Source organism: Aquimarina litoralis, from assembly GCF_019295435.1.
In the GTDB taxonomy this organism is placed as follows: Bacteria; Bacteroidota; Bacteroidia; order Flavobacteriales; family Flavobacteriaceae; genus Aquimarina; species Aquimarina litoralis_A.
In genome coordinates, this window is record NZ_WEKL01000018.1 from 1 (window position 1) to 57671 (window position 57671).

The 57671-nt window shown below is 32.0% G+C and carries 54 protein-coding genes and 1 other RNA gene (1 of these 55 running past the window's edge); 9 read left to right on the forward strand and 46 right to left on the reverse strand.

Annotated elements, in window-relative coordinates; genetic code table 11:
- Positions 1-188: 188 nt before the first annotated feature.
- The 4 genes from GBO31_RS11170 to bglX form a co-directional block, all read right to left on the reverse strand.
- Positions 189-338, reverse strand: a complete 150-nt coding sequence (locus tag GBO31_RS11170; RefSeq protein WP_219008427.1) for a hypothetical protein — start codon at positions 336-338, stop codon at positions 189-191.
- A gap of 102 nt (positions 339-440) precedes the next feature.
- Positions 441-1784 carry a GntP family permease gene (locus tag GBO31_RS11175; protein ID WP_219008428.1) on the reverse strand — a complete coding sequence of 448 codons (1344 nt, stop codon included), beginning with the start codon at positions 1782-1784 and terminating at the stop codon, positions 441-443.
- Positions 1785-1786: 2 nt separating this feature from the next.
- Positions 1787-3706 carry an NADP-dependent phosphogluconate dehydrogenase gene (gene gndA / locus GBO31_RS11180; RefSeq protein WP_343211310.1) on the reverse strand — a complete coding sequence of 640 codons (1920 nt, stop codon included), beginning with the start codon at positions 3704-3706 and terminating at the stop codon, positions 1787-1789.
- A 10-nt stretch (positions 3707-3716) separates the two neighbouring features.
- Positions 3717-6008: a beta-glucosidase BglX gene (bglX, locus tag GBO31_RS11185; protein ID WP_219008429.1), complete on the reverse strand. Its 2292-nt coding sequence runs from the start codon at positions 6006-6008 to the stop codon at positions 3717-3719.
- Positions 6009-6369: 361 nt separating this feature from the next.
- Between bglX and GBO31_RS11190 the strand changes: the two genes are divergently transcribed.
- Entirely contained in the window at positions 6370-7224 is an 855-nt protein-coding gene (locus GBO31_RS11190) for a UDP-2,3-diacylglucosamine diphosphatase (RefSeq protein WP_219008430.1), read from the forward strand.
- A 57-nt stretch (positions 7225-7281) separates the two neighbouring features.
- Complete coding sequence (locus GBO31_RS11195; protein ID WP_219008431.1) at positions 7282-8592, forward strand: esterase-like activity of phytase family protein; 1311 nt, start codon at positions 7282-7284, stop codon at positions 8590-8592.
- Positions 8593-8765: 173 nt separating this feature from the next.
- Here GBO31_RS11195 and GBO31_RS11200 read toward each other — a convergent pair whose 3' ends face one another.
- The 5 genes from GBO31_RS11200 to GBO31_RS11220 form a co-directional block, all read right to left on the reverse strand.
- Positions 8766-10424, reverse strand: coding sequence for a serine hydrolase (locus GBO31_RS11200; protein WP_219008432.1), 1659 nt, complete (start codon positions 10422-10424; stop codon positions 8766-8768).
- A gap of 163 nt (positions 10425-10587) precedes the next feature.
- On the reverse strand, positions 10588-11148 hold the full coding sequence (locus GBO31_RS11205; RefSeq protein ID WP_219008433.1) for a hypothetical protein: 561 nt from the start codon (positions 11146-11148) through the stop codon (positions 10588-10590).
- A 138-nt stretch (positions 11149-11286) separates the two neighbouring features.
- Complete coding sequence (locus tag GBO31_RS11210) at positions 11287-11841, reverse strand: DUF4494 domain-containing protein (RefSeq protein ID WP_219008434.1); 555 nt, start codon at positions 11839-11841, stop codon at positions 11287-11289.
- 104 nt (positions 11842-11945) lie between these two features.
- A complete protein-coding gene (locus GBO31_RS11215) occupies positions 11946-14867 on the reverse strand; it encodes an FAD-binding and (Fe-S)-binding domain-containing protein (RefSeq protein WP_219008435.1) in 2922 nt (973 codons plus the stop codon).
- Entirely contained in the window at positions 14864-15343 is a 480-nt protein-coding gene (locus GBO31_RS11220) for an Lrp/AsnC family transcriptional regulator (protein WP_219008436.1), read from the reverse strand. Before GBO31_RS11220 ends, GBO31_RS11215 begins: the two co-directional genes overlap by 4 nt.
- Positions 15344-15504: 161 nt before the next feature.
- Between GBO31_RS11220 and GBO31_RS11225 the strand changes: the two genes are divergently transcribed.
- From GBO31_RS11225 to GBO31_RS11235, 3 genes are all read left to right on the forward strand, one after another.
- Positions 15505-16317 (forward strand): DUF1338 domain-containing protein, encoded by an 813-nt coding sequence (locus GBO31_RS11225; protein WP_219008437.1) that lies wholly within the window; start codon positions 15505-15507, stop codon positions 16315-16317.
- 115 nt (positions 16318-16432) lie between these two features.
- Entirely contained in the window at positions 16433-16924 is a 492-nt protein-coding gene (locus GBO31_RS11230) for a hypothetical protein (RefSeq protein ID WP_219008438.1), read from the forward strand.
- 127 nt (positions 16925-17051) lie between these two features.
- The gene (locus GBO31_RS11235) at positions 17052-17588 is read left to right on the forward strand and encodes a hypothetical protein (protein ID WP_219008439.1); all 537 of its coding nucleotides are present in this window, start codon (positions 17052-17054) and stop codon (positions 17586-17588) included.
- A 70-nt stretch (positions 17589-17658) separates the two neighbouring features.
- On the opposite strand, the gene bshA is transcribed toward GBO31_RS11235, so the two are convergent.
- The 4 genes from bshA to rnpB all read right to left on the reverse strand — a co-directional run bounded on the left by bshA (position 17659) and on the right by rnpB (position 20226).
- Positions 17659-18786, reverse strand: coding sequence for an N-acetyl-alpha-D-glucosaminyl L-malate synthase BshA (gene bshA / locus GBO31_RS11240; RefSeq protein WP_219008440.1), 1128 nt, complete (start codon positions 18784-18786; stop codon positions 17659-17661).
- Positions 18787-18953: 167 nt separating this feature from the next.
- A complete protein-coding gene (locus tag GBO31_RS11245) occupies positions 18954-19382 on the reverse strand; it encodes a hypothetical protein (RefSeq protein WP_219008441.1) in 429 nt (142 codons plus the stop codon).
- A gap of 59 nt (positions 19383-19441) precedes the next feature.
- A complete protein-coding gene (locus GBO31_RS11250) occupies positions 19442-19870 on the reverse strand; it encodes a hypothetical protein (protein WP_219008442.1) in 429 nt (142 codons plus the stop codon).
- A gap of 44 nt (positions 19871-19914) precedes the next feature.
- An RNA gene (rnpB, locus tag GBO31_RS11255) (RNase P RNA component class A) lies at positions 19915-20226 on the reverse strand.
- A gap of 127 nt (positions 20227-20353) precedes the next feature.
- On the opposite strand from rnpB, the gene GBO31_RS11260 reads away from it, so the two are divergent.
- Complete coding sequence (locus tag GBO31_RS11260; protein WP_219008443.1) at positions 20354-22156, forward strand: DNA polymerase III subunit gamma/tau; 1803 nt, start codon at positions 20354-20356, stop codon at positions 22154-22156.
- Between the two features lie 63 nt (positions 22157-22219).
- Positions 22220-22801 carry a tRNA-(ms[2]io[6]A)-hydroxylase gene (locus GBO31_RS11265; protein ID WP_219008444.1) on the forward strand — a complete coding sequence of 194 codons (582 nt, stop codon included), beginning with the start codon at positions 22220-22222 and terminating at the stop codon, positions 22799-22801.
- 166 nt (positions 22802-22967) lie between these two features.
- Here GBO31_RS11265 and GBO31_RS11270 read toward each other — a convergent pair whose 3' ends face one another.
- The 6 genes from GBO31_RS11270 to GBO31_RS11295 all read right to left on the reverse strand — a co-directional run bounded on the left by GBO31_RS11270 (position 22968) and on the right by GBO31_RS11295 (position 28580).
- A complete protein-coding gene (locus tag GBO31_RS11270) occupies positions 22968-23693 on the reverse strand; it encodes a DUF6733 family protein (RefSeq protein WP_219008445.1) in 726 nt (241 codons plus the stop codon).
- Between the two features lie 21 nt (positions 23694-23714).
- On the reverse strand, positions 23715-24581 hold the full coding sequence (locus tag GBO31_RS11275; RefSeq protein WP_219008446.1) for an alpha/beta hydrolase: 867 nt from the start codon (positions 24579-24581) through the stop codon (positions 23715-23717).
- A gap of 2 nt (positions 24582-24583) precedes the next feature.
- Positions 24584-26158, reverse strand: a complete 1575-nt coding sequence (locus tag GBO31_RS11280; RefSeq protein WP_219008447.1) for a class I adenylate-forming enzyme family protein — start codon at positions 26156-26158, stop codon at positions 24584-24586.
- A 156-nt stretch (positions 26159-26314) separates the two neighbouring features.
- Positions 26315-26587 carry an acyl carrier protein gene (locus tag GBO31_RS11285; protein WP_219008448.1) on the reverse strand — a complete coding sequence of 91 codons (273 nt, stop codon included), beginning with the start codon at positions 26585-26587 and terminating at the stop codon, positions 26315-26317.
- 5 nt (positions 26588-26592) lie between these two features.
- Complete coding sequence (locus tag GBO31_RS11290; protein ID WP_219008449.1) at positions 26593-27873, reverse strand: hypothetical protein; 1281 nt, start codon at positions 27871-27873, stop codon at positions 26593-26595.
- A gap of 203 nt (positions 27874-28076) precedes the next feature.
- Positions 28077-28580: a YybH family protein gene (locus GBO31_RS11295; protein ID WP_219008450.1), complete on the reverse strand. Its 504-nt coding sequence runs from the start codon at positions 28578-28580 to the stop codon at positions 28077-28079.
- Positions 28581-28868: 288 nt separating this feature from the next.
- Between GBO31_RS11295 and GBO31_RS11300 the strand changes: the two genes are divergently transcribed.
- The gene (locus GBO31_RS11300; RefSeq protein WP_219008451.1) at positions 28869-29519 is read left to right on the forward strand and encodes a Crp/Fnr family transcriptional regulator; all 651 of its coding nucleotides are present in this window, start codon (positions 28869-28871) and stop codon (positions 29517-29519) included.
- A 65-nt stretch (positions 29520-29584) separates the two neighbouring features.
- Here GBO31_RS11300 and GBO31_RS11305 read toward each other — a convergent pair whose 3' ends face one another.
- From GBO31_RS11305 to GBO31_RS11320, 4 genes are all read right to left on the reverse strand, one after another.
- A complete protein-coding gene (locus GBO31_RS11305) occupies positions 29585-30139 on the reverse strand; it encodes a porin family protein (protein WP_219008452.1) in 555 nt (184 codons plus the stop codon).
- A 139-nt stretch (positions 30140-30278) separates the two neighbouring features.
- The gene (locus GBO31_RS11310) at positions 30279-31178 is read right to left on the reverse strand and encodes a Ppx/GppA phosphatase family protein (protein ID WP_219008453.1); all 900 of its coding nucleotides are present in this window, start codon (positions 31176-31178) and stop codon (positions 30279-30281) included.
- Between the two features lie 5 nt (positions 31179-31183).
- Positions 31184-33289, reverse strand: a complete 2106-nt coding sequence (gene ppk1, locus GBO31_RS11315) for a polyphosphate kinase 1 (RefSeq protein ID WP_219008454.1) — start codon at positions 33287-33289, stop codon at positions 31184-31186.
- A complete protein-coding gene (locus GBO31_RS11320) occupies positions 33290-33775 on the reverse strand; it encodes a SixA phosphatase family protein (protein WP_219008455.1) in 486 nt (161 codons plus the stop codon).
- 396 nt (positions 33776-34171) lie between these two features.
- On the opposite strand from GBO31_RS11320, the gene GBO31_RS27305 reads away from it, so the two are divergent.
- The gene (locus GBO31_RS27305) at positions 34172-36352 is read left to right on the forward strand and encodes an OmpA family protein (RefSeq protein ID WP_219008456.1); all 2181 of its coding nucleotides are present in this window, start codon (positions 34172-34174) and stop codon (positions 36350-36352) included.
- A gap of 61 nt (positions 36353-36413) precedes the next feature.
- Here GBO31_RS27305 and pdxH read toward each other — a convergent pair whose 3' ends face one another.
- The 23 genes from pdxH to hisD form a co-directional block, all read right to left on the reverse strand.
- Positions 36414-37061, reverse strand: a complete 648-nt coding sequence (gene pdxH, locus GBO31_RS11330; protein ID WP_219008457.1) for a pyridoxamine 5'-phosphate oxidase — start codon at positions 37059-37061, stop codon at positions 36414-36416.
- A gap of 96 nt (positions 37062-37157) precedes the next feature.
- A complete protein-coding gene (locus GBO31_RS11335) occupies positions 37158-38789 on the reverse strand; it encodes a S8 family peptidase (RefSeq protein ID WP_219008458.1) in 1632 nt (543 codons plus the stop codon).
- Positions 38790-38889: 100 nt separating this feature from the next.
- On the reverse strand, positions 38890-39795 hold the full coding sequence (locus tag GBO31_RS11340) for a ribonuclease Z (RefSeq protein WP_219008459.1): 906 nt from the start codon (positions 39793-39795) through the stop codon (positions 38890-38892).
- Between the two features lie 62 nt (positions 39796-39857).
- On the reverse strand, positions 39858-39983 hold the full coding sequence (locus GBO31_RS27200; protein ID WP_281422465.1) for a hypothetical protein: 126 nt from the start codon (positions 39981-39983) through the stop codon (positions 39858-39860).
- 20 nt (positions 39984-40003) lie between these two features.
- The gene (locus GBO31_RS11345) at positions 40004-40309 is read right to left on the reverse strand and encodes a thioredoxin family protein (RefSeq protein WP_246615846.1); all 306 of its coding nucleotides are present in this window, start codon (positions 40307-40309) and stop codon (positions 40004-40006) included.
- Between the two features lie 52 nt (positions 40310-40361).
- The gene (locus GBO31_RS11350; RefSeq protein ID WP_219008460.1) at positions 40362-40694 is read right to left on the reverse strand and encodes a ribonuclease Z; all 333 of its coding nucleotides are present in this window, start codon (positions 40692-40694) and stop codon (positions 40362-40364) included.
- A 4-nt stretch (positions 40695-40698) separates the two neighbouring features.
- Positions 40699-41628: an aspartate carbamoyltransferase catalytic subunit gene (locus GBO31_RS11355; protein ID WP_219008461.1), complete on the reverse strand. Its 930-nt coding sequence runs from the start codon at positions 41626-41628 to the stop codon at positions 40699-40701.
- A 20-nt stretch (positions 41629-41648) separates the two neighbouring features.
- Positions 41649-42188, reverse strand: a complete 540-nt coding sequence (pyrR, locus tag GBO31_RS11360; protein ID WP_219008462.1) for a bifunctional pyr operon transcriptional regulator/uracil phosphoribosyltransferase PyrR — start codon at positions 42186-42188, stop codon at positions 41649-41651.
- Positions 42189-42346: 158 nt separating this feature from the next.
- Entirely contained in the window at positions 42347-42985 is a 639-nt protein-coding gene (locus tag GBO31_RS11365; protein WP_219008463.1) for a hypothetical protein, read from the reverse strand.
- A 216-nt stretch (positions 42986-43201) separates the two neighbouring features.
- Positions 43202-45028 (reverse strand): 30S ribosomal protein S1, encoded by a 1827-nt coding sequence (gene rpsA / locus GBO31_RS11370; protein WP_219008464.1) that lies wholly within the window; start codon positions 45026-45028, stop codon positions 43202-43204.
- 318 nt (positions 45029-45346) lie between these two features.
- The gene (locus tag GBO31_RS11375; RefSeq protein ID WP_219008465.1) at positions 45347-45943 is read right to left on the reverse strand and encodes a hypothetical protein; all 597 of its coding nucleotides are present in this window, start codon (positions 45941-45943) and stop codon (positions 45347-45349) included.
- 137 nt (positions 45944-46080) lie between these two features.
- The gene (locus GBO31_RS11380; protein WP_219008466.1) at positions 46081-46506 is read right to left on the reverse strand and encodes a lipocalin family protein; all 426 of its coding nucleotides are present in this window, start codon (positions 46504-46506) and stop codon (positions 46081-46083) included.
- A 305-nt stretch (positions 46507-46811) separates the two neighbouring features.
- Positions 46812-49310, reverse strand: coding sequence for a ligand-binding sensor domain-containing protein (locus GBO31_RS27310; protein WP_219008467.1), 2499 nt, complete (start codon positions 49308-49310; stop codon positions 46812-46814).
- A gap of 240 nt (positions 49311-49550) precedes the next feature.
- A complete protein-coding gene (hisIE, locus tag GBO31_RS11390; protein WP_219008468.1) occupies positions 49551-50147 on the reverse strand; it encodes a bifunctional phosphoribosyl-AMP cyclohydrolase/phosphoribosyl-ATP diphosphatase HisIE in 597 nt (198 codons plus the stop codon).
- 86 nt (positions 50148-50233) lie between these two features.
- On the reverse strand, positions 50234-50989 hold the full coding sequence (gene hisF / locus GBO31_RS11395) for an imidazole glycerol phosphate synthase subunit HisF (RefSeq protein WP_219008469.1): 756 nt from the start codon (positions 50987-50989) through the stop codon (positions 50234-50236).
- A gap of 80 nt (positions 50990-51069) precedes the next feature.
- Positions 51070-51579, reverse strand: coding sequence for a DinB family protein (locus GBO31_RS11400; RefSeq protein ID WP_219008470.1), 510 nt, complete (start codon positions 51577-51579; stop codon positions 51070-51072).
- A 4-nt stretch (positions 51580-51583) separates the two neighbouring features.
- Positions 51584-52312 carry a 1-(5-phosphoribosyl)-5-[(5-phosphoribosylamino)methylideneamino]imidazole-4-carboxamide isomerase gene (gene hisA, locus GBO31_RS11405; protein ID WP_219008471.1) on the reverse strand — a complete coding sequence of 243 codons (729 nt, stop codon included), beginning with the start codon at positions 52310-52312 and terminating at the stop codon, positions 51584-51586.
- A gap of 76 nt (positions 52313-52388) precedes the next feature.
- Entirely contained in the window at positions 52389-52742 is a 354-nt protein-coding gene (locus tag GBO31_RS11410) for a four helix bundle protein (protein ID WP_219008472.1), read from the reverse strand.
- A gap of 38 nt (positions 52743-52780) precedes the next feature.
- Positions 52781-53362 (reverse strand): imidazole glycerol phosphate synthase subunit HisH, encoded by a 582-nt coding sequence (hisH, locus tag GBO31_RS11415; protein WP_219008473.1) that lies wholly within the window; start codon positions 53360-53362, stop codon positions 52781-52783.
- 97 nt (positions 53363-53459) lie between these two features.
- The gene (hisB, locus tag GBO31_RS11420) at positions 53460-54602 is read right to left on the reverse strand and encodes a bifunctional histidinol-phosphatase/imidazoleglycerol-phosphate dehydratase HisB (protein ID WP_219008474.1); all 1143 of its coding nucleotides are present in this window, start codon (positions 54600-54602) and stop codon (positions 53460-53462) included.
- A gap of 87 nt (positions 54603-54689) precedes the next feature.
- Positions 54690-55739, reverse strand: a complete 1050-nt coding sequence (gene hisC, locus GBO31_RS11425; RefSeq protein ID WP_219008475.1) for a histidinol-phosphate transaminase — start codon at positions 55737-55739, stop codon at positions 54690-54692.
- Positions 55740-55755: 16 nt separating this feature from the next.
- The gene (locus GBO31_RS11430) at positions 55756-56598 is read right to left on the reverse strand and encodes a DUF3667 domain-containing protein (protein WP_219008476.1); all 843 of its coding nucleotides are present in this window, start codon (positions 56596-56598) and stop codon (positions 55756-55758) included.
- 24 nt (positions 56599-56622) lie between these two features.
- Positions 56623-57671, reverse strand: the 3' portion of a protein-coding gene (hisD, locus tag GBO31_RS11435; RefSeq protein ID WP_219008477.1) for a histidinol dehydrogenase. It continues 244 nt past the right edge of the window; only the last 1049 of its 1293 coding nucleotides appear in the window; its start codon lies beyond the right edge, outside the window — the gene reads right to left on this strand; it ends in the stop codon at positions 56623-56625.

The window sequence follows — 57671 nt, forward strand, 5'->3', positions numbered from 1 at the left end:
CATTTAGACTGGTTTCATCTTTTAAAATGCGAATTATTAGAAATCCGTGGAGAAAAGGAATTAGATGAGAATATTAAAACCATTCTATCTACGATTCATCGTATGGAATCTTTTAAGGAAATTTAGATGTGAAATATATACTTCCGGGTTTGATCATAGTATTAAACTCAGAAGTATATTCACTAGTATTAACAATCTGAATGATCTGGATTACATTCATCTGTAATAGCCATTCTGCACCAAATTACCACAGACGTTTGATTACCTCCTTGGATTGTTTTTTGTTGATCTCTTCCTAATTCCTGATATGAGTTCCTTATTTCTTTTAATGTTTTCATAAGTCCTTAATTATTAAAATAACATCTCTAAAGTTATGTGTTTTCATATGATTATACCTAATTACAATAGGTAGTTAACACTTCAATAACAAGATTTGTTTCTTAAAAAACATACCACAATATCAAAGACATCACTACTCCTGTAATCGCGATCAGTGTTGTCATTACGGTCCAGGAACGAAAGGTTTGCTTTTCTGTCATTCCCAAATACTGACCTACTAACCAAAAACCACTATCATTTACATGAGATAATATTGTTGCTCCAGAAGCTATCGAAATCACAAAGAGTGCGATTTGTGAACTACTAAAATCACCTGCCATAATAATTGGAGAGGTGATCCCTGCTGCTGCAATCATGGCTGTAGTGGCAGAACCTTGTAAAACTCTAATGAGTGCAGCAACAATAAATGCAAATAACAATGGATGGATATATGAACTCTGCAGTGACGATGCTAATAGTTCTCCTGCTTTAGTATCTACTAATATTTGTTTAAAAGCGCCTCCTGCTCCAGTTAACAATATAATAGCTCCTGCAGGTTTAAAAGATTTCATTGAAATTTTCAACAAATCATCTCTTGTAACTCCTCTTTTGATTCCTAAAAAATACCAGGCTATCAAATTGGCTATGATTAATGCTGTAAAAGGATGTCCTAACAAGGTAATTGTATAAATGACTGTTTTTGGAAATTGACTATGATCAAACCAATCTCCTAATAAAACTGTTTTTAAAACAATCAGCACTATCGGAAACATGATAATCCCAATAATTCCAATTGGATTTGGAGTATCATGTACTTCTACATTAGATACTTCCGTTTCTGGGATAGGAAGTATGATTTTCTTTGAAAGATATTTACCCAACATAGGGCCACTAATAATTGCTGCAGGAATTCCTGTTAAAAATCCAAAAACAATTACCCAACCTAGATTTGCACCTAATATATCTGCTACAGCAACAGGTCCTGGTGTTGGTGGAATAAAACTATGAGTAATTGCCAAACCCGCTAATAATGGAATTGCATACAGCAATAAAGATTTCTTTGTTTTTCTAGTGATAGCGTAGACAATTGGAATCAAAATAATAAATGCAACGTCAAAGAAGACAGGAATTGCTATGATAAAACCCGTAATCATTAATGCCCATGAAGCATTCTTTTCTCCTGCTAATTTCAGTATATAATTTGCCAATCCTTGTGCACCGCCAGAATTTTCCAATAATCCCCCAAACAATGCTCCCAATCCCACTACAGTTGCTACAAACCCTAGCGTACCTCCCATTCCGTTCTTAATACTATTAAGCACATCTTCTGCTGGTAATCCTGCTATAATTCCAACAACGATACAAACTATCAATAAAGCAATAAATGCTTGTATTCGAAGCTTGAGAATCATAAAAAGTAAGGCAGCTATTCCTACACCTACTGCAATTAATAGTTGGTAATCCATAATTAATTTTTCCAGTTTGTATGAAAATATTGATCCAGTGGTTTATCCACTCTTTGATAGGTATGTGCCCCAAAATAGTCTCGTTGCGCCTGTATGATATTAGCAGAAGATTGTGAAGAAGTATACCCATAAAAATAGTTAATCGCTGATGAAAGAACGGGCATAGCGATTCCTGCTTTTAATCCAGTACCAACAATTTCAGAAAGAGCATCTATATTTAATTTCATTGTGGTTACTATTTCTGGGAATAATAACAAAGAAGTATCATTTTTCTTGAAAAACAATTGAGAAATTTGTTCCATCAGCATACTTCTGATAATACATCCATTGGTCCATATTCTAGCAATTTCTGAAAGATTTAGCTCCCAATTATGTGTTATGGATGCTTCATTGATTAATTCAAAACCGATATGATGATTAATAATACTAGTTGCAATAAAAGCTTTTTCTAAATGCTCAATAAATGTTGTTTCATTAGAAGAAAATTGTTTCTTGCCTAATTGATATATCTCCGAAGCATGAACTCTCTTTGCCTTTATCCCTGAGACATTACGGGCCATTACCGATTCTGAGATGGTAGGTAAAGAAACTCCTAGCTCTAAGGCAGCAACTGTAGACCATCCTCCTGTTCCTTTTTGTCCCGCTTTATCTAAGATTTTATCAATTAAAAAATCATCCTTTTCTTTTTTTAATAGAAGATCTGAAGTTATTTCTAACAAATAACTTTTTGCACCATTTTGTATCCAACTCTTAAATATATTAGATATTTCAATGGGTGTTTTACCGAGATAAAATCGTAATAACTGATATGTTTCTGCTAAAAGCTGCATTTCTGCATATTCGATACCATTATGTACCATTTTCACAAAATGACCTGATCCATCTGGACCAATATACGTACAGCAACTAAGATTGTTTTTATCTTTTGCAGCAATAGCCTCTAAAAATTTACCAGATCTCTCATAAGCAACTTTAGCACCACCAGGCATAATCGAAGGGCCTTTCAAAGCACCTTCTTCGCCTCCAGATATACCAGTCCCTAAAAAATGAATTCCTTTTTCAGCTAATCTTTCACTTCTTTCTAAAGTAGCTTTATAATGAGAATTTCCTCCATCAATAATACAATCTTCTTTAGATAAAAGAGGTATTAAGGCATCTATCACTAAATCAATCGGTTTTCCAGCATTAACCATAACCATGATAGTCCTTGGTTGTTCTATAGAATCCACGAATTTTTGTAAATCATCAAAACCTAATAGCTGCTTGTATTCAGAATGTTCTGCTACAAATTTTTTAGCTACATCTACTTCAACACCATCTACATGCCTATTATAAACTGAGAGTTTAAAGTTTTTAGATAAAAGGTTTTTAGCTAAACTTTTACCCATAACTCCCAATCCGATCAATCCTATTTCTGATGTATTTATTTTCAATTTTGATGTAATTTCATTTATGATTTGATCAATACTTTTATCAATTTCTATCGAAATACCCTCTTTAGGTTTTTCTAAAGTTTCGAATTGAGAAACCAACATCTCTTTCTTAAAAAAGTGATTTTTCCGTGTTTCTAATCGATTAGCAATTAACTCAAAACTTCCATCTAAAAAAATCCATTTTATATATTTTGAATCTATAGATTGTAAAGTATCTCTATAAGATTCTTTTAAAGCAGAACAAGCTAATACAGCTCCTTCTTTCCTGTTCCAATCGGTAATGTTTTTTGCTAATAATTGTAACCAAGGTTCACGATCTTCATCATCAAGAGGAATCCCATCAGACATTTTTTGAATATTTACTTCTGGATGAAAATCATCAGCATCGTAAAATGGGATATTTAAATACTCTGCTAAAGCCTTTCCTACGCTTGTTTTTCCGCTTCCAGAAACTCCAAATACAATATACACCATAGCATCAAGACTCACAAAAACTAATTTATTCTAATGTAAATTTAAGTTCATTACTTTCGTCCGTAGCGTGTTCTCCTACCCAAAGTTTGAAATCTCCAGGTTCTGTTATCCACTTTTTATCAGGTCCATAAAACGCAACATCATCTGTTGAAAATATAAAGGAAACTTCTTTCGATTCTCCTGGATCTAATGCTATCTTTTCAAACCTAAGCAATTCTTTCACTGGCCTTGTAATACTAGCGAACATATCACGGAAGTATAATTGAACTGTTTCTTTTGATTTTTGATCACCTTCGTTCTTTACGGTTACTTTCACCGTAATCGTATCTCCCATTTTTGGTGTCTCAGTTGAAATAATAGCATTAGAATACGTGAAATTACTGTAGCTTAATCCATAACCAAAGGAATACTCAGGTAAAAATCCAGCATCTAGATAATGTGATGTATTTCCTAATGAACTTTGCCAAGCTCCAATAGGGATAGAGTCCATTTGCACAAATTCTTCAGGAATCACTGGTCTTCCTGTATTTTTGTGATTGTAATGAATTGGTATTTGTCCTACTTCTTTTGGCCAGGTAATTGGTAATTTTCCTGAAGGAGATACCACTCCTGTTATGATATTTTTCAAAGCAGGACCTCCCATGGTTCCTGGATGCCAAGCCATTAGAATAGCATCTACTTTGTCTTTTATATTTTCTAATGTTATCGGTCTACCAGCCATTAAAATCAATACAATAGGTTTTCCTGTTTTATGAAGCTCATTGATCAATTTTTCTTGCGCACCTGGTAAATTAATCTTTGCTCTACTATGCGCCTCTCCCGATAGAATTGCTTCTTCTCCTGCAAAAAATAAAATTACATCGGATGATTTTGCAATGGAAATAGCTTTTTGGAAATTTTCCGTAGATTTATCTCTACTATAAGACAATCCACTCTCGTACTTTACTGAATATTGTTTATCATTTTCAAAAGCCTTCAGTGGCGTAATCGTATGTTCTTTTTCTCCATCAAATGTCCAAGTCCCTAACTGCTCATGCGGAGCATCTGCTAATGGACCAATAATTGCAATTTTTTGTTTTGCGTTTATAGGTAATACTTCATTTTTATTTTTCAGTAATACGGTACTTTCTTCAGCAGCTCTTTGTGCAGATGCTAAATGCTTTTTAGCATATAAAACAGTATCATCTGGATCAAAATATGGATTATCAAACAAGCCTAATCTGAATTTGACACGAAGAATATTCTTTACAATAACATCCAACTCTTTTTCTGAAAACTTCCCTTCTGTTATCAATTCTTTTAAATGATCTTGATAAGCAGTACTTGTCATTTCCATATCTAACATGGCATTTATTGCTTTTTCAGCTGCTTGCTTTTCATTTTTGGCAAATCCATGATTTACCATTTCCTTAATAGAGTTCCAATCACTTACTACGAATCCATCAAAACCCCATTTTTCTCTCAAAATATCTTTAAGAACATAGGAATTTGCAGAAGCTGGTATCCCATTAAGATCATTAAAGCTTGTCATAAAAGTTGCTGAACCAGCATCTACAGCAGCCTTAAAAGGTTTCAAATATACATTATGAAGCAAATTATCATTGATATTAGCAGTATTATAGTCTCTTCCTCCTTCAGCAGCTCCATACCCTATAAAGTGTTTAGCGCAGGCAGCCATACTTGTTGGAGATGCTAAATCTTCTCCTTGAAATCCATTGATATATGCTTTTGCCATTTCACTAGTCAGATAAGGATCTTCACCAGCAGACTCTGCAATTCTTCCCCATCTTGGATCTCTGGAAATATCGAGCATTGGAGCGAAGGTCCATCGTATACCATAGGTACTCGCTTCGATAGCCGCAATTCTAGATCCTTCTTGAACTATTGAAGGATTAAACGAAGCCGCCTGCCCTAGCGGAACGGGGAAAATTGTTTTGAAACCATGGATTACATCTCGTGCAAAAATTAATGGTATCTTACTAGGGCTTTCTTCTACGGCTATTCGTTGTAATTCTTTAGCATCCTCTTTATTCATGATATTAAGAAAAGAACCAATTTGTCCTTTTCTAACAGCATCTTTTAAATCTTTAGGTAATTCTTTTACTCTGCTTGATTTTCCTCTCTGCGCGGTTTGTCCAATTTTCTCTTCTAAGGTCATTTTAGATAATACACTATCAATCTTAGCTTCTATGGGATCAATATTGGTATCACTTCTTTTCACGGTATCATTAGTTTTAGACTTGCAGGATACTACCAAAATAATAATGGCAAACATTACCCAATGTCTATCATAAAATTTCCTTGAAAAAGTGCCCATAGTTTATTTGAATTAGTGTAAAGAAATTGATCTTATTTCAGTAAGAAAACTGTTAAGATTTTGATGACGAATTTATAGATACTTTGTGATAAGAAAAAAGCAAAACAAAGCAATTCAAGGAATGTTAAGAAAGTATATAGAAGTATTATCCTAAATAAAACGACATTTTTTTTGCCAAATTGATACGAATATCAAACAATTCTTGAATTTTATATGTGTTTACAACTTTTTGATAATAATAGCTGTTTAATGTTTTGGTAATAATGAGTTAAAATCTTCAAATACAGATAACAATATGCTTATAATCGGTTAATTATTTTTTAACAGATTCCTAGTTTATTTGTAGGAGTAAGTCATTTTTATGAAGAAACGCACCGTAGACCTCGTTGTTATCTCTGATGTTCATTTGGGAACTTTTGGATGTCATGCAAAAGAATTACTGAACTATTTAAATAGTATCAAACCAAAAGTACTTATCCTTAATGGAGATATCGTAGATATCTGGCAATTTAGAAAACGATATTTCCCAAAACCTCATCTCAAAATCTTAAAGAAGATTATCACACTTGCTTCTAAAGGTACTGAGGTAATTTACATTACAGGTAATCATGATGAGATGTTACGAAAATTTAGTGATACTACTATGGGTAATTTTAAACTGGTAGATAAATTGGTATTAGAACTAGATGGTAAAAAAGCATGGTTTTTTCATGGAGATATTTTTGATGCTTCTATCCAGAATGCTAAATGGTTGGCAAAACTAGGTGGATGGGGATATGATATGCTAATACTACTAAATCAATTTATTAATTGGTTTCTGGTTCGTCTTGGGAGAGAAAAATTTTCTCTTTCCAAAAAAATTAAAAACAGTGTCAAAAAAGCAGTGAAATATATCAATGATTTTGAAGAAGTTGCTGCAGAATTGGCTATTCAGAATAAATATTCATATGTAGTTTGTGGACATATCCATCAACCACAAATGAGAATATATGAAGATAAGAACGGATCATGTTTGTATTTAAATTCTGGAGATTGGATAGAAAATCTTACTTCATTAGAGTATCATGATAAAGAATGGAAACTTGTCCATTACCAGCAACAGCAATTAGAAGCGTATGCCGATGAACTACATGAAGAGATTGAAAATGTTTCTATAGATCTAGAAGGATTACAACCTTCTTTTCTTTTGAATTCATTCATTGAAAAAAAGATCTGATTGCTTACAAAAAAGAATTCACACAATTTCTTAATTACATAACTAAACTTAAAACTTATGAAAACTCTAAAGACAGTGCTACTTTGCACAGTACTTATTCTTGTTGCTTCTTGTCAATATCTAGATGATGTTTCTGGCAGTCCAATATCCGTTCCACCACAATTGGTTTTAGAAGAAAATATACAATATGAACTTCCTTTTGAAGTATTAACCACTACAGAAGAAGGTGTAGAAATTAGAAATGGTGGTTATGGTTCTGCAGCGACTGCTCATCCAAGAAGAAGAGGTGAATTTTATGCGATAACYGATAGAGGTCCTAACACAGATTTTCTAGACGGAAAAAAATTCCCGGTTGCAGATTATACTCCAAGAATTGGATTGTTTGCAGTTACTTCCGATGGTGAAGTTATTTTGAAAAAAGAAATCCTTTTAAAAGACCCTAATGGTAATCCTATTTCTGGGATTCCTAATCCTGAAGGAAAAGGAGCTACCGGAGAGATTCCTTATGACATCGAGGGAAACCAATTACCTTTTGATGATTTTGGATTGGATGCTGAAGGTTTAGTGGCATTACATGATGGTAGTTTTTGGGTATCTGACGAATATGGGCCGCATATAGTTCATTATTCTGCAAATGGTATAGAATTAGAACGTATTTCTCCTTATGGTATTAATGAGGGTAATGGAGGTAGAAAAATTCCTGCGGTTTTTGCGAAGAGAAGACCCAATAGAGGAATGGAAGGATTAGGAATAACACCTGATCAAACAAAATTAATAGGTATTATGCAATCTACGATGTATAATCCTGAACGTATCAGAACTGATCTTACTCGAATTTTAGTATTTGATCTGCGAACTGGAAAGACAAAACAGTACTTATATAGACAAGAAGATGCTAACTTATCCAATTCAGAAATCATTGGATTATCATCTACAGAATTTTTAGTAATTGAACGAGACGGTAAATTTTCTGGAGAAGGCGTTGCACAAAAGCATCTATACAAAATTGATATTTCTAATGCAACAGATGTAAGTTCTGCAAATGACGAAGATGAATTTGGTTTGCTACTAAATGGGAAAACTCTAGAACAATCTACTTGGCCAGAAATTGAGAGTGCAGGAATTGTAACAGTAACTAAAACTTTGGTTGCTGATTTAGTAGAAAAAACAGGATATCCTCATGATAAACTAGAAGGTATTTGGCTAATTGACAACCACACATTAGGCTGCATCAATGATGATGACTTTGCGGTTACAGATGAAGATGATAACGGTGTTATTGAACAAAAGATGCTTCCTGGAAATGAACCAAAAATAGATGCTAGTTCTTTATACATGATCAAATTAGATACGCCATTAAACAATTAAGAAATTTAACCAACTATTCATATCTAAATTAAGTCCCTATTAACTTAATTATAACCAATAAAGCGGAGTAGAAACCATAGTATGCTACTCCGCTTTTTTACTAATTAGTCTAAAAATGATATTGTTCATATGAATTAAGAACATTTATCATCCATAAAATTCCAATACAATTACTATTTCACTTTTTTTGCAGGCATTTTTCTGCCTCCTTGATTTAAGGTTAAACTTTCAACTTTTCCATCATCTGCTTTGTTAAATGTAATCTCTGCTGGTACTACTTTTAAGAAAAAATGACTTTCAGTTTCTGCAAAAATTTCAAATTTGGGCTGTCCCGTAGCAGTAGCAAATATGGAACTTCCTTCTACAGTAATTTCTATGAAGAAATTCGGTTGTAATTCATAAGTACCTATATAGGTTTTTAAAATATCTGCGGCTATCGCAATTACCTTTCTTTCAGCTGGTGGCGCTTTGTCAATTCCTTTTCCGGTAAAGCTTTCACTAGATGTTTTAAAAACAGTTTGACGCTTTCCTTCTTTAGTTAATGAAAACGTATATGAAATCGTTCCATCATCAAAAATAAACGATCCATCTTTCATAGGATAAATTTCAAACTCTCTAGAATTTTCTCCTTCTCTAAGACTATATAGCTTGCCTTCTTTTAATTTAATATGACGTATTACACCATCATTAAATTCATACGCACCTACCCATTTTTTTAATGTTGTTTCTGCTACCGAAATTGCATCTTTCTTATTAGGAATTGGCTTTCCTATTACCATTGCAGCTACTTTTCTAGTCACATCTCCAACATCCTTACAATTACAATTAGTAAGACCTATTACATATACATTTTCGTCTTCAAGAAAAATACCATTTGTAGTATATCCAAAAATTCCACCACTGTGTTCATATCCTTTAGCTCCTTGTAACTTTGTTTTACCCCAACCATAACCATAGTTAATCTCTTCACCACTATTTAACTTAGATCCGTAAATCGCTTTTTCTAAACTTGTTCTCTTAATAAAGGTATTAGCGCTAATAGCATTTTGCCATTTTAATAGATCATCTACCGTAGACATTAGCGATCCTGCAGCATATGGTAATGTTAAACTTAAATAATCTGCATTCAGAAAAGAATCTTTATCCTGTTTGTATCCAGCAGCTCTATTTTTGATCAACTGACTCATTTTACCATAATAGGAATCTTTCATGCCTATCTTTTCAAAAATGTTCTTTTCTATGAAGTTTTCGTAAGTATCTTTTGTAATCACTTCTATAATATATCCCAATAGAATATATCCAGAATTATTGTATCTAAATTCTTCTCCTGGATCAAAATCCATAGGTTCATTTTTAAATACATCGATCAATTCAGTAGGTGTCATATCCTTTCTGGTTAACTCCAAAAAGTTTTGCATTCCTGTATAACTTTTTATTCCTGAAGTATGATTTAGCAAGTGGTGAATCGTTATTTTCTTTCCTTTTGTTGGGTAATCAGGAATGTATTTGGTGATATCATCTTCAATTTTTAATTTTCCTTGTTCTTCTAACATAAGAATAGCAACCGCAGTAAATTGTTTGGTAATAGATCCTATTTCGAATACATTTTCTGGTTTTAAAGGAACATCTAATTCTAAATTTGCTTTCCCAAAGGCTTTACGATAAACCACTTTTCCATCTTTGGCTGCAAGAATTGAAATACCTGGTTCATTTTCAACATAAGCCTCAGAAACAATATCATCGATTTGTTTTTCTAAGTTTTGGGCATTTATAGAAAATGTAGTACATACATATAATACTACTAAGGCTGTAATTTTTTGAAATGATTTCATGTGATTCGTATTTTGATTGATTAAGCTTACTTTTTAATAGGTTGTTGTTATTGTATGACGATCAATTAAAAAATAAGTTACCAAAAAGTTCAAAAAAATTAACCCTAAAGACCTAAAGCCTTTAGGGTTATACAAACTAACTAACCAGAAATTAAACGATACCTTAAGATTCGATCTCAATTTCTACCTTACAATCTTTTAATTCTACGCATCCTCCCCATTTTTCACATGAAAATCCGAATAAACTTTCACCTTCTTGTTTAGAAGTTGCACGACATTTTATTTTTACTTTGATTTTCAATTTTCTTATTTCCAGTAATCCGTCTAGTCTTTCTTCGTACTTAAATTGTTCATTTGTTGCTAATTTTGCTTCTAAAACATCTATTTGTTCAGAGATTACTTGTGCAGTATAGATACCATCTCCTTTCTCCGCGTCGAAGCCTTCTCCATTATCCACAAAACTTTTTCCATCAACATCATAAGCATCTAAAGCTTTGTAATCACTATCAAAACGTACCACTTCTACGGTTTGGATTTTTCTTTCTGCTAAAATGGAGTCTGTGTTGATTAAGAATGCTACGGATTCATTTAATAATTTTCTTTGTTCTCTTAATTCTTCCGCTTCTAAAGCAGCTGGATCAATAACTTCATCATCTTTAGCACATCCTATAAGTGTAACTACAACTAAGAATAGTACTACATTGTTTAAAATTAGATTTTTCATTGTTTTAAGTTTTTAGGTTTTTACACCCCTATATCAACAACAAAAAAAATTGTTACCCTATAAACACAAAAAAGTTTTTGTACGTATGCTGTTTAATGCACAATACAAAAACTTTTAGCTTATTCATTTATAAGGATGCTACTCCTCTTCTTCTACTCCAATAAAACCTGGTGCTACCGGAACACTGTCATCGATTTCTACTTCTTCTACTGTTTGAATTGAATCACGAAGTGCTTTAAATCTTTCTAGTTGCTCTTCTTCTCCTGTAAAATAAGGAAACACATCCATAATTGGAGATTCAGCAATTGCTGGGATTGTATAATCTCCCATGGTACCTTTCATTACACTATTTGTATTATCGAAGGCTTCTTTTACGTCATTTGCTTGTACTAATAAGTACATATTTGTTTTTCTCTCTTTTCCGCTTTCCTCATCGTAAGCGATTAAAGATACTTTAGATTTAAACCAACGATCCGAATTTTCAAATGGATGGATTTCAGCAAAATTTGCAACCTTAATGTTTGTGATGATAAATTCTTCACTTACATACGCAGACATTTCTTCATTAATTCTAGTTTCTGCTTCTGTATATGATACGGCATCCACCAAATAAGGTTCTGTAGTAACCTTCTGAACACCAGAATCATTTATTTTTCTATACTTTACTTTGCATTCATACCAAGTAGCACTCATATTTTCATTTTTTAGGATGCCAAATATAAATTTTAAAAAAAATTCTTGATACGATTTTTAGTATTAGATATTCACAATTTTAAAAAATACTGATTATCAAACTATTAAACCAAAACACTTCTCAAAATACTGATTGGATGTTCTGCAATACGCTCTGTCCCATCTTTTATTTGATGTCTACAACTAGTCCCTACTGCAGCAATAACAGTATTTACTGGAGCTTTTCTTATAGCAGGAAACAAGGTTTGCTCACCAATTTGCATACTTACGTCATAATGTTCTTTTTCATATCCGAAAGATCCTGCCATACCACAACAACCTGATGGAATAATAGTTACTTTAAAGTTTTCAGGAAGATTTAAGTATACAAAGGTTGTTTGAATATTGGATAAGGCTTTTTGATGACAATGTCCATGTAACTTAATCACCTTCTCTTCATCAGTAAATTGATTCTTGGTAATATTTCCTAATTCAATTTCGGATTTCAGAAATTCATCAATGAGAAAAACGTTTTGTGAGAGTTCTTTCGCTTCTTCCCTATTATCTGTTAATCGTAAATACTCATCTCTAAACGTTAATATAGCGGAGGGTTCTAAACCTATCAAAGGCATTTCTTTAGAAATTAGCCCTTTAAAGAAACTGACATTATGATTAGCTAATTCTTTGGCTTGCTTTAATAATCCTTTAGATATAAATGCTCTTCCACTTTCTTTATGATTAGCGATTTGTATTTTATACCCTAAACCTGTTAATAGCTCTAGAGCGTCAATTCCTATTGAAGTATCCAAATGATCCGTAAACTCATCAATAAAAAAGTATACTGTTTTTATTGGATTTTTGGGTTGTAATGATTCTAGGTTATGATAGCACCATTTTCTCAGAGACTGTTTACTTAATTGTGGTAATTCTCTTTTCTTAGCTATTCCCAAAGCAGATTTAAGTATACCAGAAGTTACTTTATTCTTGAAAAAGAAGTTGGTAAGTCCAGTAGAAATTCTACCTACATCATTTAACTTATTGTTATAAGCAAATAGTTTTGTTCGCAATGAAACACCGTTGGACTTTTGATATTGATACTCAAACTCTGCCTTTAATGAAGCTATATCTACATTAGAAGGACATTCTGAAGAACATCCTTTACAACTTATACATAAATCAAAAACTTCTTTTAATTCCTTCTTATCGAATTTATTGACATTAGTATTATTGGTAAGTACTTCTCTCAAAGCATTAGCTCTACCTCTAGTGGTATCTTTTTCATTTTTTGTCGCCCTATAACTTGGACACATAGTTCCTCCAGCTTCTATTGATTTTCGACAATCTCCACTTCCGTTACATTTTTCGGTTGCACGAAGAATACCTAACGAATCCGTAAAATCTAATAAGGTTTCTATTTCTGGTTCTTTTCTATCAATCTCATAACGCAACTGCTCATCCATAGGAAATGCATCCACAATTTTTCCGGGATTAAAAATATGATTTGGATCAAAAGCTCTTTTTATTCGCTTTAATATTTCATAATTGTCCTCGCCGATCATAAATGGAATATATCCAGCTCTTACGATTCCATCACCGTGTTCGCCACTCATAGATCCATTATATTTCTTGACCAAAGCAGCTACATCATCCGTTATTTTTTTGAACAGCACAACATCAGACTTCTTTTTAAGATCCAAAATAGGTCGTAAATGTAATTCTCCTGCTCCGGCATGCGCATAATACACGGCTTCTTGGTCGTATTTCTTCATCAAATCAGTAAATTCTGAAATATAACTTGCTAAATCAGGAAGTGCTACCGCGGTATCTTCGATACAAGCTACAGCCTTTTTATCTCCAACAATATTACCTAGTAGTCCTAATCCTGCTTTTCGCAATTCTAGTGCCTGATGTATTTCATTACCAGATAAAATAGGATCTGCATATGATAATTTGGATTTTTTTATGGTATGTAGAAGTGCCGACTTTTGTTTTTTAAGATTTTCTAAATTATCAGCTCTCAATTCTAACAGTAAAATTGCTTCTGGATCACCTTCTATAAAAAAGCGATTTTTAAGCTGTTCTACATTATTCTTTGTGCAATCCAAAATTGTTTTATCCATCATTTCGCAAGTAAATAATGAATGTTTCATAACTGGAGCTACCGCTAATAAACAATCTTCAATAGAGTGAAAATGTGATGCAATCATTAAAGATTCTTCTGGAGGTAGTTCATCAAGCTGTAGAGTTATTTGAGTAGTAAATGCTAATGTTCCTTCACTACCTGAAAGTAAACTACACATATTAAAATCCCTATTCTTATCAGAAAATACATTTGACTGAATCAATTCATCTATTGCATATCCCGTATTACGTCTATGAATATCCGGTTTTGGGAAGTTTTCTACTATATTTTCCTGTACTTTTATTGGAGATAGCTCTTCATACAAAGCTTTGTATATTGTACCCTCCAATGTATTTTCTTTTGTCTTTTGTTCAAATTCTTCTTTTGACAGATTGGAAAAAATTGCTTCACTACCATCTGATAAAAGTGTCTGTAATTCTATTACTTTATCTCTAGTAACTCCATATTGAATAGAGGTAGTTCCACTACTGTTATTTCCGACCATTCCACCGATCATACATCGATTGGATGTTGATGTATTAGGGCCAAAAAAAAGTCCATACGGTTTCAAAAATCTATTGAGATCATCTCTAATAACTCCAGGTTGTACAGTAACCGTTTTTTTCAATGTATCTACTGAAATGATCTTAGTAAAATGTTTAGATACATCAACGACAATTCCATCACCAACACATTGCCCTGCTAAAGAAGTTCCAGCTGTCCTAGGAATTAAACCACATTTTTTATCATTGGCAAACTTGATGATTTTTTGTAAATCTTCTATATGCTTGGGAAAAGTAACAGCAGTGGGAATTCTTCTATAAACAGATGCATCGGTGGCATATAACGACTTTGTTAGCGCATCAAAAGCTAATTCTCCTTCTAACTTGTCTTTTAAAGTATTTAGGTCTTCTGCTAATATCATGCTTGTTTTCCCTTTACCAATGAATCTAAAGTGATTTGTCTTTTAAAGTTTGTGTCAAAACAAATAAAACTATCCGTACCCGCTACTCCTTCAATCTGATGTACCTGTTCATATAAGATGTTTCTTAGATGATGGTTATCATAAGCAAAGATTAGAATAAAAAGAGCATAGTTCCCAGACACATAATTACATTCTAAAATCTCCGGTATCTTGGCAAGATCGTCTACAACGGATTTAGCGTACCTGGCTTCCTTCAATCGAATCCCTACATAGGATTTTGTTTTGTATCCAATCCGTTTTTCATCAATAACAAACTCTGCTTTATCAATTACCTCATTTTCCTTTAACTTTCTAATTCTCTGATGTACTAATGAATTAGAAATTTTTAGTTCTTCAGCGATTTGAGAAAATGGTTTTCTAGCATCCTTCCGGATTTGCAGTAAAATTTGTTGGTCGATATAATCAAAATGATTCATAATCATTAGAATTTTAAAAGATCTCTACTTATACAAAGAACCCACTTTGGAAGTAAAATCAATTTGACATAAAAGAATTTAACTAACAGTTAAATCAATTCTATTTATTAATAAAACTAGTCAAATGTAGTACTTTTACATCAAAAATAAACAGATAAAAAATGAATTCTACACTTTTTTTCTCAGCACTATGGAAACAATATGCAAGTAAAACGCCTTCTGCATATAAAGTAAGGTCATTATTAGAAGAAGCTAACGAAACCGTTTATAATGATCATATCGCCATTAGAACTTTCGATGATTCTAGAACTGATATAGAAGTAATCGCCAAACCTTTTTTGTCGATGGGATATACAGAAATGGGTGAATATCATTTTGAAGCTAAAAAATTATATGCTAAACATTATGAAAATTTAGAAAACCCTGATGCTCCTAAAATTTTCATTAGCCAATTATTGACTAAACATTTCTCTGCAGAACTACAATCGACAGTTAAAGATTTACTAGATTCTTGTAATCAAGAAATTTTTAATCAGGAAGATTTAATCTTAAGAGGTCGCGTATGGGAGACTCCTTCTTATGAAGTATACCAATCTTTACAATCAGAATCAGAATATGCCGCATGGATGTATGTGAATGGATTCTGCTCCAATCATTTTACCGTAGATGTAAATAAACTTAGAGGTTTTTCTAATTTAGAAAGTCTGAATGAATTTCTAAAAGAGAATAGTTTTGTCATGAATACATCTGGTGGAGAAATCAAAGGTACTCCAGAACAACTTTTAGAACAATCTAGCATTCTCGCTGATAAAATCGAGATGGAGTTTATCGAAGGAACTCAAGAGGTAACTTCTTGTTACTATGAATTTGCTTATCGTTACCAACAAGAAAATGGAAGTTTATTTAAAGGGTTCATTGCTAATTCTGCTGATAAGATTTTCGAAAGTACGGATATGAAACTTCAGAAGGTATAATTGATGATACTATCCTAAATTTTAAAACTTAAATTAACAAAATCTTAAGCAATGTTCTTACATTAAAATGAYGTATCCACCGTTATATGGGATATTAACAAAAAACAAATTCATAATGACGAAGCGTATTTTTATCTCTTTTATAGTAGTGGTAGCTTCTATTTTTACAGCAAAAGCTCAAGATGTTCCTGAGCATGCGATTGGTTTACGATTAAGTGAAAGTGACGGTTTTTGGGCTGAAGCTTCTTACCAAGCCGGATTAAACTCTGATTCCAGAATCGAATTAGATCTTGGTGTTCAAGGAAGAAACCGTTTTAATGCTTTGAAGCTTACAGGAATGTATCACTGGGTATTCAATATCGATGGAGGTCTTAATTGGTATGTAGGTCCTGGAATTGGTGGTGGATTAGTAGATTTTGATAATGATTTAGACAACCGAGATGATTTAGAAACTTTTGGTTTTGTTACTGGTGATGTTGGTGTCGAGTATCATTTTGACTTTCCATTACTCATTTCTATTGATTTTAGACCTGAAATTTACTTTGATGATCTTACCGATGATGATATCATATTTAACTTAGGAGTAAGTGCACGTTATAAGTTTTAAAAAAAATAAATTTTAAAACCCTTGTAAACCCTGAACAATTTGTTCGGGGTTTATTTTTTTACATCAAAATGTTAACCTTTCTATTCAATAGGATACAAAAGATAAATTTTAAAAAAACCTTTTAATCATGAAAAAATTATTTTTTGTCTTATTTCTAATTATTACAAGTATTCACTCAAATGCTCAGGATATTCCACAAAATGCAATTGGTATAAGACTATCTGAAGGTGTTGTTGGTGATGAGGGATTTGGTCCAGAAATCACATATCAAAGACAATTATTTGGAGAACATAATAGAATAGATATTAATTTAAGTTGGAGAACCAATTCTTTCATTAATACCTATCGTGGTGGTGGATATTTTCATTGGAGTTATAATATTTGGGATAACTTAAATTGGTTCGCTGGTCCTGGCGTTGGTGCTGGATACATAGATTTCAAAACGAATTTTTTCGGTATTGGAATATCTAGTGAAAGAGACGGTGAATTCTTTCCGTATGTAGGAGCCGATTTCGGCGTTGACTACCGTTTTGACTTTCCATTACAAGTAGCATTCAGTATACGTCCAACCTATGATATTCATAATATAGAGAATGCTGCAGGAGTGAATGATGTAGATAACTTTGGTGTAAATGTAGGGATCGCCGCTAGATATACATTTTAAAAATATAAGATCAATTGATTTGATTTTTGTTTAGTTGTAAAGCACTATTGCCTTTAGTAATAGTGCTTTCTTATACAGTAGCTAAGGCATTTTCGTATAACTCTACATATATTGGAACTATATTATCGATATCAAATTTTAAAGCTTGCTGAAAAGCTCCATCTTTGAATTTCTGTAGATTTTTATCATCCTTAAGAATTCGTATGGCATTTTGAGACATTTCTTGAATATCACCTACGTCACTTAAATAACCAGAAACCCCATCTTCATTTACTTCAGGAATACCTCCTGCATTACTAGATATCACCGGAACTTTATTCACCATTGCTTCAAGTGCAGCTAAACCAAAACTTTCACGTTCAGAAGGAAGTAAAAACAAATCGGAGAAGCATAATATTTTGTCTATTTCATTGCTATTACCTAAAAAGATCAACTTATCCTTAATTCCTAGATCTTTACATTTTTTTTCTGCTGATTCGCGTTCTGGCCCATCACCGACCATCAATAATTTAGATGGAATTTCTTTCTGAACATTATAAAATATATCTACAATATCCATAATTCTTTTCACTGGTCTAAAATTACTAATATGAGTTACTATTCGCTCCTCTGGAGTTGCCATCAATTCTCTTTGACAATCGGTAAAATCAGTTTTGCGCACACTGGCGTCAATAAAATTAGGAACTACTTCTATTTTTTTCTTAATATCAAAAAGTCTAAGCGTATCTTCTTTTAAACTAGCAGAAACAGAAGTTACAATATCACTATTATTGATACTAAAAGTAACCGCTGGTTTATAAAATGGATGATTCCCCACAAGAGTGATATCCGTACCGTGTAAAGTAGTTACCATAGGAATATGAATTCCTTCTTCTTCTAGGATTTCTTTAGCCATGTATCCTGCATACGCATGAGGTATTGCATAATGTACATGTAATAGTTCTATATTATATTTTTTAACCGTATTTACTAGTTTACTAGAAAGCGCTAATTCATACGGTTGGTAATGAAAAAGTGGGTATTCTGGGACAGTAACTTCATGAAAATGAATATTTGGATTTAGCAATTCTAACCTTACTGGCTGCTTATACGTTACAAAGTGTACTTGGTGGTTTAACTTCGCAAGAGCAATTCCTAATTCTGTAGCAACTACTCCACTACCTCCAAAAGTTGGGTAACAAACAATAGCAATATTCATCTATGTATTTTATTTTTAATATAGGTTGGATGGAATTCGCCGATAAATCTAGAGACTATGTATCTCTTATAAAATATTAGGGCGTATTTCATAAATACAATTTTCTTTACGCTGCACAATGTACAAGAAAATTAGTATTGCTCATTGTTAAAAGAGTTGTAAAAAAGTTATTCCACCCGATTTAATATCAGTTCTACCGGGCTAACTTTGGAAACTTTAAATTTCTTTTCCCTACTATTTTTATAATCAATAACGATCAATAATTGCGTATTAGGATCGTACTTCCATATATCCTGATTTCTAAAATCATTAGAAAAATATCTTCTATTATCATTTCCACACCGACGTTTAGGTAAGCTTATTTTAAAAGGTTGTAGCCTTCTTTTACCTGTGTATTCTCCAATAAAAAAACTAACTCCATATCCATTATAACCCTTCTTACTTTCTAATTTATTAAGATAAATATCAGGAAAATGTTCATTTGATTTTTCCATACTCCAATCTCCTATGAAATCATCCATAGTTAATGAACTTTGTTGAGAAAAAGTCATACTAGCTACACATAAGAAAAATAGTATATGAAGTTTATTCAGCATTGGTTTAATATTTATGGAAATGTATCAAACAATATGCCCAAATAATGAATAGAAACAGGTTATTCTATTTTTGTGATAATAATGTTCCCAGAAGGTAATTTATGAAGTAAAAATAACGTATGTCCGAAAATATGATTAGCAGATACTTCTAAAACACCTTCACTCTCATCATAAGAAATCGGTGTTATTTGTTTGCCATATGCCTTATTGTACATCCGTCTATGATCATTACCACACCAAGCTCCTTTAACATCATAGCTTTTGTTTATTCCTTCTTTGGATATAGTAATTTTTGCATCAGTTACTATTGCTCTTTTTTTATATACTTCGGTATAAGCATAAAGAATATATTCTCTTATTTCAGAATGTAGATCTTTAATTAGTAACTGCCATTCTCCATATAACTCTTCTTTAGCAGGAATTTGATTTTGAGCAGATAAAGATAATGTAGATAGCATTAAAGCTATAAAAGTAATCGTCGTTCGCATGAATTAAATTTAACGCATTAGCATCAAAACATATGCCTAAAAACAAAAAAAGCAGATCATAAGCCGGATTCTGTAATCCACCTTAGGCGGACTCCTTATCATTTATCTAGTTCCAAAATTACTTTTAGAATCCAACCGCCTACCCTCCAACATTGGGCGTGCAACCCTTAAGCGTTGGTATACATGGCGTTGCACCGCATAGAGTTTACCTGATTTCACTACAGCATTACCTGTACATTCTTTCTGCTGCACTTGTCCTCGTCTCACGACGGACGGGCGTTACCCGCTATGCTGCACTATGGTGTCCGGACTTTCCTCTCTCCGCCAAAACGGACAGCGATAAGGTGATCTGCTTGCCGCAAAAATAGAATAATTAAAAATTTTGAATCCTCAATTCTTAATCTTTTTTGATCTGTTAATAACTCGGTATAAAAACCAAATTGTGCAATTCTTTATTTCCAATCTATTTTTAACTTTGTACCGATGGAACACTTTATCGTATCAGCACGTAAATACAGACCCCAAACGTTTAAGGATGTTGTGGGTCAACAGGCTATTACCAATACGTTACTGAATGCTATAGAAAATAACCATCTTGCTCAAGCTTTATTATTTACTGGTCCACGTGGTGTTGGTAAAACATCTTGTGCTAGAATACTTGCAAAGACGATCAACCAACAAGGCCATGAAAACCCTGATGAAGATTTTGCATTTAATATTTTCGAGCTTGATGCTGCCTCCAACAACTCGGTGGATGATATAAGAAATCTAATTGATCAGGTTAGAATACCTCCTCAGGTAGGTACTTATAAAGTATATATTATAGATGAGGTTCATATGCTTTCTCAAGCCGCTTTTAATGCTTTCTTAAAAACATTAGAAGAGCCTCCTAAGCATGCTATTTTTATTCTTGCTACAACTGAGAAGCATAAAATTATCCCTACCATACTATCAAGATGTCAAATATTTGACTTTAAAAGAATTACGGTTACAGATGCTAAACATCATTTGATGCAAGTTGCCGAACAAGAAGGTATAGTAGCAGATGAAGATGCACTGCAAATTATTGCTCAAAAGGCAGATGGCGCTATGCGTGATGCACTTTCTATATTTGATAGAGTGGTAAGTTTTAGTGGAAAAAACCTAACACGACAGGCAGTTACTGAAAACCTTAATGTTTTAGATTACGAAACCTATTTTAAGACTACAGATCTTATTTTAGAAAATAACATTCCGCAGTTATTACTAGAATTTAATGAAATTCTATCTAAAGGTTTTGACGGGCATCATTTTATTGCTGGATTAGCATCGCATTTTAGAGATCTTTTGGTTTGTAAAAATCAAGCAACTATAAATCTATTAGAAGTAGGAGAGCAAACCAAAGCTAAGTACTTAGAACAATCTCAAAAATCACCGCATCCTTTTCTTATCAAGGGTATAGAACTTGCTAACGATTGTGATCTAAAATATAAAACAAGTCGAAATCAACGATTACTGGTTGAACTTTGTTTAATGCAACTTGCCTCTGTACTTACTAAAGACGGAGAAAAAAAAAATGACAAGCCCTACATAATACCACCTAGTTATTTTAAGGAAAAAGGAATTGAACCGGTAAAAATATCTCAGGAACAAAAGCAAAAGGCTGACGAAAAGAATACCCAACAAAATACTGACAGTACCCCAACTCCTACTGTTATTAAAGAAGTTTCTGAAACTCCTATTACGAATGATCAAAGTAATACTGTAACTCAGAATACTATTTCGGAACCTAAAAGAATTCCAGATACTACTACTTCTGAAAACAAACCTCTTATAAAACAAAGGCAAAGAGGAACTTCCGGATTATCCCTAAGTAGTATCAAAAGAAAGAAAGAGCATGAAGAGAAAAAGGTAGATACTATAGTAGACCCTAAGAATTTACCTAGTGATGATTTCACAGAAGCGCAAATGCAAACCTGTTGGGAAGAATATGGAAAAATGCAGGACAAAAAAGGAGAGCGAATTATTGGTTCTATGTTTGCTATGAACATACCAACACTAAAAGATGGTAAAATTCATTTAGAATTACCAAATAATTCTATGAAAGCTGATATGGAAAGTGCGCTTCCTGGATTATTCCAGTTTTTATACAAAAAACTAAATAATTATAGTGTTGCTCTTGATATTCATGTAAATGAAGAAGCTTCTAAAAAATACGCTTTTACGCCTCAGGATAAATATGAAAAGCTTCGTGAAAAGAATCCTCTTATTGATAAACTAAGGTCTGATTTTGATTTGGATATATAAAGACGAATTAGTTTTACAACATTGAAAATACTAATTTTGTAGTATAATTGAGAACGTTATATCATGCTAGGCTTAAAACTTCCTACGGATCCAAGATGGGTCAATATTGTAGAAAAGAATATTGAAGAAATTCTTACCGATCACGCATATTGTGAACAAAAAGCAACATCAACAGCAATATCGCTAATTGTAAGCTTTCCAGAATACACAGAGTTGGTTCAGGAAATGACTAAATTAGTGAAAGAAGAAATTAGCCATTTCAAAATGGTTCATGACAAAATAATTGCCAGAGGATGGACTTTGGGAAGAGATCGAAAAGATGATTACGTAATTCAATTAGTAACTTTTTTTCCAAAAGGAGGAAGTAGAACTACCCAATTAGTGCACCGTTTATTGTATGCTGCTCTTATTGAAGCTAGAAGTTGTGAGCGTTTTAAACTTTTATCCGAGGAATTAGAAGATCAAGAACTTGCAAAGTTTTACAGAGACCTTATGGTAAGTGAAGCCAATCACTAWACGATGTTTTTGAATTTTGCCCGACAATATGGAGACCGTAAAGAGGTAGATCAAAAGTGGCAAGACTTGTTGGAATTTGAAGCGGAGATCATGAAGTCCCTGAGCAAAAAAGAAACGATTCACGGCTAAAGTGAATTTAAGTGAAAGAGATTATCTAAAAAATCATAAATACACTTAACTGTCAGTTTGAGCTTGTCGAAGACAAATTAAAAATTATGCAGTTAAAAACTTCGACAAGCTCAGTTTGACAATAAAATAATATTTTTTAGAAGACCTTTTTATTTTACTATTGTGGCTATAAAGGGATAAAAGCGGATACTTTATAAAATTCGTCCGATGTTCCAGCATCGGTATTTAAAGTTGCTCCAGCAGATATCCTAAAAGCGATTCCTTTGTCGAATTTAAGCTTAATAGAACCTCCTAACCATTGATACACTAATAAAGGATCTCCATCCTCTTGTCTTGTAATACCAAATGATTCGTAAAAAGCACCTAATACGACACGTTTACTCACATTAATTCCTGGAGCCATCCAATTGAGCAAATAATCTTTGGTAACAATACCGTCATCTTCTCTTATAGATTTATAATAGGCGATATAACCTTCAAAATCCAATAGTTTTTTTTGATAATTAACATATATACTTGGTACAATACCTTCAGCAATCTTAGTTCCGGTGCTATTTGAAGAAAATTTACCGCTAGTAATTCCAAAAGATGGATTGATGTATAATGAATTATCGAATAATTTAAACCCAAGTCCGACTGAGGTTTCTAGTAATAAATCACTTCCCGATTCCAAATTTCCAAAAGCTGGATTTGTCCAAAAAATGGTATAAAAAGTGATATCATAATTTTTACTAGTTTCAAAGTTTCCAAAGAAAATTGGATAAAACCCTGCAACGCTATTGTGAATAATTTTTGTTGCAAAAGTTGTTTTATTTGCTTCCTCAGATTCTTGAGCTTGTAAAATATGGGTAGCAAATAGTATTACTAAAAATTTTAGTATGCCGTTTTTCATGATTAAAATGTGTGTTTTGATTTATAAAAATTGATTAATTAAGACAGAGATTTCTTGATGCCTTTCTTCTAAATGAAGATGATGTCCTCCTGTGATCCAATGCAGCTCCTTTTTTCTGAATTTTTGAAGTCTTTTGTGAAACATTCCTTCAGCAAAGAGTCCTTGTTTTCCGAGTATTATTAATACTTCAGAAGTTACTTTGTCAATAAATAGTTGTGCTTGTTTCTCTGTCATTTTGTAGATTGCTGGCAATGCTATTCGTGCATCATATCGCCATCGATATCCATTAGATATTTTTTGCAAAGAACGCTCTACCAAAGATGCTGAGGATTGATAAGAAATATTTCCGAAATTACTTCGCATCCTATCTTTTATAGCTTCTTCTTTTGTTTTAAAATGTGGGACATCTATTGAAGAAAACCCATATAACTTGGCCTTCTTTGCCATTTTTTGATGTTTAATCGATTTTCTAAAATTGTGGACGATACTATTATCTTCCAAAACAAAAGGAGCTCCAAGACCATCAATAAATATTAATTTATCTATAAGTTCAGGCATAGCCCCAGCCATAATGCTAGCGATTCCTGTACCCATAGAATGTGCAAGGATTGAAGTTTTTTCCCATTTTAAAATGTCTATTACTTCCAATAAATCTTTGGCATAATCCCACAGAAAGTAAGAGCTATTTTGGGATCTATGGTCTGATAATCCATGTCCGGCGATATCAATCGCCACAAAATATTTATCTTTTGAAATAAATGGTGCTAAGCTATCGAAAGTATTGGCATTATCTAACCAACCATGGATTCCTAAAATTGGAGGATTATTTGGATCGCCCCAAGCTTTAGCTTTAAGTCGTAACCCTCCTAGGTCAAATGTTAATTCCATAATTAAACTAATGGAGAATTTGTACGTTCTTCTTTTACAAGTTGCAATGCTTTGTTTTTTAATTCAATTACGTTGAATTTACCATTTGGTGTTTTAGGTATTGAATTAATAATTTTGAGATGCTCTGGTATTTTATATATCTCTAGTTTCTCTTTACACTGAACTAATATATCATTCTCTGATATAGCGAAACCTTCTTCCAATACTACAAAAGCAAAAAGTGCTTCTCCATAGTCTTGATGAGGAACTCCGGTTACAACCGCCGAATTAATTCCAGAGATCGTATTCAAATAATCTTCAACTTCTTTTGGACTTACCTTAATTCCCCTCGAATTGATCATATGATCCATTCTTCCTTTAAAATATAGATATCCGTTTTCATCGATACTACAATAATCTCCAGTATACAATACTCTTTCTCCAGGATAAATTCCTGGTTTCAGTTTTTCAGATGTTTTATCAGGTTTCTTCCAATATCCTTGCATTACTGTAGCTCCTCTTATCACCAGTTGACCAATGGTGTTTGGTGTATCAATTCTATTTCCTCTTTCGTCTACAACCCACAATTCGGTATTAGGGATAGCCACTCCAACACTATTAGGTTTTGCATCAATTTCTTTTGGTGGTAAATAGGTACATCGCTTACACTCCGTGAGACCATACATAGAGAATATATCAGCTTTGATAAAAAGCTTTTTTATCATTTCGATATTGCTAGGCAGTAATGCCGCACCGGTATTTGTAACTACCCGAATACTGGAAAGATCAAAATTGTATTTTTTACTTTGTTCATACAACAACATAATCATTGTTGGAACTGCTGGTAGTACAGTTGCTTGTTCTTTTTCAATAGTTTTTAATAAAAAAATAGGCCATGAAGATTCTTTTTCTAATAACAAAGTAGCTCCTTTAGAATTAGACATAATCATCTGATACAAACCATAATCAAAGGATAATGGCAATGCACATAACACCTTATCATTTTGTTGATAATCTAGGTATGCGTTTAAAGAATTCGTAGCTGCAATCATGTTTGCATGTGAAAGCATTACACCTTTAGGTTCGCCTGTAGAACCAGATGTATAAATAATCGCAGCTAAATCAATACTAATTAAACCAGAAGGTTTTAAATTTTGATTATGCTCCTCTAAAGTATCCGAAAAATCAATAAATAAGTCTTCATTGAGCTGTTCATCTTTATTAGCAACAATAACCTTAACTAGCTTGGATTTATGTATGATTTCAGTGTGCAGCACAACTGTATCCTTAGCAGAAATAAAAACTATTGCTCCAGAATTATTTAGAATATATTCCAATTTGTTTGATTTCAATTCTGTTCCAACAGGAATAACTATAGCTCCAACTTTGAGCACAGCCCAAAATGAAATAACCGCTTCAATGGTATTTCCTAATTGAAGTACGATTCTGTCTCCCCTCTTCACCCCAACACTTTGAAGATAAATGGCTAATGAATCTGAATGATTTTGTATTTCAGAAAAAGTAAATCTATTTTTTCCAGTAACAACAGCAATTTTATTAGGAAATAGACGTACAGATTCTTCCAAGAAATTTTGCATTTTTGGTATCATTGTTTAGTAAGATTTGTGATTTTGAATAGAGAATAAAAGTCTTAATCAAGGCCTTTAATATCTATCGATATCAAAAGCCTCAAAAATTTTCTCTAGATGTAAATAATTATTAAATAAGAGTATGAAGAAGATAGGATTTATCTTCTAAATAGCAGTTACAGGTATCTTCATTTCGTTTAACACATATTCAAATATTGATTTTAATGTATTAAAATGTTTTGCTTCTATAGTATCTGCATTTACTTCGAATCCCTGAATATTATCTTCTAAAAACGTAAGAAAAAACATGGATKACAAGGAATCTATACCTAAATCATTTTTAAGATGAGAATCCATAACAATTTGATCCTTTGTAATATTAGGTATGCTATCTATTAGTCCATTTTTTATGGTATCCAAAATTATATCTGTATTCATTGTAATTAGTTTAGAATTAATTCATCCTGATGCTTGACATCAACCATTATTTGCTTATTCATGATATCTGATGTAGTATCACCTTTTCTTATCAGGTAAGACTTCTTTTCATACATAAGCACTTCTGCAGGAAATCCATGACTATGAAAAAGTCCAGGAGAAGAACTAGGACCATATGCGCCAGAAAACCCAACTAGTAAAACATCTGAAACTTTTGTTTCTTTTAATTCCATATTTCGACCAACGATATCATCTGGACTACATAAAGGTCCAGAGACCTGATATATTTGCTTCATGGCATTACTTGGGGCTGAGATGTTTTGCATTGGAAAATTTCTTTTCACTACTCGTCCAGAACCTGCAGCAGCAGAATGGCAATTTGTACCTCCATCGGTAACCAAAAATGTTTTTCCATGATTCTCTTTTATATTATTAACGGTAACGGCAAAATAACCTGCCGTACCGGCAATGAATCTTCCAGATTCCATAATGATTCGTGTTTCTGGATGTTTTTCATGGAATTTAGAAAATAAGGGAACCATTAACTCTTTAAATTCTGTTATATCTAACGGGTTCTGATTGGTGAAATATGGAATTCCCATTCCTCCACCCACATCTACCATAGTAAACTTACAGTTATACTTCTCTACAATTTTATCATACAATTCTAAAATGTACTTCGTGTTTTCATATACTGAAGTAGCCTCCAGTATATTTGTTCCATTGTATACATGAATGCCCTTTACATTTACGTTTGGTGTATCCAGGTATTTTTGAAAGTTTTGAACTGCTCTTTGTTCTTCAATTCCGAAATGTGTAGGCCTTCCTCCCATTTTCCATGGTGATCCTTCTGCAGAAAAATCAGGATTAATTCGAATCGCTACATTGGTCGTTACATTTAGTTCTTTTGAAAAATTAGAGACTCTTTCCAATTCGATCTCAGATTCGACAACAATCGCATAGATATTTAATGATATTGCTCTTTTAAGTTCATAATCTTTTTTACAAGGCCCTAAATAGATGATATCTTCGGGAATTGATCCTGCTTTCAATGCTATTTCCATCTCTGTTATTGAGCAGACTTCTGTGCATGCACCGTTATTTCTTAATAGTCGAACTAAAGAAACATTGGGATTCACTTTCAATGCATAAAATACATCTACAAATTTTGGTAGGGCATTAACGAGATTTTTATAATTTTTTATTAATTGATCTCCATCATAAATATAGGAAGGAGTACCATATTCTCTTGCAATAGATACTATTGCTGCATTATCTATTTTCATATGTTCTTTTTTATTGTTAGAATAGGATATAGTTAGATGAGAATCATCGCTCCTGAATATCATTATTCTAAACAACTAGTTTTTATAGAAGACATCCTTATATAATGTCATCTTGCTTTCACGGTAAGTGTGATTAATAAATTGCAACTACAATTGATATAGGAGTTCTGTAATTGCTATGTTTTTTTTAGAAAGTGGTTTAATTATTTATCTGAATTAAACATATCATATTCGATAAGCCATTCTTCATTCTCTTTTTTCCAAAGAATCACATAAGACCCTTCGAATATTGGATTCTTTTGAGAATTCACATACCCTAACATATGACAACGTTGAAATGCAACATCCATCTCACCGAAAAACTGTAGTTCATCTTGAAAAAATTCAACTCTATCTACATTTTTTACACTAGCTGTAAATTCTTTCTCTATTTCAGATCTTCCTATTCTTGGTTTTACTCCAGGTTTCATAAAAACTGCACCTGTAGTTGTATATTCTTCCGAGATACCTTTTGGATCTTTATTTTTCCATTTGGTTTCGAAACGACGATCAGCAATATCAATAAGTTTTGCTTCTTTTAAGAGGTCTTTTTTCGTAATCGTTTTTTTTCCGAAGTAGCTGACTACCGATTCTTTATATTCAATTTTTACTACCTCTGATATATCATTTTTTGTAAACGAATATACCAAAGTAGTTAGTACTGTCACGAAAATGAGAATAAATCCCCGTTTTAAATGAATTGAGTTCATGATTTTAAATGGTTTTAAGAGTTATTAATTGTGTTTTTATATCGACCCAAATTAGCATAGGGGAATTTTCTTTGATATAAATTTTCTAACATTAATTCTCTTTTATTTTAATTATGAATCTCTTAAAACGACATATTAACCACAAAAGAAATATGTATTAATCACAATTAAATTGATTTTTTAATGTTAATATGACATATTTTTAACATTTGTTCAATAAAATAACATAACAACCAACTTAACACAATGTCACTTACATCATTAAACACCTTGATCCTAGAGAACCAAGGATCAGCTAATCATTATCGCAAAAAAGAAATCATCGTTCACGGAACACATTTTTACAAGAAAGTTTACTTCATAAAAAACGGGATTGTAAAAATCAGTAGTATTACAAAAAATGGAGAAGAGATTATTCCTTTACTACTTACTTCGGGGAATTTTTTTGGAGCAAAACCAACTATTGATTGCTTTTATTTTGATTATACCTGCGAAGCCTATTATTCACATACAGAAATACAAGAGTATGACTTAACTTTTTTTCAAAAAATTATTATAGACAACAAAATAAACGATCAAGATTTTTTAGGAATATTTTGTAAACAATACAAAGAATTGGAACGAAGAATAAAAACCTTATATATACGAAATGCTGAACAAAGGCTACTAAATGTATTTGTAGAGTTTAAAGACAAGTTTGATTATCAACTCGATAGTAAAAACAATATCATTATTTGTATGCCACTCAATCAAGAAGAAATGTCAAATTATATAAGAGTTACCAGAGTGACTATTAATAAAATTATAAATAAACTAAAACGCAATCTATTGATAGAATCTGATCAAAATACATTAACACTCACAAAAAAGTTCTTTGAGTATCATAAATCTTTTTAGAAAATTATTGAATAAAAAAAAGCTCACAGTTTAGTGAGCTTTTTTATCTAATATTCTTTCTATAATTATAGTCTATAACCTACTGATAATTGAATGTTTCTACTAGTTCCGTCTATGCTAAGACCGGCATCTTCATCAAAAACATTGGATAGCCCTAATGCATATCGAAGATCTACAAAGAAATTATCTGTAATATTTGCTCCAATACCAACCACAGCGGCAAAATCAAAAGTTCCAAAATCTGTAACGCCTGCCTGATTATCTTCCCATTCCCATATTTTAACTCCTGCCTGAGGACCAAGTTGTACATTAAAAATATCGGTAATGTTATATTTCAATAAAACTGGTAATTGTAAATAATTGACTCTTAAATCACGATCTTTATTTCCTTGTCCAGAATATTGAAATTCTGGTTGTAACCTTAACTTATTTGTTAACCTAAAATCTGCTAAAAAACCTACAACAACTCCTATTCTACTCTTATCCAAATCTCCTGTAATATCATCAGAACTAATTGAGCTCAAATTAGCTCCAATTCTAATTCCATATTTTGATTCTTGGGCATTTATGGTAAACCCACCAATTAACAAAGCAAAAATTAAAAGTATTGTTTTATTCATAGCGTAAGCATTTATAATTATTTGGTTATAAGTACAATTTAACACAAAAAAAGCAATTTTTAAACGAAAGAATATGTTTTAATTTAAAAAATAAAAGGTAAAATCGGATGAAATACCAATTACCATGTTCTTTTACAATTTACAGACTTTCAAGTTTTTCACTATATAAGGACTTAATAATCCCGTCTGAAAGTCCAATCTTCGGAACATAAATTTCTTGGGCTCCGCTCCACTTYATTGCAGAAAGATATATTCGAGTTGCAGGAAGAATTACATCTGCTCTATCTTGATTAAGATTCAATTGCCAAATCCTTTCCTCATATGATAAGGATTTCAATAAATCATAGTAAGAACTTAAATATAAAAATGAAAGTGGTTTTCCATTACTTTTTCCACTATTCTTGAAAATATTATTAATATTTCCTCCAGAACCAATTAATGACAATCGTGAATAACCTTCAGTAACACTTTTAATCCACTCTTCTACTTCATTCCATGTGTTTTGAGAAACCACATTATTCAATAATCTCACAGTTCCAAGTTTAAAAGATCTAGAAGCCACTGTTTTTCCATTATGGTAAAGTGTAAATTCAGTGCTTCCTCCACCAACATCAACATATAAATAAGTAGCATCGGTGTTAATAAGGTCATGAAGATCAGTCATAGCGATGATCGCAGCTTCATTAGTACCATCAATAATATCTATATGTATTCCAGTATTTTGCTTGATAAGATCCACAACTTCTTTACCATTTTCAGCTTCTCGCATAGCAGATGTAGCACAAGCTTTATAACGTACAACCTTATGAGTTTTCATTAAAAGTTGATACGCTTGCATAGCATCTAACATTCTGCTAATATTTTCTTCTGAAATTTTCCCTGTTAAAAACACATCTGCACCCAACCTAATCGGCACACGTACAAGGCTAGTTTTTTTAAATCGTGTCTTTTTTCCTTCTTCTTCGTGAACACTACTTATTAATAATCTCACAGCATTGGAACCAATATCTATAGCTCCATATTTTTCTATAGTCAACAAAATATCTAATTTCCTAATTTTTTTAAATAATAGTCATAAGTGGCAATTTGGGATCTTACCTTTTCTTTATCATTTCGAATATAACTATTATCCTGATTTTCTGAAAGTTTTCGTCCCTTTACATTATCACTCCAACAGATCTCAAAGGTATCAATTAATTCTTCCTTAATATCAGTATCATAAATAGGGCAGCTAATTTCTACTCTTCGATCTAAATTTCTTCTCATCCAATCCGCTGATGAAATGAATACCTTAGGTTCTCCTCCATTTTCAAAAATTAACAGTCTAGGATGTTCCAAAAATTTATCGACAACACTAATTGCCTCAATGTTTTCACTCATTCCTTTTATCCCAGGAATCAAGCAACAAATACCTCTCACAATCAAATTGATTTTCACTCCAGCTCTACTTGCATCGTAAAGTTTATCAATCATTCTGTAATCACTAAGGCTATTTAGCTTCAATTTAATTCCAGATGATTTCCCTTCTTTACTATTTTTTATCTCATTATCTATTAATTTAACTAATGAACTTCTGGTATAATGAGGAGATACCAATAAATGTTTATACCTACTTACTTTATAATTTATATCAAAGAATTTAAATACTTTATTGGTTTCCTTGAGAATAGCTTCATTGGTTGTAAATAAGGTGTAGTCGGTATATATTTTAGCTGTAGATTCATTAAAATTACCTGTACTGATAAACCCGTATCGTTTGAGTTCATTTTTTTCTTCTCTTTCGATAACACAAGCCTTACAATGCACTTTTAAACCAGAAACTCCAAAAATAAGATTAACACCTTCACGTTGCATCTGTTCAGCATACCTTATATTTGCTTGTTCATCAAATCTGGCTTGGAGTTCTATTTGTACAGTAACTTTTTTACCATTTTTTGCAGCATTAATTAGGGAACTTGCTATATGAGAAATCCTTGCTAGCCTATAAATGGTAATTTTAATTGTTTTTACTTTAGGATCAATTGCAGCTTCTCTTAAAAACTTTACTGTGTATGAGAATGTATGATAAGGTGTGTATTGTAAAAAATCTTTCTTCGCAATCTTATCGAGGAGACTTCCTTGTAAACTCAATCCAGGAATTGTTAATGGAGTCAGTGGTTGATATACTAGGTCATTTTTTCCTAAATCTGGAAAATTCATATAATCTCTACGATTATGATACTTTCCTCCAGGAATAATACTATCTGTATTATCTACACCCATTTTTTCCATTAAAAAATTCAGCGTATCCTTATCTATTGTTTTATCATAAACAAATCTTACAGGTTCTCCATCTCTTCTTGATTTTACAGAACTAGATATTTTTTCTATAAAACTTTTGCTAAAATCGTTATCAAAATCTAGCTGTGCGTCTCTAGTAATTTTGATCATATGAGCCGAGGCGCTTATATAATCGAAAATACTAAAGTTTATTTGCATACAATATCTTATGAGATCATCAAGAATTATAATGTATTGCTTCCCATCTTTTTCAGGCAATACAACAAATCGATCCATATTCTTAGGGATCTCAATAAGAGCATAAATCTTCTCTTTTGTCTTCTGCTGTAAAATTTTAGATATTTTTCCTTCTTTAGGCACCTTTTCTTTTAAAACCAATTTTACAGCTAGATAGGCAACACTATCTTTGAGATGAGGAAATTTATCCAAATCATTTAAAATGTACGTTACTAAAGCGGGACTTACTTTATCTACGAAATATCTTCGTATAAAATTATCCTGTTCAGGAGTAACCTGATTTTCATTGATAATAAATATATTATGCTCTTTTAGTTTTTCGCTGATGGTATTAATTGTTTTTAAACTCTCCGACTGTTGTTTAATTACAATTTTAGTAATCTGCTCTAAAAGTTCACTTGCAGTCAATCCTTTTAAAACATTTTTTCCATCTCTACCTGAAAGATCAATTCTTTTGATGGCCGCATATCTAACTTTAAAGAACTCATCTAAATTATTTGAAAATATTCCGATAAAACGAAGTCTTTCTAATAATGGAACACTATCATCTGAGGCTTCCTGAAGTACACGTGCATTAAACTGCAACCAGCTTAATTCTCGATTTATATACCTATTAACTTGGTTTTCTTCCATTTATCGTAGATCTTTAGGAAATAAAGTTAGTATGTTTTTTCCTACGCTAATATCACTCCAATCATCAACATCAAACTGAATACCAACAACACCTGCTGTTGGTAGATTATCAATCATTTGATTACCGTACAGATTTACTATTGAAGTAAAAGCGTGATTATGACCAAAAATTAGTAAAGTATCCACTTGGTTATCACAACTTTTAATTACTTCTACCACCTGATGTCCACTAAAATCATAAAGCTTCGGTTCTAAACTAAAAATTTGATCGTCAATATCAAGATGATCTGTTATTATTTGAGCCGTAGTCTTCGCTCTAACAGCATCGCTACTTAACACCCTATCCACAGTAGTAATGCGGGTTTTAAGTTCTTTTCCAATTAAATCCGCATCATTCAAACCTCTCTTATTTAATGGTCTCTTATGATCTTCCAAATCAAACTCCCAAGAAGATTTAGCATGTCTTATAATGTACAAGGTTTTCATAATCTAGTCATCATTTATATTCGCATAAACTTTACATCCACAAGTTTAAGGATAAGCATTTACAATTCTGTATATATTTTGATAAAAATAATTTTAGTTAATAAAAAGTAGTATTGAAAAAAGTTTCCAAAAAAGGAGTCATTGAAGTAACATTTTCATATTTAACATAAAAATTCTCCCTTAAAACAATGAAAATGAGCCGAATAATAAACAGCAGTTCATCGATAAAACCGTATTTTATATCGAAAAGATCAGTTTTTACTTACATAATAAGTTGTTAAAATTTAAATTTACCTACGGTTTCCCCTTATAATGAAGAAGTTTACCCTTATTCAATTAAATACAATTTAGTATCAAGTTTTAAGTTAAATACAATAGGGATTAAAAAAGGAAGAAGTGGAAAAGATTGGATTTTCAAAAATAGGATTGTTAAAACTGCAATATGCATTTATAGTCATTGCAGCTATTAGTTGTTCAAATTTATTTGGGCAAGTAGAAGTTCCTTTGGAAAAAAGAACTGAGTTTACCATCAAAGGAGATTTTAAGTTTGTTTCTAATACTATATTAGGAAAAGTTAGTAATGATGATGGTACCGATGTTTTTGATCCAAACAAGAGCTACAATAACGGTGGATTGAATAATCAATTCCAAATGGGTTTCATTGATATTGATAATGATGAAACTACATTTAACTCTAGTAGTGCAGATCTTGACATACCTTCAGGTTGTGCTTCCATTAAGCATGTAGGATTATACTGGACCGCTTCTTACGCAGACAAGGAAAGAGCACATGACATTACTTCCATTAAAATAAAGTATCCCGGAAATGCATCATACACTTCTCTTACTGGTGCTGAAATCATACATGATTATTACAATGATGAGACTTCTTTATTTAAACAATATTCTTGTTATAAAGATATAACTGACCAAGTAACAAGTCTTAAAGATCCAATGGGAACCTACACTGTTGCTAATATTCCAGCAACTACATCAGAAGTAAATAATGACCCTACATTAGGAAATGGTCTTGCTGGTGGTTGGACAATGGTAGTTATTTATGAGGATAACTCGAAGCCCAGAAAACGTTTTTATGTATATGATGGATTTGTAAATATCGATTCTAAAGCGAAACCTGTAGAATTTTCATTCGATAATTTCCAAACTATTCCAGAAGGTGCTGTACATGGTAAGATTGGTGTGATTTCATATGAAGGAGATAAAGGAATCAGAGGAGATCGTTTTCAGGTACTATCTAATGAAACTAATAAATATAAAGGAATTACGGATAATACAAATCCAATGAATAATTTCTTTAATGCGAATATCACTGAAAACGGTAAAAATATTACTTCTAGAGTTCCTGCAAGTCAAAACACTTTAGGATATGATGCTGATTTATTTGATATAAAAAACCCTAGGAATAGTATTATTGGTAATAATCAGACAAAATCCAGTTTTAGATTACTTACAGATAATGATGGATATTCAGTAATGGCTGTTGCTTTTAGTGTTGAAATATACGAACCTGCCATTCAAATCATTAAAAGGTCTCGCTATTCTGACAATAGCTTTGTTTTTCCTAATGATATTATTGCACCTGATCAGGAAATCATATATAGCTTAACTGTTCATAATGACGGAAATGATGATGCTAAAAACACTATAATCAAAGATATTCTTCCCGAGCACGTTGTATTTTCTAAAGAATCCGTTGTGCTTCCTTCTAAAAGAATAAAATTTGCTTATAATGAAGCTACAAGAACATTAAGCTTTTCTGTACCTAACAAAATGGTAAAAATGGATAGTGATCCCTTTGAAATTAGGTATGCTATCAATGTAAATACTACTTGTGACCTTTTAAATGAGACAGGAGAAGTTACTGTACAGGATCAACCAGTGATTGCTGAGTTTAATGGATCTCTTAACGATACTAAAAAGTATACTAAAGGTTATAATCATATCAATAAGTGTAATCTTCCTGATTATTATCAGATAAAGTTAGCTGTTGACATGAGTGGGCTTAACTGTCCTAATTTTAATACGAATTTTGCTGCAAGAAATAAAAATCTAGAGAAGAATCTCGTAGAAATTAACACTTCTGATAAATCGGAAAACACCGATAGTGCAGGTATTAATGATCATGATATTGTAAGCTCAAATTCTGATCCAGATTCTGAATTGGATGCTAACATGAAACTGGAAAAAACTATTAACGACCTTATTACGTTAAATGAGATTTATTTCGAGTTTGATAAATGGGATATTACCCAAAAAGCAGAAATTGAACTCAATAAAGTTGTTAAATTGATGAAGGAGGACTATCCTGAAATGATTATAAAAATTGAAACTCATTCTGATAGTCGCGGTAATCATGATTATAATTTAGATCTATCTCAAAAAAGAGCAGAATCTATATACAAGTATTTAGTGAATCAAGATATTTCTACAAACAGAATACTATCTTATCAAGGTTTTGGAGAAACCCGACCTGTAAACAACTGTTTAGATGGACAAGATTGTGAGGAAGAAGAGTATCGTATGAACAGAAGATCTAATTTTGTGATCATGCACTAATCAAATACTTAATCTTCAAACCAAACCGATAATAATTTATAATATAGTTAGTTCTAGGTCTTTACGGTGATAATCGCTCTATTTTCCATYGATTTTCGCTTAGTACTTTGTAGCGCATTCTATCGTGTAAACGATTAGGTCGACCTTGCCAAAATTCAAATTCTAAAGGTTTTATACTATATCCACCCCAAAAATCTGGTTTGGGGATCTCTTTTTCTTTGTATTTTTCTTCTAGATGAGCTAACATTTCTTCTAAGCCTTCTCGACCATCAATAACGCTACTCTGAGCTGAAGCCCAAGCTCCTAGCTGACTTCCTCTTGGTCTAGACTGAAAGTACGCATTACTTTTTTCATCAGATATCTTAGTCACTTCTCCTTTGATAATCACTTGTCTTTCTAAATTTGGCCAAAAAAAAGAAATACAAACTTTATTATTTAAGGCTATTGCCTTTCCTTTTTCAGATTCATAATTTGTATAAAATACAAAGCCATTTTCATCATAATGTTTTAATAAAACTATTCTAGCTTTAGGAAAACCGTCCAAACCATTAGTAGTGAGAGTCATTGCATTAGCTTCTTCTACTCCTCCAGCTTCTTCAACTTCTTTAAACCATTGAGAAAATAAAACAAAGGGAGATTTTGCTAAGGTACTTTCCTCCAAAGTATGTTTATCATAAGACTTTCTGTAATCCGTAAGATCTCTATTCATCTATACAATATTATTTGATTCAATAACACTGTAAAAGTAAGACAAAGGCCTTACATAAGGTATATGTAAGACCTAAAAATTTATCATACAAGCGTACTATCTTTTTAACATCATGGTATGGTTAAGAGTACTTGCTCCTTTTATTTTATAGCGAACAATATACAATCCATTAGATATGTCCGAAATATTCATAGAAGATATATTATCGTCTTCAAATGTTTTTATCAATTGTCCAGTATTAGAATAAACAAAAACAGATTCTACATTTATATTTGCCGGTAATTTAAAGTTCACTATATCCTTTGCTGGATTTGGATACAAGAAAATTTCTTCATTAGGGTGACTTGTAATTTCATCTATGGAAAGTGTTTGATCATTCATAAGTGCTTGTACACTTTTGAATAAATTAAGTCTACCTCCAGTGGTAGTAATATTTTCTATAGATGTTTTAGGATCTACATTATCTAGAATATATCCTCTTACTCTTCTAGCCGCTTCTTCGGGATCGCTAATTGCTAACTCAGCAAAAGAATCGTTTGGCGCAGAATATAGCAGTGCAATAGCACCTGCTACATGTGGTGTAGCTCCAGAAGTACCTCCAAATCCTCCATAACCGCTTCCAGATGTAATCGTATATGCGTTCTCTCCATGAGCACCTAAATCGATAGTAGTTTTTCCATATCCAGCGAACTGAACTTTTTCATCATTTTGATTCATGTTAGTTACAGTTATTAAAAAATCACTCGGACAGGCGGTTGGTAAATCCCCAACCACATCTACATCCTGATCATCATTTATAGTTGCACCTGCATTTAGTATTCCATTCTCACCTAGCGTATCATAAAGTGCACACCATAGTGGTGCATCTGCGGGTTGACCGAAATCTACTCCCCATGATGCATTGGTAGCAACAACAAAAGCCCCTTTCGCACCATTGGTTTCGTTATATAATTTTCGATTATCTAAGACATAAGAATACGCTCTTATCACTTCTTCTTCAACTCCAGTTCCTCCATCAATCGCCATTACTTTTACATCCCAATTTACTCCTGCTACACCAATATTATTATTTCCTTTTGCTCCAATTATTCCACTAACAGGAGTTCCGTGCCCTAAATCTCCAACATTATCATCATTAGTTGCTGTATTCCATCCTCTTACATCATCTATATATCCATTACCATCATCATCTATACCATTACCAGCTATCTCCTGAGTATTCATCCAAATATTATCTTGCATATCCGGATGATCAAACTGTATCCCATCATCAATAACCGCAACTACAATTTCATGACCGTTCGCTGTGGTTCCTCCTGTGGTAATATCCCAAGCTTCGTCTGCATCAATATCTTTATCATCTGCCTGAAAATATTGCCATTGCCTATTAAAATCGGTATCATTTGGGACTGTAGCTCTTTTTGAAATAACGTGATTAACTTGTACGATTTGGGTATTTCTATTTCTGGAAACATCATTCAAAACCGTTTTCATTTGAATACTCTTATGGTCAAAACTAAATTTCCAAATATTAAGTGATTTTGAAACTAAAACGGGGTTACTTAATTGTGTGCTAGACTTTTTAAAATCTTGAACAAACGTTTTCCCTGAGTATTCTTTGTCAAGCTGAACAAGAATTTCTCCGGGAACATATTTTGCTGTTTGAGCGATTGTATGAAAACACGAATAAAAAAACAGAAAACAAATTAAGAAGGTGTTGTTTTTCATCAAACTAAATTTTTAGAGGTTTGTAAATAATATACCCACTAGGCCTAGCAGTTTATAATAAGAACAAACAGATCTCTAAAAACCCTAATTTTTTTTATATTTAATATTGAAAAACTTTTCCATCATCACCAATTTCTACATTCTCGAAAACAGTTAATGCTTCTTCTCTGAACAGTTCTATATTACCATATCTTGTAGAGTAGTGACCTAGAATCAGGTTTTTAGCGTTTGCTTTTTTTGCAATGGTAGCCGCTTCAATTGCTGTACTATGTCCTGTCTTTTCACATAAATGCTTATGACTTTCTAAAAAAGTCGACTCATGATACAAGGTAGTAACATCCTGTATTAAAGATATTTTATCTTCATCATATTTCGTATCACTACAAAAGGCATAACTCTTTGCAGGGAGCGGATCATCTGTTAATTCTGAGTTCGGAATAATACTTCCATCTTCTAATATCGCGTCCTTACCCTTTTTTATAGATTTATAATATACTTTATCAATATTATAATTAAGTACTTTGCTCATCAAAAGCTTTCGATCTCCTAATTTTTCTTGAAATAAGAAACCATTACAATAAATACGATGCTGTAATGGTATAGTCTTGACAACCACCTTTTCATCCTCAAAAACAATCTGAGAATCCTCACTTTTTAATTCATGAAAATGTAAAGGATAATCTGTCCAGGAATTTGAAAGTTTAAGCTGTAACGTAATAGCTTCTTTTATACCTTCTGGACCATAAATATGAAGTGGATTTTCCCTATTCAACATCCTAAATGTCGAAACCAAACCTACTAACCCATAAAAATGATCTCCATGAAGATGTGAAATAAAAATATGATTAATTCTAGAAAATTTAATTTTATTTCTTCTTAGCTCTACTTGTGTTCCTTCACCGCAGTCTATAAGAAAAATATGATTATTTATTTCTAATACTTGAGATGTAGGGTTCGTGAATGTTCTTGGAGTCGCGGAATAGCAGCCTAAAATGGTAACTTTCAATTTATTTAATATCTTAATTTAAAAAATGTTCAAGATAATCTAATCCTTTATATTAATCAATATTAACGACCAAAAGAATCAAAAGTGGTAAGTAAATTGATATAACGATCCGCAGACATTTTCCTGTAACCTGTTGCTCCAAGTACTTTTCCTTCTTTATCGATAACCAGAATAACCGGAAAGACCATTTTTCTGTTATACTGTTTAGCTAAAGCATAATTTTTTTCCTTTTGTTCTTCTGATAACCTGTTCTTTTTGCGCTTGGAAAATCTGCTTTCACCCATACAAATTTTTCATCAGCGAATTCTTGGAATTCAGAATTGGAAAAAATTTTCCTTTCTAATTTAATACAAGGCGGACACCAATCGGAACCAGTAAAAAGTAAAACAATATTTTGATTTTTTTCTTTAGCTATTTTTTTAGCTTCATCAAAATCATACTTCCAGTCTTGCGAAATAACATTGGTCGAGATCATCAATGTTAATACAAGAATAAACGGGGCTATTTTATTCATAATTAATAGGACGTAAGAAATGAATTTTGATTACAAAAAAGTGTAATTATTTTTAAAAATCAAGATCTCGCTCAATTTCTTCCATTTCTATCAGATCTAAAGCTTCTATTAATGTTGGCACAATAGTGATCTCTTTTGGAGATTCATCATACGAAACTTGGTCAGTAACTATTACAAAAGAACGTTTATTCGACTTGTGTTTATTAGATACTCTTAGGAATTCATTAATATCACTAACAGACAAGTCTTTTAAAGAAAATAAATTTGCAACGATGTTATCATTTTTTAAAGAATCATATTTATTCTCTATTCCTTTTACAAAATCTACAACTGTAGCTTTTTCTTGAGTAATTATGGTTGTGGAACCTTCTTTATTGAATATCATACTATTATTGTTTTATTTTTGAAGCTAAAAGATAAATAACCGCCATTCTCACTGCTACTCCGTTTTGAACCTGATCTAGTATTATGGCCTGTTTAGAATCAGCTACATCACTCGTGATTTCAACACCACGATTGATAGGACCCGGATGCATAATTACAATCTCTTTATTGAGGTTATCTAACAACCTCTTGTTTACTCCAAACTGTTGGGTATACTCTCTAGTAGAAGGGAAATAACTAATTTCCATTCGTTCATTCTGCACACGTAACATATTCGCAACATCACACCATTCAAGAGCTTTAATAAGGTCCGTTTCGACAGTTACTCCAAGTTTATCAATATATTTTGGAATTAATGTTTTAGGACCACAAACTTTAACCTCTGCTCCCTGAAGTTTCAATGCAAAAATATTAGATAACGCAACTCTAGAGTGCAAAATATCTCCAACAATAACAACTTTTTTCCCTTTTACTTCTCCTAATTTTTCCCGAATAGAATACGAGTCCAACAAGGCTTGTGTAGGATGCTCATGAGCACCATCTCCAGCATTTACAATACTTGCATTCACATGTTTAGAAAGAAAAACACCTGCTCCTGGATTAGGATGCCGCATCACTACCATATCTACTTTCATAGATAATATATTGTTGACAGTATCTATAAGTGTTTCTCCTTTTTTAACCGAAGACGAAGCTGCAGAGAAATTAATAACATCTGCAGATAATCTTTTTTCGGCTAACTCGAATGACAATCTTGTTCTCGTACTATTCTCAAAAAATAGATTGGCAATAGTAATATCTCTAAGAGAAGGAACCTTCTTGATAGGTCTATTAATAACTTCCTTAAAGTGATCTGCTGTTTCAAAAATGAGGTTTATATCTTCATTTGTAAGATATTTTATTCCCAGTAAGTGATTTACACTTAATTCGCTCATTTCGTATTTAAATTTAATTTTTATCTACTCACTAAGTAAACTGCATCTTCCCCTTCATTTTCCACCCAATTTACCTTTACCTTTTCTTGATTAATTGAATCCACCTGTCTACCTCTATAATTTGGTTGTATAGGTAGATGTCTACTAAAACGTCTATCAATTAGTGTTAGTAATTCTATTTCCTGAGGTCTGCCAAAAGATTGAACTGCCGTTAACGCAGCTCTTATACTTCTTCCTGTATATAATACATCATCTATAAACACAACTCTTTTATCTTCTACAACAAAATTAATATCGGTCTTATTGGCTTCTAGTGGTTTTTCACCTCTCCTAAAATCATCTCTATAAAAAGTTATATCAAGATACCCTAAATTCAAATTGTGTAGCTGATATTCGTCAACGAGAATTTTTTGGAGTCTATTAGCTAAGTAGGTACCTCTTGGTTGTATTCCTATTAGGACAGTATTATCGAAATTTGTATGGTTTTCTATCAATTGACAAGCCAAACGGTGCAGAATAATATCTATCTCTTTTGCACTAAGTAGTAATTTTTGACTCATAATTTCCAAATAGACATTTGGTTTACAAAAGTAATCAAAATTTAGGATTAATCAATCTTCAGCATGTTTTAAAATCTATTAAAGATAAGATATTAAATATCAAAAATTAAGCTTTTTTTATATCAATTCAGAGATAATGTATTTTAAAGTTTAACACATTATTCTTTGATTTCTATCCATGGACCACCTATTGGAGAAGGTCCAAAAGGTCCTGTTGCAGGGTTTGGAAGAAGATTCTTATACGGGTCTTTATAATCATAAATTTTTCCAGACAGCTTATCCAATTTATATGTAACAGCATAGCTATCTCCGATTTGTATTTCATAAAAATCATAACGCTCTCTTATTGTAATGCGCCTTTGTGTTAAAGGATCGATATAATATTTAGCATCATTACTATTGTTAAGCTCTAATACATTTGCTATTATCTTTACTTTATCTTCTGTGTTTTGATATAAGAATGTCTTGCCGAAAGCATCACTAATTTGTTTATTCTTTTCATTATATATAATTCTGCCGTTGGAACCAGAAACTTTATCCAAAGACACATATATGGTTTTATTCATATAATACTTAGAGTTCATTTCAAGATAACGTATTGGGTAGTATTGCTGAACTTCAACTTTGACATCCATATCATTATACCATACTGAAATTGATACCTTCTCATTATCCAAAAGAGATGCTGGATCCTTGCTAGCATCCTTTAAAGCAGTTCTTATAATTTGATCTCGTCCAAGTTTTCGTGTTTGTGTAACGATCTCTTTAAACTCTTTTAATTGTTCTTTAGTATGCATTAGCTGACCATTTAATGATGATTGTATGAACACACCCAATATAAGCCCTAGAAATATTTTTTTTACACTATTCATAATATTCTAATGACAAAACTCTACAAAATACTACATTTTTAAAACCCCAATATCAGTGAAAATCTTATCCCATTTTTCCGTAAACAAAAAAAGACCATTCTAACGAACGGTCTTTCCAATTTATTTATGGATAAAAAAGATCTAGTTTCCTCCTTTTTCCATTTTAGCTTTAAGATCTGCTAACGCATCGATATCACCAAGTGTGGTTTTCTCTGAGTTACTAGCAGCGGCTTTCTTAGCAGCCTGCTTAACGATCTTAGCTTCTTCTTCTTTAAATAAAGCTGTATGAGAAGCTACCACTCTTTTGAATTCTTTATTAAATTCAATGATTTGGAATTCTGCTTCTTCACCTTTAGCTAATTTCTTACCATCTTCTTTTTCTAAGTGACGAGATGGYACAAACGCAACGATATCCTCATTAAACTCGATAGTAGCACCTTTGTCTACGATCTCAGTAATAGTGTTCGTATGTTTAGTTCCAACTGCGAACTCTTTTTCATACTTATCCCAAGGATTTTCTTCAGTTTGCTTATGACCAAGACTTAATTTACGTCCTTCAACATCTAATTCAAGAACAATCACATCTAACTTATCACCAACGTTAGTAAAGTCAGATGGGTGCTTGATTTTCTTAGTCCAAGAAAGATCAGAAATATAAATTAATCCATCGATACCTTCTTCAAGTTCTACGAATACTCCAAAGTTTGTAAAGTTACGAACGATACCAGTATGTTTAGAACCTACAGGGTATTTAGAAGTAATATCAGTCCATGGATCTGGAGTTAATTGCTTAACACCAAGAGACATCTTACGTTCTTCTCTATCTAATGTAAGGATTACTGCTTCTACTTCATCACCAACCTTTACGAAATCCTGAGCAGATCTTAAGTGCGTAGACCATGACATTTCAGAAACGTGAATTAATCCTTCTACACCTTCTTCTACTTCGATAAATGCACCGTAATCAGCTATTACAACTACTTTACCTTTAACTTTATCTCCAACTTTTAATTCGTTATCAAGAGCTTCCCAAGGATGTGCTTTTAATTGCTTAAGACCTAATTGGATACGAGTCTTAGCCTCATCAAAGTCTAAGATTACAACGTTTAATTTCTGATCAAGTTCAACAATCTCATTTGGATGATTGATTCTAGACCAAGAAAGATCAGTAATATGGATAAGTCCGTCAACTCCACCAAGATCAACGAATACACCGTAAGAAGTAACATTCTTAACAGTACCTTCTAATACTTGACCTTTTTCTAATTGACCAATAATTTCTTTCTTCTGCTCTTCGATATCTGCTTCGATAAGCGCTTTATGAGAAACAACAACGTTTTTGAATTCGTGATTAATTTTAACCACTTTAAATTCCATTGTTTTACCTACATATGCATCATAATCACGAATAGGCTTCACATCGATTTGAGAACCTGGTAAGAATGCTTCGATTCCGAAAACATCTACAATCATTCCTCCTTTAGTTCTACACTTTACAAATCCGTTTACGATTTCTCCAGTATCATGAGCATTATTTACTCTATCCCAAGCCTTAATTACTCTAGCTTTACGGTGAGATAATATTAATTGACCAGTAGCGTCTTCACGTACATCAATTAAAACCTCAACCTTATCACCTACTTTAAGATCTGGGTTGTAACGAAATTCATTTAATGAAATTACACCTTCACTCTTTGCATTAATATCAATGATAGCATCACGATCTGTAATATTGATTACTGTTCCTTCAACTACCTCATCATTTAAGGTGTCTACAAAATTTTCTGCAACTAGCTTTTCAAACTCTTCTAATTTTGAATCTGCGATTGGGTCAATACCTTCTTCGTAGTTGTGCCAGTTAAAATCTTTTAAAAATTGCTCAGGGTTTTCCTGTTGAGGAGAAGCTGCAGGAGCTGCCTTTGGAGCTTCTACTTCCTGAACATCTGTGTTTTTTGTTTCTTCAGACATTGAAGATAAAATTTGTATCCTGTATTTGTTTGAGAATCAATGCGAAAACTTATACAGAAGCGTTAAATTAAATTAATTTTCACCCCTTTTTATTCTCTTACTCGCTAAAAAGGGCTGCAAAAATACAATTTAATTTATTAGAAAACAAAGTATTAACTCCTATAATCTGGTTGAAATATAAATCATTATAATAATGTATCGTTTCAATTACATTTTTTCATAAGTTTTACTTTCCTTTTATCATTTCCGACACGATACACTCATCAGTATAATCACTTGAAAATAAGATAAATAAATTATTTACCATTCGAATTCAAATTATCTACAGTTATTATTATAATACTCAAGTATTGGTGTTAAAGATTTATACTTTTTAAATTTAAAATCAGTTCCAATTTTTTCAACCAAAGAAGGACATTCAGAAAAATACTCTTTAAGCCTTTTATGCATATTCACATAAGGTTTAACTAATTTTTCGGCATATGGATCTCCTTTTTTTTGAATAAAATATACTGCTTGACCAATAGAAAAAGCACCAACTCTTGCCGCAGTAGTAGGTTCATTATAAATTTTCACATTTTCATAATCCCAAGCTATGATTGCCAGATACTTTTGTTTTTTCTTCTTTTTGTAATTACGTTTACTTAAAATATATGTATACGCTACAGTGTCTTTTTTCTTATATATTTCGAATTTTTCTACTGTATTTATATTGATTTTTTTCTTTGACTTGTCCTCATATTTAATACTTAAGCTTTTGTCGTCATATTTTAGTTTCCCATATTCAGTAGTTCCATCTTTATAAAATACTTTACTTCCTTTCTTAGAACCACTAATATCAAATTTTTGTCCGTAAATATTAGATCCTATAATTATTGTCAAAAACGTTATGATTACACCTATTTTTGCTTTCATCTTTTTTGATTTTAAACCAATACCCTCTATAATTTGATTTTCCTTTTAGCGAACACCTTGATTACAACAATCAAAAAATAGTAATGCTCTTATTTTTTATAAAACGTGGAAATAATAAAAGAGGGTACTTTTTATATTTATTCCTTAGTATAAGTATCTACATAAGTAAAATCACCTTCAACATATTCTAATGTGAGTGTAGTTTCTGTTAACCCTAGAATTGTTTCTTCTTCTGAAGCTCCTGCAAGTACTGTCGTAAGAATGTTTCCTTCTATAGACCAACTTCCTGAGTTATCAAAACTTTGGCAAGTAACACCATTCGTATCTCCATGCTCCACATAAGATGCTGTGTTATCTGCATTAAACTCATAATAATCCATTAAATCACAAGAATCCAAACTATCAGGCTCCCCATTTTCTGTAGAACTTGTAAGCACCCATTTACCAATGATTAAGGTTTCAAAATTTACAGGGTCGATAACAATGACATCATCATCGCTGTCGCATGAAGAATTGAAAAGAATGATGACTGCCATTAATGATGTTAGTATTGATTTTTTCATAAGGTAAGTTTTATGTTATTTTTGTTCATATTTAATTTATTCTCATCAAATAGATCACCTTTTAATTGTAAGCTTATGCACTGAGAATACCTATTGATAGTTGCGAAGATATAAGACAAAAATGCTCTAAAAACACCTAAAACTTGGGTTTGTGATGAATGGGTCACTAATTGTGACGAAATGAACATTACTGAATTTTCAATTTAGAAATAGTAATAAACTATCAAAAAAACTTTCAATTATTTTATTGAATCTAAAATCATTAGTTCAGAATTTTAAAATCGAAAGCAAAAAGCATATTCTAATCAAAAGACGATCTTATCCAAGTTTGATTTATATGTCTTACCTACAGGAATATCCTCATCATTTATTTGCACAAATTTTAAACTCTTGGTTTGCACTTTATCTATTCTTACTAAATATGAACGATGAACTCTTACAAATTCAAGCCGATCAGGTATTTGCTTTTCATACTCACCAATTTTCGCTCTTATAAGATGTTTTTCGTTAAGTGTATGAATTTCCAGATAGTTTCCAGAAGATTTGAAATACAAAATATGAGAAGTATTTAATTTTATATCCTTACCAGATTCTTTGATAATAATGTAATGACTCTCTCCTTTTATTCTTTTAAGTAAAACTCTAAGAAGTTCTCTAATAACATCCCTATTGTATAATAATATTCGAAACCTAAAAAAGCTATAGATAATACCCGAAAATACAACTATTGTTAAAAACTTAAACCACCATGTTTTCCAAAATGGCGGTATAATCTTAACATATAACTTCTTTGTTTCTGGATTCCAATCTTTAGATTTCAGTTTAGATTGTAATTCAAATGTATAGGAGCCTGGAGGAAGTTCAGGATATTTAATTTCTTTATTTTGGGTTACATTCCAATCTTCTTCTAACCCCATCAATCGATATCTATATAAAATTTCACTTTCTTTTTTAAAAGAAATGGCTTTATAATTAATAGTAATGGAATTATTATTGTATGGTAATTCTCTTAATAGTGTACTATCTTTTCTAAAATTATTGACTCGGACAGAGTCTATAGATAACCAATGATTAGTTACCAAAGTACTATTTCCCGATAATAGTTTTTTTGGAACAGAGCACAAACCATTTTTTGTTGCGACCCATACGGTATCGCCAATAACCTCTATATCATTTACTTCATTACTAGGCAGTCCATTCGCTGTAGATAACCCCGTTATTGAACTAATGCATTTATCATTGAAAACAATTTTATTTAAACCAGAATTAGTAGCTACGTAAACTTCTTTGTTCTCTATATGAACTTGATTTGCTAGATTGCTATTCAATCCTTCCGATTTATTTATCGAAATAATAGTGTCCTTTGATTTTATAATTAACCCAGCACCCATACTGGCCATGTAGTACTTATCATCAGCATAGTCAATATCTTCTAATCTATTATCAAAAAGAGGATGTTGATCACGTAAATCCTGTAATGAATCATTTTTATATTCGAATAAACCGTCAAAAGTAGCTAAGTAATAGCCATCATTAGAATATTCAATATCATGAATTCTCTTAGACACAATCTTTTTGACGATTCTTTCTTTTTTACCAGAAGCATATATCTTGAAAAATTGAACTCCTCCTAAAATTGGTGTTCTATTACTATTATCTGAAATAATTTTACCGTGATCAAACAGTATTTTTTTACTTAGTGAACTGTCAATTTCCTTATGCCAAAAATCAGGAATCGAAGAAACTAATAATTTATCATCTCTTTCATAATATTGAACATTTGCTCTATAATTATCATAGGATTTACATAGGAATGTAAAATTTCCATCTGCATATTGATATACTTCCCCATTATGAAAAGAGATGTATAAATTATTTTCCTTATCATTGGTTAATTTCAATACATTTTGATTGGTCCCAAACGAATTGTATATTTTTATGAATGGATTTTCTATATAAAAAACTCCCGAATCCAAGGTGCTCAACCAAATTCCTCCTTCATGATCCTTGATGATTTTTGTTACTGATTTATCCTTTAATAAATGATCAACTAGTTCTCCTTTATAATTGTAAATTTTTATACCTTCATGTTGTAAACCAATCCAAAAATGCTCGTCATCCAGCTCTCCCGAAATGATAATATTATTAGACTGATCTAATTGCTGTTTATTCTGATTGACATCAAACATGAAAACCTTTTTATTCAAGGTAGCAACAAAAATATTTTCATTCTTTTTTCTAATTACTCCATAATACCCGTTACCTCTAGACTTTAGATATATAACATCATTAGAGGATATTGGAGCTTTATCAAGTGTAAAATAACTATTAGAATTTTTATCAATGTTGATTTTATAATGGGTGATTGAATCACCTTCCACGATACTCAAAGTATTTTTATAAGTACCATTCTTATCTATTTCAACATATCCTGCAAGCCCTTTGAATGTTATAAACAAGGTATTATCTTGATCAATCTGAATATCATTAATCGTAAAATTTATAGGTATATGCTCTAACAGATAGTTATATTGAAACTCCCTAAATAACTTTTCATTAGGGTTGAAGAAAAATAGCTTTTTATTAAAGGTTGAACACCAAATAATTCCATTTGGCTGTTCATAAAAATTAAAGATAACGATATCCGTTAGACCTTCTTTTAAGGTGTATTTTTGAAATTCGTACCCATCATATGAAGTAAGTCCTCTATCTGTAGCAAACCACAAAATACCTTTTTGGTCTTGAACAATATCATAAACTTCAGAACTACTAAGACCATTATTTGTAGTGAAATTTTGATACACATAGTCTTGTGCAAAAGAGTTCCATATGTATAAACTACATAGACCGAATAAAAAAACTATTTTCCGAAAGTACATTAAACTATTTGACCTCAATATAAAACTAGTTTTAACACGGTTTGTGTAAATATCAATCTAAAAAAGATTAATTGCCACAATTTATATACCAAAATAATACAATAAAGGGCATATAATTATACTGCTCTTTTATGTTGAATATTTTAGGATGATTTGTCTTCTTGCTTATCCTCGAGATTTTAAAACCTCTACGACATCTGCAAGCTTATATCCTTTCGCCTGCAGTAAAATCAAATAGTGAAAAAGTAAATCTGCACTTTCATCTAAAAATAGCTTGTCATTATTATCTTTTGCTTCGATCACGACTTCTACAGCTTCTTCACCGACTTTTTGAGCAACCTTATTAATTCCTTTTCGGAAGAGAGATGCTACATAAGATGTTGAATTCTCTTGGTTTTCTTTTCTATTCTGGATAGTATTCTCCAAATCTGTTAAAAATCCAAAAGTCTGAATATTATCTTGAGCCCAACAAGTATCATCCCCTTTATGACAAGTAGGGCCAACTGGTTTTACAGTAACCAACAAAGTATCTTCATCGCAATCATTTTTAATATCTACCAGATTTAAAAAATTACCACTCTCCTCGCCTTTAGTCCATAATCTTTGTTTAGTTCTACTAAAAAAGGTCACTTTTTTTGTTTCAACGGTTTTCTGATAGGCTTCTTCATTCATAAATCCTAACATTAATACGTTTTTGGTTGAAACATCCTGAATAATAGCTGGAACTAGTCCATCGTTATTTTTATTGAAATTTATTTCCATTTTTTTTATTTGTAATACCACTATTGATATGGATTAATTATATTATTCTATTGTAAATTCTTGGCTAAATAATAACCTCAAATCAATTACAATCGAACAGGAATATTATTGTTTCTTAATTCTTTTTTTAAATCTTCTATTTCTATTTCTTTAAAGTGAAAAACACTTGCTGCTAATGCTGCATCCGATTTTCCTTCTTTAAAAGTGTCCACAAAGTGTTGTATATTACCAGCACCTCCTGAAGCAATTATCGGGATATTTAAGTCATCAGACAGTTTTGCCAAAGCTTCATTTGCAAAACCATCTTTAGTACCATCATTATCCATAGAGGTAAACAGAATTTCTCCTGCTCCTCTTTCTTCTACCTCTTTTGCCCAATCAAACAGATTCAATTCTGTTGGCACTTTACCTCCTACCAAATGTACTTTCCATTCACCATCAATTCGTTTTGCATCAATGGCTACTGTAATGCATTGGCTACCAAACTTACCTGCTAGGTCATTAATTAGTTGTGGGTTTTTTACCGCTGACGAATTCACGGAAACTTTATCCGCTCCGTTTTTTAATAAGATATCAACATCTTCAATAGAAGAAATACCGCCACCTACAGTAAATGGAATATTTACTTTTTCTGCCACTTTAAGTACTAAGTTTGCTAAGGTTTTTCGTCTTTCTTCAGTTGCCGAAATATCTAAAAACACCAATTCATCTGCTCCTGCTTTAGAATAGATATCCGCTAATTCTACTGGATCACCAGCATCTCTTAAGTCCACAAAATTGACTCCTTTAACGGTACGTCCATTTTTAATATCTAAACAAGGTATGATTCGTTTTGTAAGCATATTTATAAATTGTAAGTATGTAGTATTGAGTATTAAGACTATTCATTAAACCCCTTCATTTATTACTCTGTACTAATTATTTATTCATTTTTTATATTCAGATCTATACCATCATAAAAACCTAAACTATTATTCTTTAGTTGTTTTGTCCAAAATGCAATTTGTCCGGTATGATAGGATAAGTGTTCTGTAACGTGAATAGCTATTCCCATACCAGAAAAGTTAAACCCTTGCACTTCTCGTTTTCTCATGTATTCTGAATCCGTACAATTTCTTATAGTATTCTTGGCTTCRGAAACAGTCTTATTGATTTTTTCTAATAATTCATCTTTTAAAAATCCATCTGTAGCTTCAAACTCCGCATCCCGATCTCTCTTATCTTCTAAATTACCTAAAGATGCTATGGCATACTGAGTAATATTACCACACAGATGTAGTATCAAATTACCTATACTATTCGAAGATTCATTAAATCGTTTCCAAATATCATCCTCAGAAAGTTGATCAAAACTTATTGTAATCATTCTAATACTTTCATCCAATCTGTAGATGATTTGTTCTTTAAATTCCTGAATTATTTCCGAATCCATTTTTTTAGTTTGTTTGAAGAATATAATTTTCTAATTGTTGTAAGCTAATTCTATTTTCATAAATGGCTTTTCCAATGATTGTTCCTTCACATCCCAATTCTGCTAATTTCGGAAGCTCTTCAAATGCAGAGATTCCACCAGATGCGATTAATTTAATACTATCAGAACTATCTAGAATCTTTTTATACAAATCAAATGAAGGTCCTTCTAACATACCATCCTTACTAATATCTGTACAGATCACGTAAGAAACTCCCTCTTTCTGATATTCCCGAATGAAAGGAATTAATTCTTTATCACTTTCTTCTAGCCAACCACTTACAGCAATCTTTTCGTTCTGAGCATCCGCACCAAGAATTATTTTATCATTCCCAAACTTAGATAACCAAGACTTAAAAGTTGCAGGATTCTTTACAGCAATACTTCCTCCTGTAATTTGATTTGCTCCACTTTCAAAAGCTATTCTAAGATCTTCATCTGTTTTTAAACCGCCTCCAAAATCAATTTTCAAATTTGTTTTTGAAGCTATTTGTTCAAGAACCTTATGGTTTACAATATGTTTAGACTTTGCCCCATCCAAATCGACTAAATGTAAATACTCAATTCCATGTGCTTCAAACTCTTTTGCAACCTCTAGAGGATGCTCGTTATATATTTTTTTAGTATCATAATCACCTTTAGAAAGTCTAACACATTTTCCTTCTATGATATCTATTGCTGGTATTATTCTCATTTTTTAGTTGATAGTTGTTAGTTTTTATTTTAGTAATAAGTACAGAGTACAAAGTATACTTTAATATGGTTTTTATTTATTTTGAAATACTCTTTTGAAGAGCATAATTCATTTTTTTAATTTCCGCACATAACATTAATAATTGTGCAATTTTATTCATCGAAACAAAATTCAATCTACCAATTAAAATTAATTGTGTCTCCAATTCAGTAGTTGATCCGTTAGCCATACTCAAAAAACGAATAAAATCCTTATTGGAATTTCTTCCAGCTCCTTCAGCTATATTCGAAGGAATTGAAACACTACTTCTTTTTATTTGAGAAATCAATCCATATTTCTCATTTTCTGGTAAAATATCGGTTACTGAATAAACTTGTTCCACTAAATCCATTGCCTTTTTCCATATTTTCAAATCCTGATATTTATTCATCCCATTATCAAATACAACTTAATACTACACACTTATTACTATATACTTAAGAAATTACTCAAAATCTTTTCTCCTGCAGTACTACTTTTTTCCGGATGAAACTGGGTACCATAAAAATTATCTTTTTGCAATGCTGTACTATACGAAATTCCATAACTAGATTGTGCAATTGTTTCATCTGTAACAGGAGCATAATAGCTATGGACTAAATAGATATATTCGTCTTCGGATATACCTTGGAACAATGGCGATTTTAGAGAAGTTATCTGATTCCATCCAATCTGAGGAACTTTTACATCTTTATGAAATCTAACTACATCCGTATCAAAAATACCTAAACCTTCTGTATCTCCTTCTTCTGTATAATTACACATTAACTGCATTCCTAAACAAATTCCTAAAACGGGTTGTTTTAAATCCGGAATTAAGCTATCCAAACCAGAAGCTTTTAGTTTTTGCATAGCACTACTTGCTTCTCCTACTCCTGGAAAAATAACTTTATCAGCAGATTGAATCTCCTTAGGATCATCACTAAGTATAGCTTCATAACCTAATCGTTGAATTGCAAATTTGATCGATTGAATATTTCCAGCTCCGTAATTGATAATTACTATTTTCATTTACATTGTCATTCCAGCATAAGCTGGAATCTTTTTTAATTTAAACCTTCTACTTTACTATGGATTCCAGCTTGCGCTGGAATGACAAAAGCATTGATTATAACATTCCTTTTGTGCTTGGTAAAATCATTTTTTCGGGATCTCTTTTCACAGCTACTTTAATTGCTTTTGCGAAAGCTTTAAAAATAGCTTCAATTTTATGATGTTCATTCGTTCCTTCTGCTTTTACGTTTAGATTTGCTTTTGCTCCATCTGTAAAAGACTTGAAAAAATGATAAAACATTTCTGTTGGCATTTTGCCTATCATTTCTCTTTTAAATTCTGCATCCCAAACAAGCCAGTTTCGTCCTCCAAAATCTATTGCTACTTGTGCTAAACAATCATCCATTGGCAAACAAAAACCATATCTTTCGATACCTAATTTATTGTTTAATGCTTCGCTAAAAACTTCTCCTAAAGCAATAGCTGTATCCTCAATAGTATGGTGTTCATCAACTTCTAAATCTCCCTTCACTTTGATCTCTAGATCCATTTGTCCATGACGAGCAATTTGATCTAACATATGATCAAAAAATTCTAAACCTGTAGAAATATCACTTTTTCCTGTTCCATCTAGATTTAGTTTGATATAAATGTCAGTCTCATTCGTTTTTCTACTTATATCAGCTACACGTTCTTCCAATTTCAAAAATTCATAAATCTCCTTCCAATCAGTAGATGTTAACGCTATACTTTCTGAAATAACTTTTGAATCCGTTTCTATTTCATTGGCGCCAAGCTGAGGATCTTCGGAAAGAAAAATTCCTTTAGCACCAAGGTTTTTGGCTAATTCCATATCAGTGATACGATCTCCTAAAACAAAGGAATTTTCCAGATCATATTTCTCTTTATCAAAATACTGAGTTAACAAACCTGTTCTTGGTTTTCGAGTATCTGCATTTTCATGCGGAAAAGTTTTATCAATATGAACTGCATCAAACACAACTCCTTCTTTTTTGAATGCTGCCATTACTTTATTATGTGCTGGCCAAAAGGTGTCTTCGGGAAAGGAATCAGTTCCCAACCCATCCTGATTGGTGACCATTACCAATTCATAATCCAGTTCACCGGCAATTTTAGCCATGTACTGAAAAACTTTTGGATAAAACTCTAGTTTCTCTAGACTATCTAATTGATAATCAACAGGTGGTTCTAAAACCAAAGTCCCATCTCTATCGATAAATAATACTTTCTTTTTCATTTTTTTGTCATTCCAGTAAAGACTGGAATCTATTTTTAATTAAACATTTTGTTATTTATGGATTCCGGATCAAGTCCGGAATGACAATTACAAATTCTTTAGTGCCTCAATTAACTTTTTATTTTCGAATGACGTACCAACCGTAAAGCGCAAGGTATTTTCACAAAGTGGTTGTGTTGTTCTATTTCTAATTACAATTCCTTGATTTAGTAACTGATCATATCTAACATTAGCATCATCCACTTTTACCAAAACAAAATTAGCATCAGACTTATAAATTTTTTCAATAAACCCGATTTCCTCTAAATCAGTTATCATCTTCTCCCTTTCTTGTAAAATATTACTGACTTCTTTTTGCACGGATTCAACATCTTCTACTCTTTCTAGAGCTTTCCGCTGTGTTAACTCATTTACATTATAAGGAGGTTTAATTTTATTTAATACACTTATAATCTCTTTTGAAGCATAACACAACCCAAGTCTAATACCTGCCATTCCATATGCTTTAGAAAGCGTTTGTGTGATTATAAGATTTGGATACACTTTAAGTTTCTGCACCCAACTTTCCATAGTTGAGAAATCAATGTACGCCTCATCAATTACTACCAATCCATTAAAACCTTCCAGAATCTGAACTATACTTTGTTCAGAAAAAGAATTACCTGTAGGATTATTAGGAGAACATAAAAATATGATCTTGGTTTGTTGATCTATAGTCTCTAATATTTTAGAAACATTAGGCTCAAAGTCGTTAGTTAAAAGAATTTTATGATTTTGAACATCATTCGTATTCGCTAATACGTTATACATGCCATATGTTGGAGGCAAGGTTATTATATTATCAATTTTAGGCTCACAAAAAGCTCTAAACAAAAGGTCTAGCACTTCGTCACTTCCATTACCTAAAAGAATATTTTGAGGAAGAATGTTCTTTTGTTCTGCTAATACCGCTTTTAGACTTCGCTGCTGTGGATCTGGATATCTGTTTACCCCATTTTCATATGGATTTTCATTTGCATCCAAAAATATCATTTCAGAACCATCAGAAACATATTCATCTCGAGCGGAAGAATAAGGTTTTAATCCCTTAACGTTCTCTCTTACTATCTGATTTATGTCGAATTGTGTTGTATTCATTATTTATTATTCTTCATCATTTATTTAAACTACTATAAATTACTGCTCCTATAAATGCCAGCACAAAAATTAAAATACTTATAACTAGCACTAATAAGATCAATACAACTAGAAACCTTAAAAACTTTAAAAGAATTTGTCCTGTGCTATAATCTCCTAATTTTTTATAAGTATAAGAGTAATAAAAGATGATAATTAGAGAACTTAATAAGTAGATCATTGGATCCGTGACTAATCCTAATAAAAAGAAAAGCGTTCCTGAAAACAACCCCAATCCTAGTAAATATGAATTAATCACTAAATGCTCGCCATAATTGTACTTCTTTTTACCAAAAACTAATAATGATAAGAAAGCATAAAAAGGAATCATTAGAAAAGCCATAAAATTGAAATACTTAAGCATAAAGTTTTGGACTCCTCTATTTATTTCCTTTTGCTCTTCTTTGTACAATAAAAACTGTTCTTGATATGCTACTGTGTTTTTATCTAAATTGGGCTTTGTTAATGAAAACATTGTTTCATAATAAGACTCATTTTGCGCTGAAAGGGCAAACTCAATATACTTATCTGAAAAAAAGTTAAACACAAATGTAGCAACCGCAGTACCAATTACCAGAAATGCAAATGGATTCATATACCGCTTTCTTGTTCCTGAAACATATTCAGAAATCACTTTATCGGGAGATGTAATTACACCGACTATTGTTCTTATAAAAAGATTATCAAATCCCAGAATATTATTAAAAAAATCATTTTTTAATCTCTTCAACGTAATCCGTTCTCTAATAACTTTGGCACCGCAAGATTCGCAATAATCTGCATTTTCAGGTATGATATGTAAGCAGTTTTTACAATTCATTTGTTTCCTTTATTATTCTAATCCTTAGCTATTTTTATTTAGGCTCTTTAATCTTAATGTAACTGCATTTTTATGCGCTTGTAAACCTTCTGCTTCAGCCATAATTTCGATGGCACTTCCAATATTTCTTATCCCTTCTTTAGATAGTTTCTGAAATGTCATAGACTTCATAAAACTATCAAGATTTACTCCACTATATTGTTTTGCATATCCATTGGTAGGTAAGGTATGATTGGTCCCTGAAGCATAATCACCTGCACTTTCTGGTGTGTAATTTCCAATAAAAACGGAACCAGCATTCATGATATTATCTATATAATATGCTTCATCTTTTACGCATACAATAAAATGCTCTGGTCCATATTCATTAATTAATTCTAACGCTTCTTTATCATCAGATACATAAATCAATTTAGAATTTGCGATAGCTGCTTCGGCGATTTCTTTTCTTGGTAAAACTTCACATTGTTTTGCAACCTCTATTTCTACCTTCTCTATCAAATCTTTAGAGGTAGAGACCAAAATCACCTGACTATCTTTTCCATGCTCTGCTTGACTTAATAAATCTGAAGCTACAAAAGAAGGATTTGCCGTATCATCAGCAACCACAAGCAATTCACTAGGACCTGCAGGCATATCAATAGCTACTCCGAATTTAGTAGCTAATTGTTTTGCAACGGTTACAAATTGATTTCCAGGCCCAAAAATTTTGTATACTTGCGGTATTGTTTCAGTACCAAACGTCATTCCTGCAACTGCTTGAATTCCTCCAACCTTAAAAATCTTAGTAACTCCACATAGATTTGCCGTATATAATATGGCTGGATTAATCTTACCTTCTTTATTTGGAGGAGAACATAAAACAATCTCTTTACATCCTGCTATGCTTGCAGGAACAGCTAACATAAGAATAGTAGAGAATAATGGAGCAGTACCTCCTGGTATATATAGTCCAACTTTCTGAATTGGCCTTTTCTCCTGCCAACAACTCACTCCATTGGTTGTTTCTAATAAAACCTTATCTGTTTTTTGTGCTGTATGAAAAGCTTCTATATTAGATTTTGCCAATAAAA

What these genes read in the sequence shown, in the direction of transcription:
- GBO31_RS11170 (WP_219008427.1), bottom strand. Translation starts at nt 338, where the DNA reads ATGAAAACATTAAAAGAAATAAGGAACTCATATCAGGAATTAGGAAGA.
- GBO31_RS11175 (WP_219008428.1), bottom strand. Translation starts at nt 1,784, where the DNA reads ATGGATTACCAACTATTAATTGCAGTAGGTGTAGGAATAGCTGCCTTA.
- bglX (WP_219008429.1), bottom strand. Translation starts at nt 6,008, where the DNA reads ATGGGCACTTTTTCAAGGAAATTTTATGATAGACATTGGGTAATGTTT.
- GBO31_RS11190 (WP_219008430.1), top strand. Translation starts at nt 6,370, where the DNA reads ATGAAGAAACGCACCGTAGACCTCGTTGTTATCTCTGATGTTCATTTG.
- GBO31_RS11200 (WP_219008432.1), bottom strand. Translation starts at nt 10,424, where the DNA reads ATGAAATCATTTCAAAAAATTACAGCCTTAGTAGTATTATATGTATGT.
- GBO31_RS11205 (WP_219008433.1), bottom strand. Translation starts at nt 11,148, where the DNA reads ATGAAAAATCTAATTTTAAACAATGTAGTACTATTCTTAGTTGTAGTT.
- GBO31_RS11210 (WP_219008434.1), bottom strand. Translation starts at nt 11,841, where the DNA reads ATGAGTGCTACTTGGTATGAATGCAAAGTAAAGTATAGAAAAATAAAT.
- GBO31_RS11215 (WP_219008435.1), bottom strand. Translation starts at nt 14,867, where the DNA reads ATGATATTAGCAGAAGACCTAAATACTTTAAAAGACAAGTTAGAAGGA.
- GBO31_RS11220 (WP_219008436.1), bottom strand. Translation starts at nt 15,343, where the DNA reads ATGAATCATTTTGATTATATCGACCAACAAATTTTACTGCAAATCCGG.
- GBO31_RS11225 (WP_219008437.1), top strand. Translation starts at nt 15,505, where the DNA reads ATGAATTCTACACTTTTTTTCTCAGCACTATGGAAACAATATGCAAGT.
- GBO31_RS11230 (WP_219008438.1), top strand. Translation starts at nt 16,433, where the DNA reads ATGACGAAGCGTATTTTTATCTCTTTTATAGTAGTGGTAGCTTCTATT.
- GBO31_RS11235 (WP_219008439.1), top strand. Translation starts at nt 17,052, where the DNA reads ATGAAAAAATTATTTTTTGTCTTATTTCTAATTATTACAAGTATTCAC.
- bshA (WP_219008440.1), bottom strand. Translation starts at nt 18,786, where the DNA reads ATGAATATTGCTATTGTTTGTTACCCAACTTTTGGAGGTAGTGGAGTA.
- GBO31_RS11245 (WP_219008441.1), bottom strand. Translation starts at nt 19,382, where the DNA reads ATGCTGAATAAACTTCATATACTATTTTTCTTATGTGTAGCTAGTATG.
- GBO31_RS11250 (WP_219008442.1), bottom strand. Translation starts at nt 19,870, where the DNA reads ATGCGAACGACGATTACTTTTATAGCTTTAATGCTATCTACATTATCT.
- GBO31_RS11260 (WP_219008443.1), top strand. Translation starts at nt 20,354, where the DNA reads ATGGAACACTTTATCGTATCAGCACGTAAATACAGACCCCAAACGTTT.
- GBO31_RS11270 (WP_219008445.1), bottom strand. Translation starts at nt 23,693, where the DNA reads ATGAAAAACGGCATACTAAAATTTTTAGTAATACTATTTGCTACCCAT.
- GBO31_RS11275 (WP_219008446.1), bottom strand. Translation starts at nt 24,581, where the DNA reads ATGGAATTAACATTTGACCTAGGAGGGTTACGACTTAAAGCTAAAGCT.
- GBO31_RS11280 (WP_219008447.1), bottom strand. Translation starts at nt 26,158, where the DNA reads ATGCAAAATTTCTTGGAAGAATCTGTACGTCTATTTCCTAATAAAATT.
- GBO31_RS11290 (WP_219008449.1), bottom strand. Translation starts at nt 27,873, where the DNA reads ATGAAAATAGATAATGCAGCAATAGTATCTATTGCAAGAGAATATGGT.
- GBO31_RS11300 (WP_219008451.1), top strand. Translation starts at nt 28,869, where the DNA reads ATGTCACTTACATCATTAAACACCTTGATCCTAGAGAACCAAGGATCA.
- GBO31_RS11305 (WP_219008452.1), bottom strand. Translation starts at nt 30,139, where the DNA reads ATGAATAAAACAATACTTTTAATTTTTGCTTTGTTAATTGGTGGGTTT.
- ppk1 (WP_219008454.1), bottom strand. Translation starts at nt 33,289, where the DNA reads ATGGAAGAAAACCAAGTTAATAGGTATATAAATCGAGAATTAAGCTGG.
- GBO31_RS11320 (WP_219008455.1), bottom strand. Translation starts at nt 33,775, where the DNA reads ATGAAAACCTTGTACATTATAAGACATGCTAAATCTTCTTGGGAGTTT.
- GBO31_RS11335 (WP_219008458.1), bottom strand. Translation starts at nt 38,789, where the DNA reads ATGAAAAACAACACCTTCTTAATTTGTTTTCTGTTTTTTTATTCGTGT.
- GBO31_RS27200 (WP_281422465.1), bottom strand. Translation starts at nt 39,983, where the DNA reads ATGGTCTTTCCGGTTATTCTGGTTATCGATAAAGAAGGAAAAGTACTT.
- GBO31_RS11345 (WP_246615846.1), bottom strand. Translation starts at nt 40,309, where the DNA reads ATGAATAAAATAGCCCCGTTTATTCTTGTATTAACATTGATGATCTCG.
- GBO31_RS11350 (WP_219008460.1), bottom strand. Translation starts at nt 40,694, where the DNA reads ATGATATTCAATAAAGAAGGTTCCACAACCATAATTACTCAAGAAAAA.
- GBO31_RS11355 (WP_219008461.1), bottom strand. Translation starts at nt 41,628, where the DNA reads ATGAGCGAATTAAGTGTAAATCACTTACTGGGAATAAAATATCTTACA.
- pyrR (WP_219008462.1), bottom strand. Translation starts at nt 42,188, where the DNA reads ATGAGTCAAAAATTACTACTTAGTGCAAAAGAGATAGATATTATTCTG.
- GBO31_RS11365 (WP_219008463.1), bottom strand. Translation starts at nt 42,985, where the DNA reads ATGCATACTAAAGAACAATTAAAAGAGTTTAAAGAGATCGTTACACAA.
- GBO31_RS11375 (WP_219008465.1), bottom strand. Translation starts at nt 45,943, where the DNA reads ATGAAAGCAAAAATAGGTGTAATCATAACGTTTTTGACAATAATTATA.
- GBO31_RS11380 (WP_219008466.1), bottom strand. Translation starts at nt 46,506, where the DNA reads ATGAAAAAATCAATACTAACATCATTAATGGCAGTCATCATTCTTTTC.
- hisIE (WP_219008468.1), bottom strand. Translation starts at nt 50,147, where the DNA reads ATGGAAATAAATTTCAATAAAAATAACGATGGACTAGTTCCAGCTATT.
- hisF (WP_219008469.1), bottom strand. Translation starts at nt 50,989, where the DNA reads ATGCTTACAAAACGAATCATACCTTGTTTAGATATTAAAAATGGACGT.
- hisA (WP_219008471.1), bottom strand. Translation starts at nt 52,312, where the DNA reads ATGAGAATAATACCAGCAATAGATATCATAGAAGGAAAATGTGTTAGA.
- GBO31_RS11410 (WP_219008472.1), bottom strand. Translation starts at nt 52,742, where the DNA reads ATGAATAAATATCAGGATTTGAAAATATGGAAAAAGGCAATGGATTTA.
- hisH (WP_219008473.1), bottom strand. Translation starts at nt 53,362, where the DNA reads ATGAAAATAGTAATTATCAATTACGGAGCTGGAAATATTCAATCGATC.
- hisB (WP_219008474.1), bottom strand. Translation starts at nt 54,602, where the DNA reads ATGAAAAAGAAAGTATTATTTATCGATAGAGATGGGACTTTGGTTTTA.
- hisC (WP_219008475.1), bottom strand. Translation starts at nt 55,739, where the DNA reads ATGAATACAACACAATTCGACATAAATCAGATAGTAAGAGAGAACGTT.
- GBO31_RS11430 (WP_219008476.1), bottom strand. Translation starts at nt 56,598, where the DNA reads ATGAATTGTAAAAACTGCTTACATATCATACCTGAAAATGCAGATTAT.